Below are 56,939 nucleotides of genomic sequence, written 5' to 3'. Positions count from 1 at the left end.
AGCCGTGCGGGAACGTTGCCCGGCCGATATAAACCGATTCAATAGCGAGTACCGCATGGGCTTGTTCAAGCTTGCCTTCAACTGCGCGGGTATTAATGCGAAGGAAGTACTCCGTTTTGCTTGCGCGGTCTTCCAGCTTCAAATCGTATGTAGCGCGGTAATATTCCCACTGCCAACGAACAAAACCAAGTTTCCCTGCGGACTCATCAAGGTATGCCAATTCGCTAGTCATGCCATTAAGGCCTGTATTTTCGATAATCACGGAAAAATCCCCTTTCATAGTGCCTTACCTTATTCTTTATTCATGATAGTATGTTTCCCCTGCTTGTGCAAGCCTTAGTCGCCCTCCTCCAACTTGGGAAAAGTGACATTTTTACGAAATATGAAGGGAATATAATAGGAGGCGCTCTTCCGTTTCTCACCGTTGATCTGTTAAAATGAAACATATAATGAAGGGAATTAAATTCATGCTTAAAGGAGGATTTGCCTAATGTGCGCGAACAGAAAAGCTGCGGAAGCGCTGCAAAGCCTCTTTCCCGACATGGTAGGATGGCGTAGATATTTGCATCAATATCCGGAATTATCCTTTCACGAAAAAAAGACCTCCAGATATATTGCCGAGCAGTTAGCTGAATTAGGCTGTGAGGTGAAGAGCGGTGTCGGTGGCTACGGCATTGTGGCAACGATAAAGGGCGGCGAGCCGGGCCCTACCGTTGCATTGCGGGCGGATATCGATGCTTTGCCAATCCATGATGAAAAAACAACGGAATACGCATCCAAGGTGCCGGGTGTCATGCATGCCTGTGGACATGACGCACATACGGCTACACTGCTTGGCGTGGCTAAATATTATAATGAACAGCGGGCATCGCTGAAGGGAAACCGCAGGCTGATTTTCCAGCCTGCTGAAGAGGTTTCTCCAGGCGGTGCGCTTCCGATGATTAAAGAGGGCGTCTTGGATGGAGTGGATGCGATCTACGGCGTGCATCTATGGACACCGGTTCCGTATGGAAAAGTAGCTTCCAGACCCGGTGCGTTTATGGCGGCCGCAGATGAGTTCTCGATTGAGGTGATTGGCAAAGGTGGCCATGGGGGCCTGCCGCACCAAACGGTTGATGCGATTATTGTGGGGAGCGCGCTCGTACAAGCGCTTCAAACCATCGTCAGCCGCAACGTGAATCCGCTTGAGCCAGCTGTCGTATCGATCGGTTCGTTCCATGCCGGCAATACGGCGAATGTCATTGCTGAACGGGTGGAGCTGCAAGGTACGGTACGTACATTCAATACGGAGACGAGAGATTTTATCAGACAGCGGATAATGGACATGGTGCAACAGACTTGCTCGCTGTTCGGAGCTGAGGGCCGTCTCAATTACCGTGAAGGCTATCCGCCGGTGCTTAACCATAAGCAGGAGGCGGAACGCTTTTTCCGGATCGGACGGGAGATTGTTGGTGAGCAGCAGACGCTTTACTCGGAGCTAATCATGGCCGGAGAAGATTTTTCCTATTATCTGCATGAAAAGCCTGGCTGTTTTATGTTTGTAGGCGCAGGCAAAGAATCGTTACATGCAATCTATCCGCATCATCATCCGAAGTTTGATCTGGATGAGAGGGCTATGGTTGTTTCCGGAAGCTTGCTGATCGGTATGGCAGAGGATTATGTAAACGGTTCGGCGCCCTGCTGAAACATTTGGAAGAAGGCCTCGTTCATCGTTATGCATGGCTTCATGAAGCCTAGGAAACCCTATTCGTTGGACGATCGTTCGACTTTTTGAATGCTGAAGCAGGAGGGTCAACATCGCTCTAGCCTACCGATGGAGGGAATACGATGAAAACCGTAAAGGATATTATGTCCAAGGACTGTGTTACTGCTACTATGAAAGACAATATTTATGAGCTGGCGGTATTAATGAAAAATAATGATATCGGTTTTGTCCCGATCGTAGAAGGGAGAAAGCTGATCGGCGTTGTAACCGACCGCGATTTGGTTGTTCGTGGATATGCGCAGAAGCACTCTGGTTCAACAGGGGTGTCCGAGGTCATTACAAAGGATATCAAAACGATCTCCTCTTCGACCTCAGTAGATGATGCTGCCCGGTTGATGGCCAATAATCAAATTCGTCGTCTTCCTGTCGTAGATAACGGGGAATTAATAGGGATCGTCGCAATCGGAGACTTAGCGGTTCGGGAAATTTTCGTTAATGAAGCAGGAGAGGCGCTCAGCAGCATTTCCGAGCAGGAGCACCGGGAATCCGCAGCTTTTCATTAAGCGAGATCATTTCAATCATGAAATCCCCCTATGCGTATCACTGCGATTAGGGGGATTTTTCTGTGTACAAAAGAGGAGCGAAAAGGGGAAAGCAATGAATACGCGTATTTTAATTCATATCGTCGTCATATTAACAGCAATAACAACTCTGGCGGCATGCGGGCAACAATCGGGAAACGATGCTTATTATAGTGAGATCATCAAAAGTTATCCGGACCTGAAGAGCCGTCCTATGGAGACCGGATTTGCAGAACGCGTCATTGACGGGGATACTTTTGTCCTTCAAGGCGGTGACAGAGTGAGGCTTGTCGGTGTAAATGCGCCTGAAATATCCGGGCAGGGAGAAGCGTATGGACAGGATGCCAAAGCATTTGCTGCCGAGCGGCTAATGAATAAAAAGCTTTATCTTTTTAGCGATGTGGGCAGCACGGACCGGTATGGCAGGCTGCTTCGTTATGTGTTTATAGAAGGGGAGCCGGAAATGTTCAACGATCAACTGCTGGGTGGCGGTTACGCTTCCATCATGACCGTCCCGCCTAATGTCATGTATGCGGAGCATTTCTTGAAATTGGAGCGCCAAGCAAGAGAAGCGGGAAAGGGGCTGTGGGGAATAAACGAACAAAATACGTCTGATACCCCTGATACTCCAGCCCAGAGCTGCGCGGATCCGCAAATCAAAGGAAATATCAATTCCCGCAATGAAAGGATCTATCACGTTCCCGGGAGCCGGTCTTACGAACAGACGATAGCGGAGATGATGTTTTGTACGGAAAAGGAAGCGGAGCAAGCGGGCTTTAGAGCGCCCAAAAGATAATATTCAGATAAACCTCAGATCGTCGCGGCCCCCGCCGTCTTTCTCTGAGGAGAACAGCTCGCCGAAAATGGCATAAAACAGTCCAATCTTCTTCATACTGAACTAATAAGAAAACGGTTTGGAAAAGAAGGGGATGTTTATGCGCAAGGATGGCTCACTTATTATTCAATCAGACAACACAGTTTTACTGGATGGACGGCATCTTACAAGTAAAGAAGCGGCCGAGCGGCTTGCCCGATTCGCTGATTTAGTGAAAAGGCCTGGCGATTTGCATACGTATCGTTTTACACCCTTGTCGGTGTGGAATGCTTGTGCTGCAGGGGGAACAGCACAGCAGATGATTGATACGCTGCAGGCCTTTAGCAAATACGAGGTCCCCATGACAGCAGCTTCAAACATCAGGGAATGGGCAGACCGCTATGGCAAACTGTGCTTGCGGCATCAGCATGGCTCCATGACGTTGACCGTGGATTGCGAAGCCGCCCGATCGCTGCTTATGGATAAGAAAGCCGTAGGGGATGCGCTGCTGCGCCAGCTCTCGGATAACGTCTGGGAAGTGAAACCGTCTGAACGCGGAAGGCTCAAGCAGGAGCTGCTGCGACAGGGTTATCCGGTGTTGGATCTGGCGGGATACCATGCCGGCGAATCGCTGAAGGTCGCGTTATTGCAGGAGACCAAGAGCGGCAGAAGCTTCAGGCTGCGCGATTATCAAGAACAGGCGGCCGACTTGTTCTACAGCGAGGGAAACGTGCATGGAGGCAGCGGCGTACTCGTGCTCCCATGTGGAGCGGGCAAAACGGTGGTCGGGATCGCGGCACTGTCCAGATTGAATTGCGCGACGCTTATTCTAACCTCTAATGTGACCTCGGTAAAGCAATGGAAGAATGAATTACTGGACAAAACGACATTAACGCCGGCCGAGGTAGGGGAATATGCCGGTCCGCTCAAGCAGGTACGCCCGGTAACGATTGCGACCTATCAGATTATGACGCACCGTTCTTCCAAACAGCATGAATATACCCATATGAAACTATTCAGAGAACGGGATTGGGGCCTCATCATTTATGATGAGGTGCATTTGCTGCCGGCGCCCGTATTTAGGATGACGGCGGAGATTCAAGCGACACGCCGGCTCGGCTTGACCGCTACGCTAGTCCGGGAGGACGGGTGTGAGGGCGATGTGTTCTCCTTGATCGGTCCCAAGCGTTTTGATATGCCTTGGAAGCAGCTCGAACAGCAAGGCTGGATTGCCTCCGTAAGCTGTACGGAATTTCGGGTTCCGCTAACAGGAACGTATGCCGAGTGTTATTATCAGGCAGCGCCTAAAGGGAAGCTAAGATTGGCGAGCGAGAATCCGAATAAAGCAGATGTTGTGCAGTCGTTATTAGACCTTCATGAGGATAAGCAGATGCTTATTATCGGCCAATATCTTACACAGCTTCGTCAGCTTGCGGATCGGTTCAAGCTTCCCCTGTTGACGGGCAGTACGCCGCATCATGAGCGGGAGATGTGGTTCAACCGTTTTAAAGCGGGCGACGTCCGGGCGCTTATCGTATCCAAAGTTGCCAATTTTGCGATTGATCTACCCGATGCCGCAGTGGCCGTTCAGGTGTCAGGAAGCTTTGGCTCCAGACAAGAGGAAGCGCAGCGGATCGGCAGGATTCTTCGTCCGAAGCCGAATGCTAATGAAGCTTGGTTCTACAGTGTGGTTACAACCGGAACTAAAGAAACGGAGTTCGCTTTAAAGCGGCAGCTTTTCATGACTGAGCAGGGTTATCAATACCAACTGGTGAATTGGTCGGAAAGCATGGAAATTAACGGTGAGCAGGCGCAGGAGGTGGCGAAATGAATGTCCACGAGCTTGCGGCGCGATTATCGTATGACAAAGTACAGCAAATCAATATGAGCGCTGTCTGGTCGGCAGCGGAACGATTTCATCTAAGCTGGCCTGATGCACAGCTGCATGCCGGAGCAGTTGCAACTGCGAGATCCGCGCTACCCGGTTATGCGACCGGAGCGCTGGAGCTCATAATCAGACGATTCGGTCCGCAGCCGTTTGATGAGGAACGATTGCTGCGCGCGGCTGCCCAGGGAGCATTAGCCGGCGCGGAAATTCGCCAAGGCTTACAGGAGCTGCGCCGCTGCGGCATCGTATTCACGATAAGCAAAACATGGGGCGATGAGCTTCATTTCATTCCTAGAGACGCTTTTTACTTTTGGCTTATGGAGTATTTTGCTCCCCGTTTTCGTCCCGTTATGGAGTCCGAACTGCTGCCGCATACCCGTTCAGGAACGGAGCGTTTGCCGTTGAGCTATCAAATGCTCGGTGCGCTCTGCTCACTTAACCGCCATGGGCTTCATTGGACGGCCAAGGGATTTCTGCCTAAAAAGACCATTGCAAAAATGATGAACCGGTTAACGATGTCAGCGAAGCAAGTGGAGGACTGGGGACTTTCATTCGCTTATCGTAACGACTATCCTGCAAGCTTATCGGTCGTGCTTGATCTTGCTTTAACGATCGGATTGCTTAAAGAGGGCGAGAATGCATACGAATGGAATAATCCGATCAGGGAGGCGTGGTTAAATCTAACTTACGATCGGAGAGAATCCTTGTTGATCGAAACGGTAACGAACCGTTATGCCGTATCCGATCCTGTTACAGCTTATCCGGCTGCAGGGATAAGAAGCTTACATGCCGGCCAATGGTACCGCTGGCGGGATCTTTATCAATGGATGACTGACTGTAAATTGGGTAACGAAGGGCCTCACTTGGTTAATCGCGTTAAAGTACTGCTCAATGCATATACGGAATTCGGTTGGATGGAGCAAGGACAAGCAGCAGACGGCGAGCAATTATTCCGCTGGCTGGTAGAGCCTATTATAGGCGAACAAGAGACAGGATCAGGAATAACTTGCGAAGAGCTTCGCATTCAACCAAGCGGTGAGATCATCGTATCCAGAGAAGTAAGCTTTCAAACCGTCTGGAAACTTGCCGAGCTTGCAGAGCTCGTTGCTGAAGACAGGCTTGCCGTTTATCAGCTGCGGCCTGCATCGATTGCAGCAGCCATAGAGAAGGGCTGGACGCTGGAAAGCATGATCGGTTTTTTAGAGTCCGCCGGTGCCGCGCCGATTCCCGTTACAGTCACCGCAGCATTGGCCGAATGGTCGGAGCGTGCCGGAAAGCTGCAGTTCATGGAGGTTACACTGCTGCGGTGCGCATCGCAAGAGTGCGGCGACCGGATCGCATCAGAGCCTACTGTCGCACCGCTGCTGCTGCAGCGGATCGGCTCATCCGACTTCATCGTTGAGGCCGGCCAGGTTAAGGAGCTGCGCAAACGATTGGAGCAGCTTGGCTTGTTTCCGCTTAAACAAACCGCACATGATCAGTCTTCTCAGGCGGCAGCTTCACAGCTGCAATCGGCCTCTTCAAAAAACGGTTTGTTCTACGATCCTGTGTCGCTGGAACATTACAAGACACTTGTAGAGCCGCGTAAAGAAGAATTGTATCCCGGGCTCCATCGCATTCCTTCATCATGGTTCCGGCAAATGCGCGCTTATCACCCTTCTACGAAAAAAGAAATCATCGAGCAGGCATTGTCATGGCATGCCCCGATTGAACTGCGCAAGGGCAGGGAGACCGTGACATTTCTGCCTTCCCGCCTTGAAGAGAACCACGAAGGGTGGGCGGTGTCAGGTCGAATTCGTTCACAAGCCTGCAGTGAAGTTATGGAGATGAAGCTGATCCCGGATATGTGGCAGGAGATGAGACTCCTTCTTCCAGGCCAGCCGGCTGAATAAAGCTCTACTTTTACTATTGATTCGTGGTATGATAGTAGAGTATTCAATAAATCGAATGCGATAATTTAAGAGAAGAGGTGGATGAATGCCAACTACCGAAGAATTGAATGCGACTCCGGATGCGACATTCGCCTTCGCGGGCGAGACGACCTCGCTTGATATGGCTGGACTGCTGCTTCATGCTTACGAGCTGGGGGACATGATTAACAATTCGGCTGATGTTGCCGATTACTTATATTGGAAGGCTGCTGTTGAAAAAGACGCCGAGGTTCAGGCGCTGATCGTGAAATTTCGTAAAGCCAAAGATTTTTTTACGGAATGCGAGCGATTCGGAAGGTTTCATCCCGACTTCCATGCCGCCAAGGATAAAGTCAAGGAATTGGAGCGGGAGCTGGATACCTTTGAAAGTGTAAAAAATTACAAGGCCGCAGAGCGTGCAGTTGACCAGCTGCTGTATGATGTCTCACATACCATTGCTTCTTCCGTATCCGAAACGATTAAAGTGCCCGGCAACGAAGCGTTATCCGGAGGCGGCTGTGGAAGCGGCGGATCATGCAGTTGCGGCAGCGGCGGTTGTGGATAACCGGTTGCCGGAGGGCGTGGCTGTAAATAAATTAGAGGAACGGAGGGAAGCGATGTTTTTAGAACGAATAGGTTTTATAATATGGGTAAGTGACTTGAAAGCGGCCCGTTCGCTGGAAAAATACGGCTCGATTCATTATATGTCACGCAAGATGCACTACGTTGTTATCTATATGAATGCGGAACGGGCTGATGATACCGTACGCAACATTCAGCGTCTTCCTTTCGTTAAGAGAATAGAGCGGTCTTACCGCAACGAGATCAAAACAGAGTACAATTCCAATGTCGAGGACAAAACGCGATTTTATAGTTTATAGCCTCGCTGAGAGGGCTTCCTTACCGGCATTTTTATAAGGAGGCCCTTTTTTTAAAAAATCGAATATTTACATAGGGTTCAACGATAAAACGAGCTTATTTTTAGGTTGAAATATCGGGCAAGCATGGTAGAATATATAGGTAAATATACACAGTTAGCATGATAGATCCTGCTTCTTAGGGAGGGGTGGATTCGAGATGAAAGACAAGACGACGGAGAGATGGAATACATACGAGTCGTTTCATGTCATTTTGGGAGATAAGAAAGTTGCAGATGTCGTCATCACGAACCATGCCAAAATCCGATGGGCGGATCGCGTGGAAAGCGAGAAGACCGGGTTTGAGGATATTGCTGATTTTATATGGCAATCGCTCAAGCAAGGGCGTGTGGAGCCATACTACAGGAACGAAGAGGACGTTTATCTGATCGATGAGGATCTGGTCTTTGTCGCGGAGTTTACGAGCCTTGAAGGAGAAACGGACCTGCTGGGCAACTCGCTTCACAAGATGATCGTCGTCACCTTTCTTGGCAGAATGTCGGAAACGATAGAGCTGCGAGATCTGAAATCGTATTATTCGTGGCTGCGCCATTCGAGAAGAATGACGCTGATCAAAAACAGCCGCAAACGGAAATGAAGAACTGTTATAAGAGAAGCTAAACACGTACTCTAGAGTACGTGTTTTTTGTCGCATCTTTGTCAAACGTTTGTTATAATAAAAAAAGAAGAAAGGATGATATCGGGATGGCACTTAACTTTCACCAGCTGCACATTTTTTATACGGTTGCGGAGAGAGGCAGCTTCTCCGCAGCCGCACAAGCGCTCCATATGACTCAACCTGCCGTTACCATGCAGGTGCAATCGTTAGAGGATTATTTCGGCACGAAGCTGCTGCTTCGCTCAACCAAACGGATTGATCTGACAGAAGCGGGAGCAGCACTAATGCCTTTTGCGCAGCGCAGCATCGAGCTGATCCGCGAAACCGATTCCACGATGTCCAAATTCACACGCCAATTAAAAGGGCGGCTGCAGTTGGGTGCAAGCTTGACGATCGGAGAATACATTCTTCCGCGTTTGCTTGGTCCTTTCGGTCAAGAATACCCTCATATTACGATAAGCATGAAGGTCATGAATACAGCTCAGATAATGGAAGAAATTCTTAATCACCAGCTCAACTTTGGACTGATTGAAGCGCCTGTTAATCATCCTGATATGCATATGGAGGCAGTGATGAGCGATGAGCTCCAGCTGATCGTACCGTCTGCCCATCCGCTAGCCGATGCGGGCGAGGTTACGATCGACCAGGTGCTTCAATACCCGGTCGTTCTGCGAGAGCAGGGCTCGGGAACAAGGCTGGTCATGGAGGATGAGCTGCGCGGTAAAAATATTGACCCCCGTTCGCTGAACATTGTGATGGAGCTTGGCAGTACCGGAGCGGTTAAATCCGCCGTGGAAGCTGGACTCGGCGTTTCATTCGTATCGGCTTCTTCGGTCAAGCATGAGGTTGCTCTCGGACTGATCCGTACGATCCGGATTTCGGATATCCGATTTAAAAGGCAGTTCTACTCCATTTATTTAAAATCCGCGCTGCTGCCGATATCAGCGGTTACTTTTTTATCCTTTTTACAAGAGAGGGATTTGCAGCAATGGCTATAAAAAGAGCGGATCTTCACACCCATACGACCGCCTCGGACGGAACGCGGTCGCCAGCAGATGTTGTGCGGCTTGCCGCTTCGTCTGGACTGGCGGCCGTTGCGATAACGGATCACGATACGATGGCTGGCGTGGCGGAGGCGATAGAGGAAGGGTCTCGCATCGGCATTCAAGTCGTGCCTGGCGTTGAGATCAGCGCATCTGCCAATGGCAAAGATATTCATGTGCTGGGCTATTATCCGGATTGGCACAATGAGGTTTGGCTGGAGCGCCTACAGCAGCTTCGGCAGGGCAGAGCGCTTCGCAACGAGCGCATTATAGGCAAGCTAAGCCAGCTCGGGATAACCATCACACTGGAAGAAGTGTATGCAGCAGCTGGAAAAACAGGAAGTGACGATGAAACGGTTGGCCGGCCGCATATTGCGGCGGTGCTTGTGGATAAAGGGATCGCATTGTCCGTCAGCGAAGCGTTTGATACATTATTAGGCAGCGGGAAACCGGGCTTCGTATCTGTCCCGAGAATTACGCCGTTTGAAGCGGTTGACTGGATACGGGAGGCCGGCGGGACAAGCATCATCGCCCACCCGGGGCTTTATGGCGAAGATGAATTGGTTGAAGAGCTGATCCGGTACGGCATCGGCGGTGTGGAGGTGTATCACTCCGATCATTCCAAGCAGGAGGAAGAGCGCTACTTGAAGCTGGCGCGCCGTTATCAAGTCATTGAAACGGGCGGCTCCGATTATCATGGCGAGCGGGGCGGCGTCGTATACCATGGCGGAATAGGCAGCCGCTCGGTCCATGCCGGCGTGCTCATGCAACTCAACCCGGTTTGGAGGAAGAAGGAATGACGCAGCGGCTTTTTACGATTAAAGAAGTGGCGATGCAGACCGGCTTGTCCACGCAATTAATTCGTAAATGGGAAGAAAGGTATCGGGCTGTCGCACCCGAGCGGATGGCGAACGGCTATCGGGGGTACAGCAAACAAGACATCGACATCCTGCGGTGGTTAAAAAAGCGGGTTGATGCCGGCGTTCCGATCGGAATGGCCGTCTTAGAGCAGCAGAACCCGGAAGGAGAAGCCCATGCAGGAGCGGAATCGCAGCGGCCGATGTGGACAATCAGCCCGGATGAAAAACCTGCTGCCTTGGAATGGCAGGAGCCGATCGAGCAATTGCTGGATTACTTCGAGAAACTGGATCTAAACGGAGCCCAGCGGTTATATGAACAGCTGGTATCCATTCATCATATGGAGCATATCCTGATGGAGATTCTGGAACCTGCATTAATTGAGCTCGGGGAACGGTGGGCAAGGCATGAAATTTCCGAATATCAGGAGCATTTCGGCAGTCATTTTATCCGGGATAAGCTGCTTGCACTGCGTAATCTTTTCCGTCCTAGTCCAGACAGTCCGCTGTTGGTCACTGCTTGCGGGCCCGGCGAGCGGCATGAGCTCGGCATTCTTTTTATCGGTTTCTTCGCCCTGCAGCTAGGCTACCGGGTCATCTATCTAGGGGCATCGCCTTCGGAAAAAGGCATCTTTGATTGCTTAGCGGAAATGAAGCCCGATGCGTTCACATTCAGCTTTGCGACCACGCCTCCGCTTGAAGCCGCATTGCCTTTTCTTAAGGAACTGGACCGGAAAATAGCGGAGGTTTCTCCGCATACGATGGTCTTTATCGGGGGCAGAGCCATCGGAGAGGAAGGTTTACTGCCAGGTACGCAGCGGGTTTACCGTATCCGCGGGAATGCGCGCCTATCTGTGGAGATGATAAAATCACGGCTTACGGAGAAGTAAGCCGTGATTTTTGCGGGTGAAAAAATGCCGATACTCGGGTCTGGATGGCGAACCCGCAATATCGGCAAGTGAGTTATGACTTGATTTGATAGGGTAGTGATTTGATGCGCTGTTCATCCGGAGTGATGAACAGCGTTTTTTGGTGATCGTAGATGACGAACCCGGGCTTGGCGCCGTTTGGCTTGCGGACGTGGCGGATCAGTGTGTAGTCCACCGGCACCTGGCTGGACGATCTTGCCTGGCTGTAATGCGCTGCAAGCATGGCCGCTTCCTCCAAGGTCGGATCTCCGAATTGTCCCCCGCGAATGACGACGTGCGAGCCTGGGATATCCTTTGTATGCAGCCAGGTGTCCGAAGGCGCTGCCAGCCTGTTGGTCAGGTATTCGTTTTGTGTATTGTTTTTGCCGACAATGATTGTGACATTCTCGGATGAAGTATAGAAGAGCAGGGAAGGTTTGGCCTGTTTCTTCTTCTTTTGCCCTTTGCGGTGCCGGGCTTTCAAGTAGCCCTGTTCCACCAGCTCGTCCCGAATTTCTTCCACATCGTTAAGGGCCGCCGATTCTAACTGCTGCAGGAGTGATTCGAGATATCGGATCTCATCGTGAGTCATCGCAATCTGTTCGGTGACGGCGGCAAGGCTGTTTTTGGACTTGGCATACCGCTTGAAAAACCGCTGCGCATTCTCAGACGGGGTCAGCTGGGGATCAAGCGGGATAGTGACGGACTGCTGCTCTTCATCGTAGTAATTGATGACCTCTATGTTATCCGCACCCTTTTCGATTTGGTGCATGTAAGCGGTCAGAAGCTCACCCAGTACACGATATTTCTCCGCGTCCTTTGCTTCCTCGATCGTCTCTGCCAGTTTATCCAGCTTTTTGGCGTTTTTGTTCTTCTCGTTCTGTAGAAAGCGCAGCAGGTCCGATACGCGCTGCTTGACGGTGTCCCGTTCGGCTTTTTCCCCGTAAAACGATTCCAAGCACTCGCTGATCGTATCGAAGGGCTCCTGCTCTTCGCTGATATGGGTAAGCGGAGTAACCGAGAAAAAGGCTTTACCGTCCTTATTCAGCGCGATGACAGGTTGATACCGGGCCTGCCGCACATCGGTCATCAGGCGATCGAAAGAAGGCCATATCGCGTCGGCTCCATCCGACCTATTGTCTTGGCTGTGACTGCGAAATACAAGCTCTCTGGCTATCAGAGGACTTAACCCGCTAAAAGCTTCGACCAGCCGTTTATCCATTGGAGCATCCGAATCCGTATTGGACAATATGCTGTTGAACGTTTCTATTGAGGTGACGGATAACGGATCGGCCTTCGCTTGATCGGGCGGTGACACATAACGGCTGCCGGGCATGACGACGCGATAGCTGCTTATCGATGGGGTCACATGATGGATGCCGTCGTGAATCGTCTGTGTCTCCGGATCGAGAAGGATAATGTTGCTGTGACGGCCCATCAGCTCGACGATGATTGTGCGCAGCGAGACGTCTCCAAGCTCGTCGCGGCGCCGGATATTGAGATGAAGAATGCGTTCTCGGCCGACCTGTTTTACCTCTTCAATGACGCCTCCCTCGCAATATTTGCGCAGCAGCATGCAGAACATCGGCGCTTCGAGCGGATTGACAAAGCTCTGCTGTGTCCAATGTACGCGCGGATAGGTAGGGTTGGCTGAGATGAGCAGCTTTCCTTGTACACCATTGCCACGAATTTGCAGAACCAAATCATGGGGGCTGGGTTGATGAATTTTATGAATGCGAGCGCCGGTACAGGCTTGCAGTTCCTGTGCGATTGCGCCGGTTACGATACCATCTAAGGCCATGATGTTCAGTTCTCCTTTATATGAATGCTTATCGCTCTTCCTTATCATGCCATAGTTGTGACAAAAACTTAAGTCCTTTGACTGGGATATTTTACGGTTTGTCCGAATACATTTAGGCTAGAAAGGCTGTCCGGTCGGTTTGTGACCGATTAGCCGGAGCGCTGACCAGAGCGGGAGGGAGACGGAAAATGGAACACAAAAGTTGGCACCAGATGGAGAAGGAAGAGCTTGCGCAGGCGCTAGGCTCGGCTCCGGATCGCGGCCTCACTTCGGAGGAAGCGGGAGAGCGGCTGCAGCGGTATGGGCGGAACGAATTGTCCGAGGGCAAAAAAATTTCGCCGATCACCTTGTTTTTGAATCAATTCAAAGACTTCATGGTCCTTGTGCTCGTAGGGGCTACGTTAATTTCCGGTTTGCTGGGAGAATATTTGGACGCCCTTACGATCGTAGCCATTATCGTGCTGAACGGCATTCTTGGATTTATACAGGAGTTCCGGGCGGAGCGGTCGCTTCGCGCATTGAAAGAGCTGTCGGCTCCAAACGCGAACGTTATGCGGAACGGTGAGGTCGTTGTCGTGCCTGCGAGCGAGCTGGTTCCGGGTGACATCGTGCTGCTCGAATCTGGTGACCGGGTGCCGGCGGATATCCGGCTCATCGAAACAAACAGCTTCTACGCGGAGGAATCGGCATTAACGGGCGAATCCGTACCGGTCGGCAAACATGCTTCCCCGATCTGGGAGCACGATCTGCCGCTGGGAGATCAACGGAATCTCGGCTTCATGGGTACGATGGTCACGAGAGGCACGGCAAAAGGGCTCGTCATCCGGACCGGGATGAATACCGAAATGGGTAAAATCGCCGATCTGATCCAGCAAACCGAAGCGATGGAAACGCCGCTGCAGCACCGTTTGGAGCAGCTGGGTAAAATATTGATCGTCGTCGCGGTCGGATTGACAGTGATGGTTGTTATTGCAGGCATTCTGCATGGCCAACCGACCTATGGCATGTTTCTCGCCGGCGTAAGCCTTGCTGTTGCGGCAATCCCGGAGGGGCTGCCAGCCATTGTGACGATCGCGCTGGCGCTCGGCGTGCAGCGGATGATAAAGCGGAAGGCGATTGTCCGCAAGCTTCCTTCAGTGGAGACGCTCGGCTGCGCTTCGGTTATCTGCTCGGACAAAACCGGCACCTTGACGCAGAATAAAATGACAGTAACAAGGCTGTGGCTAGGCGGCAGGCGGCTCGAGGTTTCCGGCGAGGGCTACGAGCCTGTAGGCGGAATTACCGAAGGGGAAGCCGCCGTCGATCTGAAAAGCGATCAGCCGCTGCGCCGGCTGCTGCAAATTGCTGCGCTGTGCAATAATGCCTCGCTCTATAAACGGCCGATCGAGGAGGAGAACAAGAAGCGTAAGATTAAAGAAGCCCGAGCCGAAGAGTGGGCGCTCAAAGGCGATCCGACAGAAGGCGCGCTGGCGGTATTGGGGGCCAAGCTGGGTGTTTCGGCAAAATCGCTTGAAGGCATCTATAACCGGATTAAAGAATTCCCGTTCGATTCCGAACGAAAGCGCATGTCGGTGCTTGTTACCCATCAAGGGGGAAGGCTGATTTGCGCGAAAGGGGCGCCGGACCTGCTGCTGGAGCAGTGCAGCTACATTCTTTGGGACGGAAATATCGTTCCGCTTACGCCAAGCCTGAAGCAGAAGGTTTCCCAAGCTGCGGAGGAAATGGCGGGATCGGCGCTCCGTGTGCTTGGCATGGCCTATCGTGATCTGCGCCCTCAGGATGCCTGCGAAACCGAACAGGAAGTGGAATGCCAGCTTGTCTTTGTCGGATTGACAGGCATGATCGATCCGCCGCGCCGCGAGGTTCGCGAGGCGATCGCAACCTGCAGGCGCGCGGGAATCAAAACGGTCATGATTACGGGCGACCATCAACTGACGGCAGAAGCGATTGCAGGCCAGCTCGGCATTATGCCGCGCGGCGGCATGGCGGTCAACGGGCGGCAGCTGGCCGCGATGAGCGATGAACAGCTGGACAAGATCGTGAATAACATTTATGTCTACGCCCGTGTCTCGCCGGAACATAAGCTAAGAATCGTGAAATCATTGCAGCGCCAGGGCCATGTCGTGGCGATGACCGGGGATGGGGTCAATGACGCGCCGGCGATCAAAGCGGCGGATATCGGAATTGCCATGGGCATTACCGGGACGGATGTATCGAAGGAAGCCTCAGCGCTCGTGCTCAGCGATGACAACTTTGCGACCATCGTTTCGGCGATTGAGGAAGGGCGCGGGATCTATGAGAATATCCGCAAATTCATTCGTTATTTGCTTGCTTCTAACGTCGGGGAAATTTTGACGATGTTCCTGGCGATGATGGTCGGACTGCCGCTCCCGCTTGTCCCGATTCAGATTCTCTGGGTCAATCTGGTGACCGATGGCTTGCCGGCGATGGCGCTTGGCGTGGACCAGGCGGAGAAGGACCTGATGCAGCATAAACCAAGGTCAGCCAAGGAAAATATATTTGCGAGAAGGCTCGGTTGGAAGATTATCAGCCGGGGCATTCTGATCGGCCTCTGTACGTTAGGGGCATTCTGGATCACCTTGCGGTCCGGCACGAGCCTGGTTGAGGCGCAAACCGTCGCCTTTGCCACTTTAGTCATGGCGCAGCTTATCCATGTGTTCGATTGCCGAAGCTCCAGATCGATCTTTCACCGTAATCCGCTGCAGAACCGTTACTTGGTATTGGCTGTATTGTCGTCGCTGGTCCTCATGTTATGTGTGCTCTATATAGAGGCGCTCCAGCCGATTTTCAAGACGGTTCCGCTTGATTTCCGTTCCTGGTGCCTGGTATTTGTCGCTGCGGGCATCCCGACCTTTGTGATGGGCATCGGCAGTGTGCTCGGTACACCCGGCAACAAGAAGACCAGAACGCGAATTCCGTTTGACGGTTCAAAGCCGATCGCTAGATAAGCGGAAATACCTTTATTTTAATAGGTGAAATAGTGCAAAGAATGATGTAAAATATGAATAGCCTTTGTTCTCTGTTTACGTTATGCTATTAGGAAAATTATTGGCTTATCCGATATAGTGAACGAAAAAGGAGTGCAAGTAGAATGAATTTTACAAAAATGCATGGCTTGGGAAATGATTTTATCGTCGTCGCGGGTGAACGCGAGCTTCCGGCAAATGTATCCGAGCTGGCCGAGCAGCTGTGCAACCGTTACTTCGGCATTGGGGCTGATGGGCTTGTCTACATTCTGCCGTCGGAGATCGCGGATTTCCGGATGCGGATTATTAACTCCGACGGTTCGGAAGCGGAGCAGTGCGGCAACGCCATCCGCTGCGTAGCCAAATATGTCTATGATAACGGCCTGACGGACAAAGAGGAAATTACGATCGAGACGCTCGGGGCAGGCGCGCAAAAGGTGCAGCTTAACGTGGAGGATGGCAAGGTGGCAACGGTTCGCGTTGACATGGGAGAGCCGATCCTGCAGGGACTGCAGGTGCCTACGACGGTCGATGCGGATGTCGTTATTGACCACCCGATCGAAGTGGAAGGCCGTGAGTTCAGGTTTACCGCTGTCTCGATGGGCAATCCCCACTGCGTCATCTATGTAGACGATGCGGCAGGCTTTGATCTTCAGGCCTGGGGGCCGAAGCTGGAGACGCATCCGATGTTTCCGCGCAAAATTAATGTCGAGTTTGTGACGGTTAATTCACGCACCCATACCGATATGCGCGTCTGGGAACGCGGCGCAGGACCGACGCTAGCCTGCGGTACAGGAGCTTGCGCCACCGTTGTCGCTTCGGTATTGAACGGGATGACTGACCGTACGGCAACCGTATCGCTCAAGGGCGGCGATCTGCTGATCGAATGGAACGAACAAGACAAACATGTGTATATGACAGGACCAGCAGCAGTTGTATACAGCGGCGCGATATAATAAGATAGATAAGATGCATTTAACCAGGCACCGGAAAAGTAGCTCTTCATTTGCGTAGAGCCTGCTTTTCCGTTTTGAATTTTATCGCGGGGGTGGAACAAGGGAATGAAACTTGATTTGCGGCAAGCTTTGCATTCAACGTTGATCACCGGAGACGGTGCGATGGGCACCTATCTCTATCAGAAAGGCTTTCCTGTCGGTGTATCCTACGAGGAATTCAACACGCTTCGCCCGGATGTGATCGAAAGCGTCCACCGTTTGTATTATGAAGCGGGGGCCCGATTAATAGAGACGAATACATTCTCTGCGAACTATGAGAAGCTGTCGAAGTACGGATTAGAGAACGACGTCGAACGGATTAACCGTGCCGGTGTCCGGATTGCCAGATCAGCCGTCGGCGATGATGCCTATGTCGTCGGAGCGGTCGGATCGATCAGAGCCGGGAAACGAAAAAATATCCGGACCGCGCAGGTTCGGCAAGCATTCCAACAGCAGATCCTTGCTTTGCTGGATGAAGGCGTGGATGGAATCCTGCTTGAAACGTTCTATGATCTGGAGGAAATGCTCATCGCGCTGCGCCTGGTTCGCAAAGCGGGCGACCTTCCGGTGATTTGCCAGTTCTCAGTCGAGGATGTGGGCAGGACGCAGGATGGCTTTAGTCTGAAGGAAGCATACGATCGGCTGCAGGCGGAGGGAGCCGATATGGTCGGCCTGAACTGCCGCAGCGGTCCAAATGGCATTCTGCGTGCACTGGATACGATCGACGGTGAGGTTGGACTTCCGCTCTCTGTGTTTCCAAATGCGGGAATTCCCGACTATGTAGACGGAAAGTACACATACACGGCAACGCCGGAATACTTTGCCGATACGGCTCGCCGTTTTGCCGATCGGGGTGCGAGACTGATCGGCGGCTGCTGCGGCACGACACCGGAGCACATCGCAGCGATCGCGGCATCTTTGAGCGGATATCAGCCTCAGCGGGACAACCGGAATAACGCGGTGACCGCAGCTGTAGACGGCACGCTTAAAGAGGGCTCCGCGCCCGGGCAATCCCAGATCACGGTTCAAGAAACCGCTCAGCCCAAACAGGCCGAGCCTTCGATTGTCGATCTGGTGAAGCGGCGCCACACGGTGATCGTCGAGCTGGATCCGCCGCGCGACTTGGATATCCGCAAGTTTATGAAGGGAGCGGAGGCGCTGAAGGAAGCTCGTGCAGATGCCGTGACGATGGCTGATAATTCCTTGGCTGTCACGCGGATGAGCAATATTGCGCTTGCCTCGCTCGTTCAGGAACGTATCGGACTGCGGCCGCTTGTCCATATCGCTTGCCGGGACCGTAATTTGATCGGCACCCAATCGCATATGATGGGATTGGATGCACTCGGCATCGACCATGTGCTGGCAGTTACCGGTGACCCTGCGCGCTTCGGCGATTTACCAGGTTCAAGCTCAGTGTACGATCTGACCTCCTTCGAGATGATCCGGATGATTAAGCAGCTTAATGACGGCGTGGCGTTCTCGGGCAAGCCGCTCAAGCAAAAGGCGGATTTTGTTGTTGGTGCAGCCTTTAACCCGAATGTCAAATATTTAGATAAAGCGATTCAACGTTTGGAGAGAAAGATTGATTCGGGCGCTGATTATATTATGACCCAGCCTGTCTACGACCCTAAGCTCATCGAGCAGATCGCGGAGGCGACGAAGCATTTATCCGTTCCGGTGTTTATCGGCATCATGCCGCTGGCCAGCGGACGAAACGCCGAATATTTGCATAATGAAGTGCCCGGCATTCAGCTCTCGGATGAGGTTCGCAAGCGGATGTCAGGCCTTGAGGGAGAAGAGGGGCGCGCGGAAGGCGTGCGAATCGCCGAAGAGCTGCTGGATACGGCTTTGAACCATTTTAACGGCATTTATCTTATTACCCCTTTTATGTTCTATGAGATGTCTGTCCGTCTGACCGAATATGTGTGGAGCAAAACGCGCCATATTCAATCTATAACCTAGGAGAATCGTTGATTTTCTTAAGAAAACTCTTTTTCTCTTGTTCCCATGTGCAAAATGGATTAAAATAAGGTAATGGATGTGTTTGCCATCTCTTTAGAAATTTGTCCTTGCAGGACAGGCATGCCAGAGGCAGAAGAAGGGTCAGGCGCAGTAACCAAAGAACGTATGCCCCGGGCTTTTTTCGTCAAGAATAGTGCAATCTGCTTAGCAATATCCAGCCATATTTCTTGCGTTGATCATACAATTTTGTTCTATCGGGCGAAGGCACGAGGAGACCGGAGGGGAAACCTGTCATGGCTATCAAACTAATTAATATCGGATTTGGGAACATTGTTTCCGCTAATCGCATCATTTCGATCGTTAGTCCGGAATCGGCGCCGATCAAAAGGATCATTCAGGAAGCGCGCGACCGCCACATGCTTATTGACGCTACCTATGGACGACGCACACGAGCTGTTATCATCACGGACAGCGACCATGTCATTCTGTCGGCGGTACAGCCGGAAACGGTGGCTCATCGCCTGTCGACGAAGGATGACGACCACGATGAATAGATGGGGAGTATCATGAGAAGAGGACTTTTAATTGTGTTGTCCGGCCCATCAGGCGTCGGCAAAGGAACTGTATGCTCTGTATTGCGTCAAAAGATGCCAGAGCTCATTTATTCCGTTTCGGCGACGACGCGTCAGCCCCGGCAAGGGGAGATGGACGGGATCAACTACTTTTTTAAGAGCAAAGAGCAGTTCAAGGATATGATTGCCCGCGACGCGCTCTTGGAGTATGCTGAGTACGTAGGCAATTTTTACGGAACGCCGCGGGATTTTGTCGAGCGGACACTCGCTTCCGGCAAGGATATCATCCTTGAGATTGAAGTGCAGGGCGCGCTGAAGGTGAAGGAGAAATTCCCTGAAGGCGTATTTATATTCCTGCTCCCGCCATCGCTGGATGAGCTGAAGCAGCGGATTACAGGCAGAGGAACCGAGACCGAGGACCTGATCGCGAACCGGATGACGGTAGCTGCCGAAGAGATGAATCTGATCCGTCATTATGATTACGCGGTACTTAACGACGAGATCGACAACGCCTGCCGACGCATTCAGAGTATCGTCGAGGCGGAGCATTGCAGAAGTGAACGATATATGAGCGAGTTTGCGCAGCACATGCAGGCCGCATCGGAGAAAGCTTGAGGTGAATGACAGTGTTATATCCATCAATTGATGAAATGGTAAAGAAGGTTGACAGCAAGTATTCCTTGGTTGTTGCAGCGTCGAGAAGAGCGCGCATGCTGCGTGACGGCGACAAATCGGAGCTTAGAAATCCGAAATCGCATAAATTCGTCGGCGTGGCTCTGGAAGAAATTTATCATGAGCATATCGTAGTAGAGTCAAACCCAGACATAAAATCATAAATGATCCATAAAGTGACAACCCCTGCGGTTGTTATTTTTTTAACGGCTGCTGCCTCGTATAAGACGGCAGCAGCCGTTTCTACTGGGGAAAGGAGTGCAGCCGATGTTGAAAGGAAAAACGATCCTGCTGGGCATTACAGGCGGTATAGCGGCATATAAGGCCGCGGCCCTTTGCAGCAAGCTGGTGCAGGCCGGTGCTGATGTCCGGGTGATCATGACCGAATCCGCGACCAAATTTGTGGCGCCTTTAACGCTGCAGACGTTATCACGTCACCCTGTATATACGGATACCTTCGATGAGAAGGACCCGTCTGTTGTCTCCCACATTGATTTGGCCGACAGCGCGGATCTGGTTGTGATCGCCCCGGCAACGGCCAACATCATCGCAAAGCTGGCCTATGGGCTGGCAGACGATATGCTGAGCACGACCCTCCTTGCGACGACGGCGCCGATCCTTGTCGCACCGGCGATGAATGTGCATATGTATGAGCATCCGGCTGTTATTCATAATATGAAGCTGATCGCATCGCGGGGCGTTCGATTCGTGGAACCCGGAACAGGACAGCTTGCGTGCGGTTATGTGGGCAAAGGCAGGCTGGCGGAACCGGAAGAGATTGTGGTCGCGATCGAGCATTTTTTTGCGCAGCGGAAGGTTATGGCTGGAAAAAAAGTGCTCGTCACAGCTGGAGGAACGGTCGAGCGGGTTGATCCGGTCCGGTATTTGACGAATGATTCGTCTGGTAAAATGGGCTTCGCGATTGCGGAAGCGGCACGGGATATGGGAGCGCAGGTTACGGTTATCGCCGCACGGGCCTTTGCCCTGCCCCCGTCAGGCGTAACGGTGGTGCGTGTCGAGTCCGCCGAAGAGATGCTGCAGGCGGTGACGGATCGGTTCGAGTCGTCCGATGTTGTCATTAAATCGGCCGCTGTAGCCGATTACCGACCGGTTATCAAGCTGGATCAGAAGCTGAAAAAAACCGGGGACAAGCTTGTCCTCGAATTGGAGAAAACAACCGATATTTTGGAATCTTTGGGGCGGGTAAAGAGCACACAGTTTCTCGTCGGATTTGCCGCGGAAACGCAGCAGGTGGAGTATTATGCAATGGATAAATTACGCCGTAAAAACTGCGACCTGATTGTCGCCAACGACGTCGCTCAGGAAGGGGCGGGATTTCACGGCGACACGAATATCGTGCAGATATTCGATCAGAACGGGCTGGCAGCCTCATGGCCGCTCCTGTCCAAAAATGAGGTCGCCGTTCGGTTGATGTCGTTGATCGCGGAGCGGCTGGAAACTAGGCCGGAAGTGGAGCGGCAATGATCGCCCGCGTCATCGTTGATGTTCCGACCAAGCAGACCGACAGACCATTCGACTATAAGGTGCCGGAAGCGATGTCAGGGTGGATTGAGGTGGGCAGCCGGGTAGGCGTGCCATTCGGAGGCCGGACGTTACAGGGCTTCGTTGTTGAGCTTGCGGAGCAAAGCGAGGTGGATCTCTCGCGGTTGAAGGCAATCGCCGAGCTGCTCGATCCGAGCGCCCCGCTTTCTCCCGATCTCATTGAACTGGCGTTATGGATTAGCGATAAGTATTGCTGCACGTGGACGGCAGCTCTGCAGGCGATGATTCCTTCCGCATTGAAAGGGAAAGCGGAACGTTATATTTCGCTTCAGGAATCGAATCTACATGCGGAGGCGGGGCTTCCGCAACCCGTATTGGAGCATATCCGCAAATATGCGCCGGTGAAGCTGGATACGCTGCAGCAGCGCTTTCCGGATTCGTCTGCGGCAATCAAAGCGGGACTGCGTTCGGGCGTGTTGTCCGAGACGGTTGCCGTGAAGGATCGTCTGGCCATCCGAACAGTGCTGACGGTCTTCCCGGCTGCAGATTCAATTACGGAGGAAGAAGCGCTGGCCCAAATTCCCGCCCGGGCGGCTAAACAGCGTGAGCTGCTCTCTTATTTATTTACCCGCAATGAACCGATTCCGCTGCAGGCCTTGCTAGCGGAGACAGGGTCCTCTGCTGCGAGTGTGCGCGCACTGGAAGATAAAGGGCTCGTCGAAGTGCGTGAGGTGCAGCAGAACAGGGATCCTTACGCGGGCCGAACCTTCGCTCCATCGCAGCCGCTGGAATTGACGGAAGGACAGCAGGCCGTTTTCGAATCGATCACGGCGGCGGTTCTTGCCGGGGACCCGAAAGTGTTTCTGCTGCAGGGCGTTACCGGCAGCGGCAAAACAGAGGTCTATCTGCAGTCGATTGATTGCTGCATCGCACAAGACCGCCAAGCAATTGTGCTGGTGCCTGAGATTTCGCTGACACCGCAGATGGTGGAGCGGTTCAAGGGCCGGTTCGGCGATGCGGTGGCGGTGCTGCACAGCCGGTTATCGAATGGGGAGCGCTATGATGAATGGCGCAAAATTAAAGAGAAGCGCGTCAAGGTTGCGATCGGGGCGAGATCTGCGATCTTTGCGCCGTTCGAGCGGATCGGGCTGATCATTATTGATGAAGAACACGAATCTTCTTACAAACAGGAGGAAAGCCCGAAATATCATGCGCGCGACGTTGCGGTAAAACGGGCGAAGCAGCATGGCGCCACGGTTGTGCTCGGCTCGGCAACGCCTTCTCTGGAAAGCTATGCCGCAGCTCGCCGCGCTTCCCTGCAAGGAGACGGCCAGTCGGATGCACTGCTGCCGCTGCCTGAGCGTGTAGGCGGCCGTCCGCTGCCGCCTGTCGAAATCGTGGATATGCGGGAAGAGCTGAAGGCGGGCAACCGCTCGATGTTCAGCCGCCGCCTGCATCAAGCGCTGGGGGAGCGCCTGGAGCGGGGGGAGCAATCCGTGCTGTTGCTCAACCGCCGGGGTTATTCCACCTTCGTCATGTGCCGCTCCTGCGGTTATACGGCGGGCTGCCCGCACTGTGATATTTCACTCACCTATCATCAGAAGTCGCGGATGCTGCGCTGCCATTATTGCGGTTATGCGGAGCATTCGACGCTGGTCTGTCCGGAGTGCCAAAGCGAACATATCCGTTTTTTCGGTACGGGGACCCAACGGGTCGAGGAGGAGCTTGCGAAGCTGTTTCCCGGCATTCGCGTCATCCGTATGGATGTGGATACCACGACAGAGAAGGGTTCTCATGAGAAGTGGCTGACGATGTTCGGAGAGCGGAAGGCCGATGTGCTGCTTGGCACACAAATGGTTGCCAAAGGCTTGGATTTTCCGTTTGTCACTCTGGTAGGGGTCATAGCGGCGGATTCCTCGCTCAATTTGCCGGATTTCCGCGCGGCGGAGAAAACGTTTCAGCTGCTTACGCAGGTAGCTGGCCGGGCTGGGCGGCATCACTTGCCCGGTGAGGTCGTTGTGCAGACATATACGCCGGATCATTACTCCGTGCGCACAGCACAGCGGCACGATTATGACGCCTTTCTCGAGGAGGAGCTTCGCCACCGGCGCATGATGTCGTATCCGCCTTTTTGCCGGCTCATTCTTGTAACGATGACGCATGAGCAGCTGCCTTTGCTCGTCGAGCAGGGGGAGCGGTTTGCCGCAGCATTGAGGGAGAGGGCTGCCCGGGCAGGCGTTCTGGCGCCGCTGGCTACCGCTCAGGAGCGGGCAATGGATATTTTAGGCCCTGTGGCGTCTCCGATTCCAAGGTTAAAAGATCGCTACCGGTTTCAATGTATGATAAAATATCGGGGAAACGTCGATGCGACGGAGCTTCTCCGCAGCGTGCTGGCTTCTTTTACGGAGGGGCAGCAGCAGGGAAAGGTTTTGTTCAGCGTGGATGTTGACCCTCAGGTTATTATGTAACAAATTATACAGGTAAAGGAAGGGAAGGCCATGGCCATCCGAATTATCGTGAAGGATCCGGATCCCGTATTGCGGGAAAGAGCAAAGGAAGTTACGAAATTTAACGCGAATTTACAAAAGCTGCTAGGCGATATGGCAGACACGATGTATGATGCTGAAGGCGTCGGCTTGGCTGCGCCTCAAATCGGCATCCTTAAACGCGTCATCGTTGTAGATGTAGGTGACGAGCACGGTTTGATCGAAATGGTTAATCCGGAAATTATCGAGCAAGACGGGGAACAATTGGGCCCTGAGGGCTGCTTGAGCATCCCGGGCATTAACGGGGACGTCAAGCGTGCCCAGCGGATCAAGGTCAAAGGCCAGGATCGCAACGGAGCTGAATTCATTGTGGAAGCGACGGATTTTCTGGCCCGCGCGTTCCAGCATGAGGTAGATCATCTAAACGGCGTGTTGTTTACCGATTTGGCGGAAAACGTCTACGATATTACAACGAAGCCACGAGCAAATGGAGAGTGAAAGAATGCGTATTGTGTTCATGGGAACGCCTGATTTTGCCGTTCCATCGTTGAACTTATTATTGGATAACGGGTATGAGGTGGTAGCTGTCGTGACGCAACCCGACCGCCCCAAAGGAAGAAAACGCACATTGACTCCACCACCGGTTAAAGAGGCTGCGCTGCTGCGCGGCCTTCCTGTTCTACAGCCGGGACGCATGCGCGACCCGGAGGCGATCCGGCAAGTCGCGGCATTCGAACCGGATTTGATCGTCACAGCGGCGTATGGGCAAATCTTGCCGAAGGCAGTGCTCGAGCTGCCGCGGCTGGGCTGTATTAACGTGCACGGCTCGTTACTGCCCCAATATCGGGGAGGTGCGCCGATTCAGCGTGCTATTATGAATGGCGAGACGGTAACAGGCGTAACGATCATGTATATGGCCGAAGGTCTGGATACGGGCGATATGATCAGCCGGGTTGAAGTGCCGATCGCCGAAGGGGATACCTCCGGCACGATGTTCACGAAGCTAAGCCTGGCGGGAGCGGAGCTGCTGGGCGCAACACTGCCTTCTATCATTAGTGGAACGGTAACGCCGGAGCCGCAAAATGATGCCGAGGCGACCTATGCCCCGAACCTGTCCAGGGAGGACGAGCGAATCGACTGGACCCGACCGGCTGGAGAGATCTTTAATCAGGTGCGAGGCCTGGCTCCAATGGCAGGCGCATTTACTTATTTGCACGGTGAAGTTTTCAAGGTTTGGGCGTGCCGGATCGCCCGTGCAGGGCAAGCCGCCGGACAAGCCGCACCGGGACAGGTGCTTGAAACAAGCGCGGACGGGATTCTTGTGCAGACTGGGGAAGGGGTGCTCGAGCTAACGTTCATTCAACCCGCAGGCAAGAAAGCAATGCCGGCCGCAGATTGGCTGAAAGGATCCCGCATCCCGGGTGGAACGACGCTTGGCGGTGAAGGATCATGACCCGCCAAGCGAAAGGAACGGCAGGGAAGCGTCCGCTTACCGCACGCGAGCTGGCTCTTGATACGTTACATAGAGTGGAACGCGATCAGGCATACAGCAATTTGCAATTGAACCGTGCACTTCAGGAGGCGGAATTATCGCGCGCCGATGCCGGACTGGCCACGGAATTGGTCTACGGTACGATTCAGCGGCAGGGTACGCTTGATTATTGGCTGGCCAAGTTCGTCGCCAAAGGATTGGATAAGCTGGAGCCGTGGGTGCGCCAGCTGCTTCGCATGAGCGCCTACCAGCTCGTCTACCTGGATCGTATTCCTCCGCATGCCGCGGTTCATGAAGCGGTGCAAATCGCCAAGCGGCGCGGGCATGCGGGAATCGCCGGCATGGTAAACGGTGTGCTGCGCAGTATGCTGCGCAGCCGTGGCGAGCTGACGATTCCTGAGAGCGCAGATGCGGCTGAGCGCATTTCACTGCAGCATTCCCACCCGCTTTGGCTGGTGAAACGGTGGATCCAAGCTTACGGGGAACAGGCCGCTGAAGCGATGTGTGCTGCCGACAATCAGCCTCCTAAGGGAAGCATTCGCATTAACCCGCTGCGCATTTCTCGCGAAGAGGCGCTGCAGCAGCTGCGCGAGAACGGCAGTGAAGCGGAGATCTCCGAGCTGGCGCCGGCGGGCATCGTCGTCACACGGGGCGGAAATATGGCCGATACGATCGGATATCGGGATGGACGATGGACTGTTCAAGACGAGAGCTCGATGCTCGTTGCCGAGGTCGCAGATCCGAAGCCCGGCATGCAGGTGCTGGATTGCTGTGCGGCACCAGGCGGCAAAACGACGCATCTGGCTGAGAAGATGAGCAATGAAGGCACAGTATGGGCCAATGATCTGCATCCGCATAAGCAAAAGCTGATCCAGGCGCAGGCGGACCGGCTCGGTTTGTCCTGTATCCGGACGGTGAGCAGTGACGCTGCGGTATTGAAGGAGCGTTTTGCGCCCGCATCGATGGATGTGGTGCTGCTGGACGCGCCGTGCTCAGGGCTTGGCGTGATCCGCCGCAAGCCGGAGGTGAAATGGACGAAGTCGCCGGAGGATATAACGGCGGTCGCGCAGGTTCAGCAGCGCTTGCTGGATGCGGTTGCCGGGCTTGTCAAGCCGGGCGGCGTATTGGTGTACAGCACGTGCACCGTAGAGAGGTCGGAGAATGAAGAGCAGGTGCTGCGATTTTTGCGCGAGCATCCCGGATATGAGCTCGACCCGAATTGGCCGGAGCCGATTATGGCGTCCCTTCGCCAAAAAGGTATAATTACAGCGGAGTTTAACGGGATGGTACAGCTTCTGCCGCATCAAGCGGATAGTGACGGTTTTTTCATCACCCGGCTTCGCAAACGCGGCCTGAATGCGGACCGGTAGTCTGTACATGGCGTTTGTGGTAAAATAAAGCGATGGTCCCGGGCATTTCCGCGGCTATACTTAAAAAGCGAAACAGGTGTGATGAGATGAAACCATTTATATATGATTATACGCTGGAGCAGCTCCAGCAGTGGATGAAAGAGAACGGGGAGCCGTCTTTTCGGGGCGCCCAGCTCTTTGATTGGCTTTATGTAAAACGGGCCAAAGGGTTTAAGGACATGACCAACCTGCCCAAAGCGCTGCGTGAGAAGCTGGATGAGCAGTTCGCATTCGTCACGCTGCAGGAAATCACGAAATTTGAATCCAAGGACGGAACCGTGAAGTTCTTGTTCGGCCTGCATGATAACCATGCGATTGAAACGGTCATTATGCGGCATAATTACGGAAACAGCATCTGTGTGACGACGCAGGTGGGCTGCCGCATCGGCTGCACGTTCTGCGCATCGACGCTCGGCGGGTTGAAGCGCAATCTGACCGCCGGTGAGATTGTCGCCCAGGTGGTAACCGCCCAGCAAATGCTGGACGCAACTGGCGAACGCGTCTCCAGTATCGTCATCATGGGTTCCGGCGAACCTTTTGAGAACTACGACGCGACCATGGCTTTTCTCCGGATTATGATTCACGAGAAAGGGCTGAATATCGGCCAGCGCCATATTACCGTGTCAACAAGCGGCATCGTGCCCAGCATCTATAAATTCGCGGAAGAGAATACGCAGATCAATCTGGCGATTTCCATACATGCGCCCAATGATGCGCTGCGCTCCAAGCTGATGCCGGTCAACCGGCGTTTCCCGTTCGAAGAGGTCATGGAAGCCTGCCGGTACTACATTGCGAAGACCGGACGAAGGATTACCTTTGAATACGCATTGATCGGCAGTGTCAATGACCGGCCCGAGCATGCGGAGGAGCTCGCCGATGTGCTGAAGGATATGATGTGCCATGTCAATTTGATCCCGGTCAATCATGTGCCGGAGCGTGATTATGTGCGGACGCCCCGCGAGGATATCTTTGAATTCCAGCGCATTCTGGAACGGAAAAAAATCAATGCCACCATCCGCAGGGAGCAAGGCCATGACATTGCGGCGGCTTGCGGTCAATTACGAGCGAAACATATGGAGTCCCAGACGAGGTGAAGACAGGTTGAACACGGCAAATCGAAGTGATATCGGTCGCATTCGTATGGTAAATGAAGACCGTTCCTGGGTCGGCTTTCTCGATCATGGCGTCACGCTGGCGATTGTCGCGGACGGCATGGGAGGCCACCAAGCAGGCGATGTGGCCAGTCAATTGGCCGTAGACGCATTCAGGGACGCGCTGACGGAACTGCCGGCAGATCTAAGCACAGAGCAGGCTAAGCTGCTTATTCGACAAGCGATTCTGCAAGCTAACGAGGTCGTGTATGATGTAGCCTCGCAGAATGAACAGTACCACAATATGGGAACGACCGTGGTCGCCGTCCTTCTGCAGGAGAAATGCGTTGTTATCGGGCATATCGGAGACAGCCGGGCATACAAAATAAGAGACGGGCTGATATCGCAGCTGACCGAAGATCATACGCTTGTTAATGAGCTTGCAAAGAACGGTCAGATCAGCCCCGAAGAAGCGGCTACCCACCCTCGGCGCAACGTGCTGACACGGGCGCTTGGAACCGATCCGCAAGTAGAGGTCGATGTCCGAGCGCTCCCATGGAAATCCGGAGACATGCTTCTGCTTTGCAGTGACGGGCTCAGCAACATGATCAGCGAAGAAGAAATGCTCGGGACGCTGCAATCCGAGGATTTGAATCTTGACGGTAAAGCGGACCGTCTCGTCGAGTTGGCTTTGCAAGCGGGAGGCGACGATAATATAACCGTCGTACTGCTGCAGGACGATTCCGAGGCGGAGCAAGAGGGGTGAGAAATAACATGATCGGACACGAACTAGGCGGTCGATATGAAATCATAGAGCGGGTTGGCGGCGGCGGTATGGCGCTTGTGTATAAAGCGCACGACATTCTGCTTAACCGGAATGTTGCGGTTAAAGTGCTGCGGCAGCAATTTGTGCATGATGAAGAATTTATTCGCCGTTTCAGGCGCGAGGCGCAATCTGCGGCATCGTTGTCGCATCCGAACGTGGTCAGCATTTACGATGTGGGTCAAGAGGACGAAACGCATTATATTGTTATGGAATATGTGGAAGGCAGCAATCTTAATGAGGTCATTCTGGAGCGTGCTCCTCTTCAGGCGGACGAAGCGGTGCGCATTGCCCTGCAGATCTGCGACGCGCTCGAGCACGCCCATCATAATCAAATCATTCATCGCGATATTAAACCTCATAATATTCTTATCGGCAAGAACGGCCGGGTCAAGGTGACGGATTTCGGCATCGCCCGTGCAGTGACTTCTTCCACAATCACACAAACAGGTTCGGTTGTCGGTTCTGTGCATTACTTCTCTCCAGAGCACGCCAAAGGGGTAAGCACAGGGGAAAAATCAGACTTATACTCGCTTGGGATCGTGCTGTATCAGATGCTGACGGGCCGGCTGCCATTTCTCGGGGAAAGCCCCATCAGCGTGGCGCTCAAGCATCTTCAGGAAGATTTTGAAGAGCCACGGGCGGTCAACCCGCATATCCCGCAAAGCGTGGAGAACATCATTCTCCGCTCTATGCGCAAAAACCCGGCCGAACGTTATGTATCGGCTGATGAAATGCAGCAGGATCTGGAAACCTGCTTGCTGCCTGAACGTCTGAACGAGCCGAAAATCGAATTTGGCGATGAGGATCCTGAAGCGACACGGGTCATGCCGGCGATCAAGGGCAGCGGCGAAGTGAGTCCTGCGGTATCGGGCCTGGCAGCATCAGCGGCCAATATTTCCGGCGGCGACACGGATGATCGCTGGAATTCAACAGGCTTGGCGGAGCCGGGCAAACGGAAGTGGGTCAAGCCTGTCGTCACCGTCGTGGTTACCCTGCTTATCCTTGCCCTGCTGTTCTTGGGCTTCCGGTTATTTCTGGATTACATCGATACGGATGAAGTGGATGTGCCTTACGTTGTCGGCATGACGGAGCAGGAAGCGCGCGGCAAGCTGGAGGAAGCGGGCCTGAAAGTAGAAGAGCCGATTATTCGTGAAATTAGAGACGATGTTCCAATCGATGTCGTGTTTGACCAAACGAAGCAGAATATGACCGTTAAAGCGGGTTCATTCGTTAAATTGTATGTCAGCCTCGGACCTCAGATGGAGCAGATGGGCAATTATGTGGGCCAGAGCTATACTGATGTTAGAAACAGCTTGATAACGCTTGGCGTAAGCGAGGATAGCATTACGAAGGAAGATGTATTCTCCGAGCAGCCGTCCGGGACAATCATCTCGCAAACGCCGGCTAATAACGAGGAATTCGATCCGAAGACAGTGGAAATTCACTTTACGGTAAGTAAGGGGCTTGAAACGTTCGAGATGCCCAATTTGGTTGGCTTGACGGAGAAGGAAGCGATACAGAAAATTATCGACAGCCAGCTTACGCTTGGACCGGGCAATGGCATCGTGAAGGAACCGGGTTATTCTCCGACAGGCCAGGTCACGGAGCAGTTTCCTTATAAAGCCGGGGATCCTGTAGCGAAAGGCGCTGAGGTTTCGATTACAGTTAGCTCCGGCTTGCCTGAAGAAGCACTGAGGTATACGTTCAATATTTCGATATCTCCCGCAGTAGCAGGCAAATCAAGCGAGATCCGGATTGTTTATTCCGATGCCCGCGGCGAGAATGTTGAATGCTGCAAACGAACGATCAGCGATACGCAATCTTTCCCGGTCGATGTTGTGCTCGCTCCGAATACGGAAGCCAGAGTCACCGTCTATCGCGATAATGAGTGGGTCGATATGTTCTCGAAAACGTATGACGAGGTTAGGTCGGGGGATGCCGGTTCATCGGAGACGATCCCAGGTACGCAGCCGCAGCCGCCGGCGGAACAACCGGTTCAAGCCGAGGAACCGCCAAACGGCCCCAACGGTGATGAACCTGTAGATCATAATCCTAGTAGTAATAACGGGGGTAACAATGACGAGCAGCAGTGAAGTTACGACCGGCCGGATTGTAAAAGCGCTCAGTGGATATTATTACGTAATGCCTGAGGATGCTGACGCATCCTCAGGCACTATTCAATGCCGCGCACGCGGCATTTTTAAGAAAAAAGGCTTGTCTCCGCTTGTTGGGGACCGCGTCGTATTCAGCCGGACGGAGAACGGCGAAGGGATGGTAGACGAAATACTGCCCCGCCGTTCCGAGCTCATCCGTCCTCCCGTCGCTAATGTGGAACTGGCCGTGCTCGTATTCTCCGTATCTGAACCCGCGCTTAACCTGCAGCTGTTGGACAAGTTTCTTGTTCATATCGAACATGCGGGCATTGATGCGGTATTATGCCTTAGCAAGCAGGATCTGACGGGCGGTTCGGAGCCTTCGGATGATGAAGGCGCACAGGGCGAGGCAGCGGCATCCGCAGAAGCGGTGGAGCGTATCTACCGGCCGATCGGATATGAGATTTATCACACGAGTTCGCGTCTTGGTGAAGGCATGGATGCGCTAAACCAGCGGCTTGCCGGCCATCTCAGCGTGTTCGCCGGGCAATCCGGCGTCGGGAAGTCCTCCTTGCTGAATGCGATTGTCCCGGGCTTATCGCTGGAAACGAATGAGATCAGCAGCAGACTGGGACGAGGAAAGCATACGACGCGCCATGTAGAGCTGATCGAGATCGGGGGCGGCGGCTTAGTGGCGGATACACCGGGCTTCAGCCAGCTTGATTTCACGGAGCTGGGGGTCGAGGAGCTTAGCAGCAGCTTCCGGGAATTCCGGCCGTATGCTGAAGCCTGCAAATTCCGCGGTTGCACGCATGTGCATGAGCCCGGCTGCAAGGTGCTCGAAGCGTATCATGAAGGCGCAATCGAGGCCAGCCGATATGACCATTATGTATTGTTCCTTACAGAGATGAAAGAAAAAAAGCGGAGGTATTAATTCATGTCCATTATTGCGCCATCGATCCTCTCAGCGGATTTCGCAAAGCTAGCAGAGGACATAAAGGATGCGGAGCGGGGGGGTGCAGACTGGATTCACGTTGACGTGATGGACGGGCATTTCGTGCCGAATCTTTCATTCGGCCCGCTGGTTGTTGGCGCTGCTCGCCCTCATACGAAGCTGCCGTTCGATGTGCATCTGATGATCGAGCAGCCGGAGAAGTACATTGCCGAGTTCGTGGAGGCCGGTGCCGACCGGATAACGGTGCACGCTGAAGCATGCGTCCATTTACATCGCGTGGTGCATTTGATCCGCGAGCACGGACTCCCAGCCGGCGTAGCGCTGAATCCGGCAACGCCGCTTTCGGCGGTACAGCATGTGCTGGATGATATCGATATGGTATTGATCATGACCGTGAATCCCGGCTTCGGAGGCCAGCAGTTTATTCCTCAGGCGCTTCCCAAGCTAAGAGAGCTGCGTCAGCTGCTTACAGCGCACGGCCGGGAGGAAGTGCTGATTGAAGTGGATGGAGGCATTAATGCCGACACCGCGCCGCTTGTAAGGGAGGCCGGGGCGGATGTGCTTGTGGCGGGCAATGCCGTGTTTGGTGTTGCAGACCGCGCGGCTGCCATCGCTGCGCTGCGCCCTGGAGGCAAACGATGAATGATGTGAACGAAATGCATGAACCGTCAAGGCTTAAGACCTCGTTATGGGTCTTGCTGTACAGTCTGGTTTGCGGTGCGCTTTTATCCGTATTTTCAATCGTTACGGAGCTCGGCCTTTTTCGATATGTTTTCTCGCTTGCAGCCCTTTTCTTAGGGATCCGATTTTTTAGGAATTATGACAAGATATCGACGCGTGTTATCTTTATTGTGCTCTCCATCGTTTTTTATTTTATGACAACGATCATTGCCACGGTGATTCTGATTGCTAACGGGCAGATCGAACTGCCTGCCGAATAAGCGCAGTGCATTACATACCGTTTGCGGGACGTCATTTTGCGCTTGGAATAGGACAGACCGGCATCGCATAGGATGGTTACATGAGGAATTGATTCTCGTGTAACCATTTTTGGTATGTATTGAATACAATAAAGTGAATTCGATGAGCGTGGCTGAGGAGGGATGGAGCATGAAGTTTTACACGATCAAGTTGCCGAAATTTCTGGGCGGTTTCGTGAAGGCAATCCTGAACACCTTCCAAAAAAACTAGTTCCGAAGCACTCGCTGTCGAATGATCGTGAATAGTAAGTGCAGGGTGGGCGATTCGCGATGATCGTATAGCTTGGTTGAATGGCTTCTTTGTCAGATAAGGAAAAATATTCCTTAGTCTGCAGTAAAAAAAGCACCTGATTTTACAGGTGCTTTTTGTCTATGGCGGATGATGCCATTATACGCGGGTTACTTTGCCGGATTTCAGCGCGCGCGTGCTGACATAAACGCGTTTTGGTTTGCCGTCAACAAGAATGCGAACCTTTTGCACGTTGGCGCCCCAAGTGCGTCGGTTTTTGTTGTTCGCGTGGGAAACGTGGTTGCCTGTTCCCGGGCCTTTGCCTGTAATGAAACATTTGCGAGACATGAAATACACCTCCTTTTATAATGCAAGTGCTAATTACAGTTCTGTGTAATTCACTTGCATTGATGCTGCAAGTGCTAATTACACAGATTTGCGCAATTCAATCGGCATTAACACTGCAGTGCTGATTACAAATTCGAAAGTCATTCACTTGGCAGCAACACTGCAAGTGCTAATTGTATATGTAAACAATCCACTTGTCAGAAATCACTGTCTGAACAAACACTAAAATATCATATCATAAACACTTTTTGAAATCTACCCCCGATGCGCGTCAAATTGCCTGTCATTGGTTATGTTATACAGTAGATTTACGCTTTTTGCGCAGTGCCTCCCGAAAATAGGAACATCAGCTAATATTGTTTCAAAAATCAATAAAATATGGCGTGAGAAGCAGAAAATACGCGATAATTACAGAAGATCGATGTCAAAGGCTTCTATATCGCTTTTTTTTATAGTACAATGTTGATTAGTCCATAATACATACAAAAAAGGAAGTGAGTTTTCATGCCATTACAATTAAGTACGGATCTTGGTAAAGTGTTCATTACCGACGAAGTCATTTCCATTATCGCCGGTTCTGCGGCCATGGAGTGTTATGGACTGGTAGGCATGGCATCTCGCAAACAACTCAAAGACGGCATCGCCGAGCTGCTTGGACGGGAGAATCTGTCCCGAGGTGTTGAGGTTCGCCGGGAAAATGAATTTTTGCACATTGACTTGTACATCATCGTAAGCTACGGTACAAAAATATCGGAAGTGGCGCATAACATTCAGTCTAAAGTCAAGTACGTGCTGAATGATGTGGTTGGACTTCAGGTCGATCATGTCCATATTTTTGTCCAAGGCGTACGCGTATCTCGGTAGGGAGGGGTCTCCGGTGAGTAAGCGCTTTATTAATGGAGCAGATTTTGCAAATATGGTTTTTAGAGGTGCGGACTGTCTGCAGCGGCATGTGGATCACGTCAACGCACTCAATGTGTTTCCTGTACCAGACGGTGACACGGGAACGAATATGAATTTAACAATGAGCGCGGGAGCGCAGGAGCTCCGCGGCAAGCCTTCGGATTCGATTGGCAAAGCTTCGGAGGTGCTGTCGAAGGGGCTTCTCATGGGAGCGCGCGGCAATTCCGGGGTCATTCTGTCCCAATTGTTCCGGGGCTTTGCGCGCAGCATTGCAGGCATCGATCAGGTGAGTCCGGCGCAGTTCGCTACAGCTCTGCAGCACGGTGTAGATACCGCTTATAAAGCGGTTGTGAAGCCGGTTGAAGGTACGATTCTTACGGTTGCCAAGGAAGCGGCCAAGCATGCCGTTTACTATGCAAGACGCACGACGGACATCGTGGATTTAATGAACGAAGTACATAATAAAGCGCTTGAGGCGCTTGCGCGGACACCGGATCTGCTGCCTGTGTTAAAACAGGTAGGAGTGGTTGACTCGGGCGGCCAAGGTCTTGTTTATATTTATGAAGGGTTTTTACAGAGCTTGACAGCCTCGGAGACGGACGATCCGTCGCAAGGCTTGTTCTCACAAGGGGCGACAGCCGGCGCAGCGCCGGTCAAGACGGTGCCGTCGCTTCCTATCTCTGCGCAAGCTCGCTTGGCAACCGATCAGATTGAATTTCTGTATGACATGGAGTTTTTTATCAACCGCAACCAGGGGGCTGCTCCAGGAGTCCGGTTTGATGAGGAAGCCTTTAAAAAATCGCTCGCCAAGGATGGGGATTCGATCCTCGTCATTGCCGAAGAGGATATCATTAAAGTGCACGTTCATTCGCGCAGGCCCGGGGATGTGCTTAATCTTGCGCTCCCATACGGAGAGTTGACAGAGATGCACATTCTGAATATGCGGGATCAGCATCGCGATTTGCTGCATGACGGCACCGTGTACGATGAGCGAAGCGAGGAGCAGGAAGCGGCGAGAGGGCCGTACACTGAAGCCGGGCAAGATTTGGCGGCTGCGGTGCCCACAGTGCTGACAGGAGCGCCGGTGCAAAGCGAACCTCCGGCCGAGGTGTACGAATTGGCGCCTTATGGTATTGTCGCTGTGGCGATGGGTGAAGGGATTTCGACTATTTTCCTGGACAACAATGTTGACATTGTTCTTTCTGGCGGGCAAACGATGAATCCGAGCACAGAAGATTTTGTGCAGGCGATTGCTTCTCTGCCTGCTGAGCACATCTTCTTGCTTCCGAATAATTCCAATATCATATTGGCGGCCCAGCAAGCGGCGGAGCTTAGCGAACGAAGCGTTACCGTCATTCCGACGAAGACGATTCCGCAAGGCTTGGCTTCACTGCTGGCATTCAAGGATCACGAGACGCCGGAACGTAATGCCTCGTTCATGCAGCAGGCGGCTGAGCAGGTGCAGTCGGGACAAGTGACCTATGCGGTCCGCGACACGGTGCTCGATGAGTTGACGATATCGGAAGGCGATTTTATCGGGATTCAAGAGAAAACAATCGTCGCCGCTTCCCCGGAATTGCAGCAAACATGCAGGGAGCTTCTCTCGCGCATGATCAGCCAAGGCGGCGAGCTGGTTACGGTGCTGACCGGTGAAGGGGCAGCCGAGGAAGAGACGGCGGCATTGTCCGATTGGATCAGGACGGAATTCCCGGACGTCGAGCTGGAAGTGCACAGCGGCGGCCAGCCGTTATATCCGTACCTTTTTGCGGTCGAATAAATCGAATAGAAAGAGGAGGCGGAACGAATGAGCTCAAAGATCAGAATTGTAACGGACAGCACATCGGACATCCCATCCGATGTGCGGGAGCGCTTGGGCATTGAGATGGTACCGCTCAAGGTTCATTTTGGCGTCGATGTATTTATGGACGGGGTAACGATTGAATCGGATGAATTCTACACGAAGCTGGCTGCTTCCGAGAAGCTGCCCACTACCTCGCAGCCGTCTCCGGCTGATTTCATGGAGGTTTATCAGCGGATACTGCAGGAAGAGCCGGGCGTGCAGATTATTTCGATCCATCTCTCCTCTGCGCTCAGCGGCACGTATCAATCCGCCGTACTGGCGAACTCGCTGATCGAGGAAGAAGCGGATATTACGGTGATCGACTCGAAATCCGCATCCTATGGCTTCGGCAAGATCGTGGTGGCGGCGGCGCAGATGGTACAAGCAGGCAGCACGAAGGAAGAAATATTAGCCGAAGTGCAGCGTCTGCGAAATGGGCTGGGGCTGTATTTTCTGGTCGATACGCTTGAATTTTTGCAAAAAGGCGGTCGAATCGGCAAGGCGGCGGCATTATTCGGCACGATTCTCAATATTAAGCCGATTCTGACCGTTGACGATGAGGGGACAGTCGCCCCTGTTGACAAGGTACGCGGGAAGAAAAAGGCCATGCAGCGTATTGTCGATCTGTTGAAAGAGGACTTCGGCAATGATCCGGTTCATATCACACTGGCCTATTCCAAGTATGAAGCAGGAGCGCAGGAATTGCACGAGCTGGCGAAGGTTCATTTTAATATACAAGAGACGAATTATACGAAAATAGGCGCAGTTATCGGTACGCATGTCGGACCGGGAGCGGCTGCGATCTTTATGTTTAGGGCGTGAGAACAACATGATGGCGCTGGATTTGAATCAGCTATCCGTCAGACAAATTAAAGGCGTGAGCGCTCCGAAGGAAAAAGAGCTTCACGCCTTTGGCGTTCATACGGTGGCAGATATGCTCGAATATTTTCCGTTCCGCTATGAGGATTATCGGATCCGCGATTTGGCTGAGGTGAAGGATGGCGAGAAAATTACCATTCAAGGCAAAATCATGGGGATGCCGGTGCTGCAGCGCTACGGCCGGAGCAAATCAAGGTTATCCTGCAAGGTCGCCGTTGACCGTTGGCTGGTGACTGCGGTGTGGTTCAACCGTCATTTCCTGCAGGATCAGCTTGTGCCGGGAAGAGAGATTGTGCTGACCGGCAAATGGGATCAGCGGCGGCTGCAGCTGACGGCTGCGGATTCGGAATTTCCGGATAAGGGAACCGCCAAATCGGGAACGCTTCAGCCGGTCTATTCTGTAGGCGGATCGATTACGCAGACATGGATGCGCAAAACGATGTCGCAGGCGCTCGTCCAGTACGGGTCCATGATTGAGGAAGTGCTGCCGCGTGAATTGATCGACAAGCACCGGTTAATGCCGCGGCGGGACGCGATTGCCCGCATCCACCGGCCGGAGGACACGAAGGAAGGGCAGGATGCGCGGCGGCGGATGGTATATGAGGAACTGTTTTTGTTCCAACTTAAGCTGCATGCCTTCCGTACACTCACACGCAATCGGATGGACGGCGTTGCGCATGCAATCGATAATGAGGCGATCCTGTCGTTTGTAAAGGCGCTGCCCTTTGATTTGACGGAATCGCAGAAGAAAGTGACCAATGAGATTTTGCATGACATGAGGCAGCCCTATTGCATGAACCGGCTGCTGCAGGGGGATGTCGGCGCCGGCAAAACGATCGTCGCGGCGATTGCGCTCTATGCGGCCATAAAAGCGGGACATCAGGGCGCATTGATGGTGCCGACCGAAATATTAGCGGAACAGCATCTGCGCTCCCTGCAGAAGCTGTTTGCCGAGTACGGGGTGCAGGTCGGCCTGCTGACCGGCAGCATGACCGAACGGCAGCGGCGGGATGTGCTTGGCGGTATGCAGATGGGACTGATCGATATCGCAGTCGGCACGCATGCGCTCATTCAAGAAAATGTGCTGTTCCGCAGCCTTGGTCTGGTCGTTACAGATGAGCAGCACCGGTTCGGCGTGAATCAGCGCAGCATTCTCAGGCGCAAAGGGATGAATCCCGACGTGCTGACGATGACGGCCACCCCAATTCCGAGGACGCTTGCGATTACCGCCTTCGGCGATATGGACGTCTCTACGCTGCGCGAACGCCCGCAGGGGCGTAAAGCGATAAAAACGTACTGGGTCAAACACGATATGATGGATCGGGTGCTTGGATTCATAAGGCGGGAAGCTGGGGCCGGGCGTCAGGCCTACATCATCTGCCCGCTGATTGAGGAGTCAGAGAAGCTGGATGTCCAGAACGCCATCGATCTGCACATCCAAATGCAGCAGGCGTTTCCGGATTTACGTGTCGGGCTGCTGCATGGAAGGATGCCGGCGGCGGATAAGGATGAAACGATGCGGGCGTTCAGCCAAAACGAGGTGCAGGTGCTCGTCTCGACGACAGTGATCGAGGTGGGCGTCGACGTGCCGAATGCAACGCTCATGATCATCATGGATGCGGAGCGCTTCGGGCTGTCCCAGCTGCATCAACTGCGGGGACGCGTCGGACGCGGCGAGCACCAATCGTTCTGCGTGCTCATCGCCGATCCGAAATCGGAAACCGGGCAGGAGCGAATGAAGGTGATGACCGAGACGGATGACGGCTTTGAGGTGGCGCGCCGCGATCTGGACCTGCGCGGCCCCGGGGATTTCTTCGGGACGAAGCAGAGCGGGCTGCCGGATTTCCGCATCGCGGATATGGTGAGTGATTTTGCGGTGCTGGAGACGGCCCGGGATGATGCGGCCGAGCTTGTGGCCAGGCCGGAATTTTGGCAGCAGCCTGAATATGCCGGGCTTCGGGAGCGGCTGCAGCGCGAGCAAATTTTCCAAGGAGATTTGCTCGACTAGTCAACTTCCCGCTTCCAAGGACATATAGTAAAGAGATGTCCCGTCTTTAGACCTTTTGGAGGTGTCCTTGGATGAGTTATCAAAATTACGGAATTCGGCCTGAGCTGGTCGAGCGGGTCAAGTATAAAATGAAACATCCCGCTACCAAGGAACGGATCAAAAAGCTGCTCAACGGTGTAACCAAATATGATTTAATGGACCGTGAAAAGGTGCGGAAGCTCGTCCGCTCGGCTGCTCATGCGCTGCAGGAATCACTGACGAATACCCAAGAAGAGCAGATTATCGCGTTTATAGTGGCGCAGAAGATTGATCCGAGCAATACCTTTCATCTGATTAAACTGTGGAGCATGTTTCGCTGACCTGATGGTCGGCGATTTTTTTTGCCCGTTACAGGGGTTCAATGCACATCGGATCATCGTTCTTGACGCTGCCTACCGCTGCCGCCACCGGGTAAGCCTCGAGCGCTTCGCTTGGGAATGGCAGGAGCAGCTGCTGCAGCAGGGAAGGTTCCTGGTTGCAGCGATCGAGCCATGCCGCTTCATCCTCCGGCCTTAGAATGACGGGCATCCGGTCATGGATCGGAGCCATCAGCTCATTGGGCTGCGTGGTCAGAATGGTGCAGCTGCTGATTTTGCGCCCGTCCGGGGCGACCCATGTATCGTACAGCCCTGCCATGCTAAAGATGGCGCGGTCCTTGCGCACGACCCGCATCGGTTGTTTGCCGGTTTCGGTTTTTTGCCACTCGTAAAAGCCGTCTGCCGGTATGAGGCATCTTTTGCGGAGAAACGGCTGTTTGTAGGCAGGCTTGCTGGCGACCGTCTCCGATCTGGCGTTGAGCATCCGGCTGCCGATTTTCTCATCCTCCGCCCAGCTCGGAATAAGTCCCCAGCGCAATTCGCCGATCCGGTTCTTTGTTCCGTCGTGGATGACGGCCAGCACCATTTGTCCTGGGGCCACATTATATTTAGGCCGGTGATAAGGCACCGCCGTATCGCCGATCATATATCTCAGCATCAATTCTTCCAGTGTCACGGTAATGGTATAACGTCCGCACATCGGGTCTTTGCACTCCTTTGGCGATTCGATTCGTATGGATCTGCTGCCCTCATTATAACGTGTTATAAACGGCATTCCTACTCTGTTTGCCCCAAGTTTGGCCGCTTTCCGAATGAAAAGCCCGTGAAAAGGCGGATAATGCTAGGACAGAATCCTGATAAGGGGGAGCGACATGAACAAACCATCCAAGCGCAGCGGAAAAGTGAAGCATTGGTTCGGGCGTATTGCCGCCTGGCCGGGAGCGGCGGTACATTATTTTGTAAATAAATGGCGCGGGCGCGCCGTTTCCAAGAAGCTTGCGCAGTCATCCGAAAGACTGCTTCTGAGCCCGGTGTCGCTCCAGGAGCTTTCCGACGCTTGGAAGCCGCTGGCCATGGCAGCCGTTCCGCCAGCGGGGACAGCCGAGATGGAGGCTTCACAGTCACTCGGGTCGATAGACAGCTCCTTCGCTTCCGCAGCAAGCTTCCAGGAGGAGGAACGAGCGGTCGTTGCCCGGATCCGCGAACAGACGAAACGCTGCAACCGCAATAACGTGACGCGCACCGCAGCCTACTTGGCGTTCTACCGCCGGCATCCCGAGGTGCACTGGGCTTTTCTGGCGCACATGGTATCGCGTAACGGGGGGTGGAACATGACCGATCTGCAGGGGGAACTCCTGCCCAGGCTGCTGCACCGCGCCCAGCGCGAGGCGACGTTCGGATTTTTGGAACGGGCCAATGCGCTTATTTTCGGCGATGCTTACCCGCAATTGCTGTTGTATGAAGCTGGGATGCAAGCCGGACGGGAGCTGACCCACCTGCTGCCGGCGTTTGGCGTATCCCGCTTCATGGCGCCGGTATGGTCGCAATTCTGGCGGCGCCGCGATCCGGCCATCCTGACGGTCGCTTTGATTGTGAATGAGCAGAACTTCATTGAACAGCGGATTGTCCGCCACCCTTATTACCGGAAGCATGTGCTGGATGCCGCATTTTTCGGCATGCAGTCGCTGCTGCAGCTGAATCAGATTTTGTTCCCCTATGAGCTTGGTAAAGGAAGTGTGAAGCTGGGCGGCATTATTCTGGAAGATTTCAAAGATCTTCATGAACGGATTGAATTCGGAAAGCGTCTTTATGCGATGCTGTTCAGTGTGCCCTTAATTTACGAGGGGGCGTATTCTTTCGCGTGTGCGGTGAGGCATACCGGATCGCGTACGGATTATGCCCCGCATCTGTTCTCGATGGTGCGCCACCGGCCGCGCCAGCGCAAATACCGTGAGCGGCTTGAGGGCTGCCGCCTGCGTCCCGGCGCTGAGCCGCTCTACAGCCCTGCGCTGGCCGCCGCATGGCCGGATGTCCCGTTAGAGCCGGCCGAGCCGGGTGACTGGTTCAAAGAGACGGCGAGCGCTGCCGGTTATTTCCGTGAGCTTGCGCTTCCGCGTTCCTTTGAAATTACGAATGAGTATGGTTTTGCGCTGCAGAAAGTGGAGATCGCCATTCTCGCCGCACAGCAGTTCGGCACATTTGCTCCGAAATGAACGTTTTTGCCCGATTTTCCGGAGTTTCCTGCCGCCGGGAATAAGCGGGCTATTTTTCCTCTTGCATACCGAACATACATTCGGTATATAATATAAACACGAACATATATTCTTGTATTATGATTTGGGGATGATTTAAGTGGAACGCGTCATCATGCTCGCGGATTGTCAATCGTTTTACGCATCGGTCGAGAAAGCGGCGCATCCTGAATATGAGAGCCGCCCTGTCGTGGTGGCGGGCGATCCGGCACGTAGGTCTGGCATTATTCTGGCCGCCTGCCCGCTTGCTAAGTCTTACGGCGTTACGACGGCGGAACGGCTCGGCGAAGCGCTCAGCAAATGTCCGGACCTGGTCGTCATTCGGCCGCGTATGCAAACGTATATCGACGTTTCATTGATGATCACGGAAATTTTTGAATCGTTTACGGATTTGGTGGAGCCTTTTTCAATTGATGAACAGTTTCTGGATGTGACCGGATCCATTGCTTATTTCGGAGAGCCGGAGGAGATTGCCCGCCAAATCCAAAACCGGATCCAGCTTTATACCGGGGTATGGGCGCGCGTGGGCATCAGCTCGACGAAAATGCTGGCGAAGATGGCGACGGATATTTGGGCCAAAAAAAACGAGAACGGCATTTTTACGCTGCATGAATCCAAGGTCGAGGAGCTGCTGTGGCAGCAGCCCGTCGGCCAAATGTTCGGCGTCGGCTCGCGCATGACCGCGCATTTCGGGCGGATGGGCCTGCATACGATTGGAGATATTGCAAGGCTGCCGCTTGCGGAATTGAAGAGCCGGATGCGCCTGCGCTTCGGCAAAAACAGCGATATTCAGGCGGAGCTTTATTGGCAGACGGCGCGCGGCATCGATCCGAGCCCGGTGAAGCTGGGAACGCATGACCGGCAGAAGGCGGTCGGGCACCAAATGACGCTGCCGAGGGACTACGGACTAAAGGATGAGATCAATGTCATTCTACTGGAGTTAAGCGAAGAGGTCTGCCGTCGCTCCCGTGCCAAAGGGTATATGGGGCGTGTTGTGTCCGCCGGTGCGCAGGGGGCCGATTTTGACCGGCCGACAGGTTTTTTTCGGCAAATGACGCTCACTGATCCGACCAATATTGCAGATGAGGTTTACGAAGCGGCCCGGACTGTGTTCTATGCGCATTGGGACGGTATGCCCGTGCGCAAAATCGGCGTCGTGCTGTCCGGTCTGACGGATGACGGGCAATACCAGCTTACGCTATTTGGCGACCGGGAGAGGAAGCGCAGCCTGGGGCGCGCAGCGGATGAGATCAGATCCCGGTACGGAAGCACGGCGCTGCTGCGGGCATCCTCGCTGCTGGAGGCCGCGCAGGCACATGAGAGAAATGTGAAGATCGGGGGCCACTATAGATGAGCAAAAAGCTGGAAGGGAACGGGCGGTGGGAATCGAGCCGGATGATGCTGCCCGAGCACCGGGAGCAGTATTTGGAGCGCCGGCGGCGGCCGCAGGAGGGAGAGCAGGGCAAGGCGCAGATTCCGACAAGGGAGGAGCTCGAGATGATCCGCGATGTTGTCCTGCTGCCGATGATGCTGAGCATTGTGGAGAAGAACTGCCGCGAGGTGGAGTCCTCCACTTATTCGTTAAAACGGCTGTACGTGACCGCTTCGAACGTCTTGATGAACCGGATCCACGCCGATTTGGCGCGCGTAAGGAAGGAGCTTAAACAGCGGAATATTAAAGTGTTCGAGGATGAGCGGATCGACAGCGCGGTGCACTATCATTTTGTATGCCGCGGTTACGAGGATAAATTTGCGATGCTGCGGGATGTGGTGCGTGCGGAGATGAGCGTCCGCATTGCCAAATATGTGAGGGAGATCTTCCGCTTGTCCTGATCAGCTGGTGAATGGAATAAAAGGTAGATTTTTGCCATGCGTTTGCTATAATAAGGGTAACGACAACAAAATGAAACCACGGGGAGCTGGAAAAGCCGGCTGAGAGGGTATTCCGTTGATGATACCGACCCATGACCTGATCTGGATAATGCCAGCGTAGGAACTTGTGGTGCAGCCGCTTTACGGGGTGAATTCAAGCGAATATGCAGCGTCTTCCTGATCGGGGGACGTTTTTTTGTTGCCGAAATAATGAGATAGGCTTGTAGGAAGGGGAAAGGCATCGTGCAAAACAGAAGTTGGATCCGTCAAAAATGGGGGATCGCAGCGTTGGCGCTTCTGCTGTTTGTAGCAGGCTGCGGCGGCGGAAATACCGCAACGAATACGGACACGAATACGAATGCAAATACAAATTCGAATTCGAATTCGAATATGACTACGGGGGATAACGGGACTGCAGGCGCTTCGGAGGAGCCGCTTAAGAAAGTAACCGTCGTGCTGGATTGGACGCCGAATACGAACCACACAGGATTGTATGTGGCCAGAGATAAAGGATTTTTCAAGGAGCAAGGGCTGGACGTTGAGATTATCGGGCCGGGTGAAGCAGGCGCCGACATGATGGTGGCGACAGGCGACGCCGAGTTCGGAGTCAGCTATCAGGAAGGCGTCACACAGGCGCGGATTCAGGATGTGCCGCTCGTGTCGATCGCCGCGGTCATTCAGCACAACACCTCCGGCTTCGCTTCGCCGGTCGAGAAGAACATTGTATCGCCCGCCGATTTTGAAGGCAAAACGTATGGCGGATGGGGTTCTCCGGTGGAGGAAGCAGTCATTGATTCGTTAATGCAAAATGCCGGAGCGGATGTCAGCAAGGTCAATATCGTCAGCATCGGTGACGCCGACTATTTCACTGCCGTGAAGCGGGATATTGATTTTGCCTGGATCTACTATGCCTGGACAGGCATTGAAGCCGAGCTGCGCGGTGAAAAGATGAATATGCTGTATTTGACCGATTACAGCGATAAGCTGGATTATTACACGCCGGTGCTTGTGACAAATGAGGACAATATCGCGAACAATCCCGACCTGGTGAAAGCATTTGTAGCGGGAGCGGCGCAGGGTTATCAGTTCGCAATCGACAATCCGGAGGAAGCGGCCGAGGTGTTAATTGCCGCGGAGCCGGATTTGAACGCTGAGCTTGTCCGTGCGAGCCAGAAGTGGCTAAGCCCGCGCTATCAGGATGATGCGCCGCGTTGGGGCGAGCAAAAGCGCGAGGTATGGGTGAACTATGCAGAGTGGATGCTGGAGCATAAGCTGCTGGAGAAAGAGCTGGATGCGGACCAAGCGTTCACGAACGAATTTTTGCCTGAATAAGTGAAGTAGCTGGACATAAGAAAGGAGATCCAAAACAATGGCTAACGCGCTGCTCAGCATTCAAATTATACCGCGTACGCCGGGAGGGGAGAATGTCATCCCTTATGTGGACCGTGCGATTGAAATCATCAAAGCGTCTGGTTTGCCGTACCGGGTTGCGCCGCTGGAGACGACGATGGAGGGCGAGCTGAACCACTTGCTGGAGGTCGTCAAACAGATGAACGAGGCAATGACGGAGATGGGCTGCCCTTCCGTCATCTCACAAATCAAGATTTACTATAACCCGCAGGATGGCGCCTCCATGGACGTGCTGCTGGAGAAATATCCCGATGGGCAGTAAGTGGGCGAAAGTATGGCCCCCGCTCATGGCAATGATCGCGTTCCTGCTCGTGTGGCAGGGCGCGGTCTTCTTTTTCAGGCTGGAGAAATGGTTCCTGCCCGGTCCGGCAGCAGTCGTGCAGGAGGCAATCTCCATATGGCCGCGCTTGTGGGAGCACACCGCCGCGACGATCCGTTTAACGCTGCTTGGGTTTTCGCTCGGGGCTTTGACAGGCATCATCGTCGGCGGCCTCCTTCATCTTGTTAAGCGCGTTAAGCTAAGTGTCTATCCGCTGCTCGTATTGTCGCAGAATATTCCGATCATTGCGCTTGGGCCGCTGCTGGTCATGTGGTTTGGCTTCGGGCTGCTGCCCAAGGTGCTGCTGATCATCCTGGTTTGCTTTTTCCCGATATCGGTAGCCATGATGATCGGGCTGGCCAACAGCGATCCGCGGCTGATGAATTATATGCAAATGATCGGCGCGAACAAGTGGCATATCTTTCGGAGGCTCGAGCTTCCCCATGCGCTGCCGTATCTGTTCTCCGGCTTGAAAATTGCTGCGGCTTACAGTGTAACAAGCGCCATCGTCGCGGAATGGCTCGGCTCGAGCAAGGGTCTCGGTTACTTTATGCAGCTGTCGTCCAAGGGGTTTATGGCGCCGCGGGTATTCGCGGCCGTGCTGATCACGATTACGCTAAGCATGAGCCTGTTCGGCATCATTGCGCTGGCGGAGCGCTGGATCATTCGCTGGCAGCCGCGCAAGGAAGGGGGATAAAACGTGACATCTGCATTGGAAGTAAGAGAAGTGCATAAACGGTTTGGACGGGGCGGCGCGGCGGTGGATGTGCTTGGCGGGGTGTCGTTTGCGGTGGAGGAAGGCGAGTTTGTATCGTTGATCGGTCCAAGCGGCAGCGGCAAAAGCACCTTGTTTCAATTGATTGGCGGCCTGGAGCAACCGCATAAGGGAGAAATCCGCATTGGCGGCCAGGTGACGACCGGACAGCGAGGACACATTGCCTACATGCCGCAGCAAGCTTCCCTGCTGCCTTGGCTCACGGTGGCGGGCAATGTAGAGCTGGCGCTTGAAGTGGCCGGGACAGCAAGGGAAGAGGCGCGTGAGCTGACCGGCAGCTGGCTGGCGCGCGTCGGATTGGAAAGCTATGCGGGCGAATATCCGCATGTATTGTCAGGCGGGATGCAGCAGCGCGTGTCGTTTCTGCGAGCGCTGCTGACGCCGCGGAGCTTAATGTGCCTGGATGAGCCCTTCGGCGCACTTGATGCGCTGACGCGCATGCAGATGCAGCAGTGGCTGTTAAAGCTGTGGGAGGCGAATCGGCGTTCCGTATTGTTTGTGACGCACAGTATCGAAGAGGCACTGCTGCTGTCCGACCGGATTGTCGTGTTGTCTGCATCGCCGGCTGTCGTCATCCGCGAGCTGCGGGTGCCGTTCGAACGTCCGCGCAGCGAGACGCTGTGGACGGATCCGGAGTTCAACCGGCTCAAGCAGGAAATCTACGCGCAGCTAAGCCAGGGAGAGCCGGCAGCCCGGTAGAGAATCAGGTTAAATGTGAGGAGGGGCCCAGCTATGATCGATGCTCATATTCATATAGACTTATACCCGGAGCCTGAACGCGGGGCGATGCTGGATGAAGCATTTACGTCAGGCCTTCAAGCGGTTATAGCGGTGTCTATGCATCTGGAATCCTGCAAAGTGAACCGCGAGCTGAAGCAGCGCTACGGCGGCCGGGTAATAACGGCATACGGATATCATCCGGAGCAGCCGCTTCCTGACGAAGCTGAACTGGATTCGTTGTATAACTGGATTCGAGAGCGGCACGGGGAAGGCGAACGGTTTGCGATCGGCGAGGTAGGCCTGCCTTATTATTCGCGGACAGAGGCGGAAGCGGCCGGCAGGCTGTTCGATGAAGCGCCTTATGAGGCGCTGCTGGAGCGCTTCGTTGCGCTGGCCGCAGAGCTGGATCTTGCGGTGGTGCTGCATGCGGTCTACGAGGATGCGGATAAAGCGTGTGCGCTGCTGGAGAAATATGAGGTGCAGCGCGCGCATTTCCACTGGTTCAAGGGCGCGCCGGAAACGGTGGAACGGATGATCGCCCGCGGCTACCGGATTTCAGTTACGCCGGATGTCGCATACGAGCCGGAGATTCAAGCGATTGTGCGCCGGTATCCGCTGGAGCTTATGATGGCGGAGACCGACGGGCCGTGGCCGTTTGAAGGCCCGTATGAGGGAAAGCGGACGCATCCGCTGATGGTCAAGGATGTTGTCGCGAAGATCGCGGAGCTTAAAGGGGTGGCTTTTCCGGCAGCGGCAGAGCAGATACGCAGCAATACGGAATTGTTGTATAAGATTTGAATGTCGAGCAAAGATTGCGGTCCGTCTCTTGAAAAGAGAAGGCCGTATTTTTTGTTCAGGGACGTATCGTCACGCGGGTGCCAACCGGGACGAGCTCTGACAGCGCGAGCACATCTTGATTGTACATTCGGATGCATCCGTGCGATACGAGCTTGCCGATCGAGGAAGGATCATTGGTGCCGTGGATGCCATAATGCGGTTTGGACAATCCCATCCAGAGCGCGCCGAAAGGCCCGCCTGGATTCCGTTGTTTATTGATAATCGTATACTCGCCCGTTGGGGTTTGCGTAACCATTTTACCGACCCCTACGGGAAAAGCGCGGACAACGGCGCTGTCATCAAGCAAGTAGAGCTTGCGTTCGGACAGGTCGATGATGATGCGATAGCTTGGCATTTTCACCACTCCTTTTACAACAGGTTATGAGCGGTGTGGCCGGAAAGGTTCTTTTCTTTTAGGGCATGATTTGCAGCAGCGGGATATAAAAAAATCGAGGCTCCCTTTCGGGAGCCTCTTTCATGGGAGAGGAGAAACCGGACGAAGAGCTTATGGGGAAACGTAAGTCTTCTCCGCGGTTGTCTACGACATCTCTCGATGCCGATAATTAAAGGATTGCCGATTTCGGCACAATTATACATCAGGGGATAAACAATTATTCCGCAGCCCCCTGTTTTGAGGAACCGCTGCAGTCAGGAAAAGCTCCTTTTTTTCAAGCGGGGAAAATTGTGGTACGATAGCAGAAGAAATTTTTGACGAAGGGAGCGGGCAGTATTGAGAGTGATCGCGGGTGAGGCGAAGGGCAGGCCGCTTAAAGCGGTTCCCGGAAATCATACACGGCCGACAACGGACAAGGTGAAGGAAGCGATGTTCAGCATGATCGGTCCGTTTTTTGACGGCGGCATCGCGCTCGACCTGTTCGCAGGCACGGGCGGCTTGGGCATCGAGGCGCTTAGCCGCGGCGTAGAACGGGCTGTGTTCATCGATCTTGACCGGCACAGCATTGAAGTGATAAGGCGCAATGTGGAAGCGGCCGGCATGACCGGACGTGCGGAAATATACAAGAACGAAGCGGAGCGGGCGATCAAGCTTTTGCAGAAGCGGGAGCTCAGCTTCAGCCTTGTTTTCTTAGATCCGCCCTATAAGCTGAAAAATGCCGACGCGCTCATGCTTGAGCTTGCGCAGCGGGGAATGCTTGAGGAAGATGCGATCATTGTCGTCGAGCATGAGTCCGGGCACCGGTATGCGGAGCAGTTTGGCGGTTTTGAACAGTATAAGCAGTCTCAATATGGAGAAACGACTGTATCCGTATACGCTTACAGGCCGGAGCATAATGAAACAGGAGGAACGTCCCATGTCATCCTTTGAACGAATTGAGAGAGTTGCTGTCTATCCGGGCAGCTTTGATCCTGTAACGCTAGGCCATCTGGATATCATCCATCGGGCGGCGAAGCAGTTTGACCGGCTGGTCGTTGCGGTGCTGAACAATATGAGCAAGCAGCCGTTATTTACAGTGGAGGAGAGGAAGGAGCTGCTCCGCCAGGTGACAAGCGACCTGCCTAATGTGGAGGTTGACAGCTTCCGCGACCTGCTTGTCCGGTATATGCGTTCCAAGAACGCGCAGGTCATCGTTCGCGGCATACGGTCTGTGACGGATTTTGAATACGAGCTGCAGCTGGCTTCCACGAATCATCATTTGGATGGCGGCATTGAGACGATCTTTATGATGACGAATCCGAGATATTCTTATTTAAGCTCCAGCATTGTCAAGGAAATCGCGAAATTTAACGGCGATGTGTATGAATTGGTTCCGCCTGAAGTGGGGCGGGCGTTAACCGGGAAATACAGCCGGAGCTAGGCGGCTTGGCGGCGGTCAAAAAGCCATACGCAGCAGGACAGGACAACCAGTATAAATGTAATGGCGCCCAGCAGGGCGACCGAGTAAGGAAGCAGTTGCCATAATGAAGGAAGCTCGGCCAACCGGATCGGAGACTGCGCATAGAGCGCACTGCCGCTGGCGAGGTTTTGATGGAATGCGTAGGTGTCCGCAGATGAGCCGTTCGTGTAAAGCCATGCCTGAAACGGTTTCCACAGCAGCATCGCCATGCCGAAGGCAATCACCGCATGCAAGGCACGCGCAAGCACAAAGGGAATAAACCTCAGGTCGGTTCCCGCAATCACGCTGTTTGCTTGGAGCAGGCTGCTCCAGCCGCCCCAGCTTAATACGGCGGCGATCGCCGCAAGAGCCAGCGGTGTTCCTAAAGGCAGGCTGAGCAAGCTGGCCGAGTAGGCCCCGAGATGGCTCTCGTACAGTCCGGAGAAGGCAAGGAAGGACAAGTGATCCGGAAGCGAAAGCTGCAGCAGGCGCACGAGCAGGGAGCAGACAATCATTAAGCCGCCGATCGTCATCAGCTTCTGTACACCGGAGGTTACGGCATCGCCCAGCACTTTGCCGAAACTTCGCCCGTCTTCCCTGCGCCCGGCCATCATTGCTCTGCCTGCCCGTTTGAACAAGCTTTCAGAACGATTGTCAATCATAAAAGACGAAGCGGATCGCGCAGGTCTTGGAAGGAGCAGCATTAATGCGCCGCCAAGCATTGCGGATATCCAAACCGTAATCGCGATAAAAGCCCCGAGCGGCGGATGATGCAAGAACCCCGCTCCAATCACAACCAGCATGAACATCGGGCTGGGCATATGGGAGAGGGCCAGCAGCCATTGTCCTTCACTGCGGCTGACGGCCTGCCTTTTTCTTAATAAAGCGACAGCTTCCGCTCCGGCCGTATTGCCGGCTGTCCATCCAAGCGCAATCGCCCATGCCGCAGCGCCCGGCAGCCCCAGCATACGCCGCATGATCGGGTCCAGTAGCGCGCTGAGTGCGTGGATGGCGCCGAAGGCAAGCATAAGCTCCGCGAGTACGAGGAAGGGCAGCAAACCGGGAAACACAATATTCCACCAGACAGATAGCCCTTGTAATGCGGCATGAAACGCTTCGTCGGGTTGTTGAACAATGGAGGCAACGAGCCACAGAGATATCATGCCAAGAATCACGGTTCGCACCATTATGCTCCAACCTCCTCTTGATTTGGAATTTGGACAGACATTACAATGTACGCAAACGCTGCAAGCGTTAGACCAGCGTTTGAAATTGAAGGAGGATAAAGATGCCTGCCGGAAAACAGAGCTTTATGAGCAGCATCTGGCGTCCTGCGCTGTCTGCGGCGCTGTTGATGATATTTTTGCTCTATATTCCTACGCCCTTCGTTGTGTATGAGCCGGGCATCGTAGAGCCTGTTACGCCGATGATAAAGGTTGCGTCGGGAGACCCGCCGGGAGAGGGTAAGTTTATGTTAACAACCGTTCATATGTCCTTTGCTAATTTCTGGACGGTTGCCCGAACCGCTTGGGAGGATGATATGCTGCTGCTTCGGAAGAAAGATGTATTGGGCGGCAAGACCAGAGAGGAATATGTGGAACGGCTGGTGGTCGTCATGCAGAACTCGCAAAGCGATGCCGTGGAGGCGGCTTATCGGTTTGCGGGCGTCAAGTATGCCATTCAACCTGAGAAGCTCGTTGTTACGGATGTCAGCTCACAGGCTGAAGATGGCTTCCATGCAGGCGATGTATTGCTCAGCGTGAACAGCAGCGAAATTAAGGATGCGGATTCGTTAGCAAAGCTTCTCGCTGCAGGCGGGACGGGGGAAACACTGGTATGGTCTGTGCTTCGGCAAGGACAGGCTGTAGAGCTGAAAACGACGCTTCAGATGATTCCAGGCGAGCCTGCCGCCAGCGATTTGCCGAAGATGCTGGGCGGTGTTCTGCTGACGGAAATAAGAAATATCGTTCCGGAAGATAAGAGCAAGGCGATACAGATCGCCGCCGGAGAGATTGGCGGTCCTTCCGCAGGATTAATGTTTGCGCTGCAGATGGTGGATTATTTGACGGCAGGCGATTTATCCGGCGGGCTGCTTGTTGCCGGCACCGGAACAATAACGCCGGAAAGCACGGTCGGGCCGATCGGCGGCATAGCGTTGAAAGTAACGGCGGCCCACCGCAAAGGCGCGCAGCTCTTCCTCGCGCCAAAGGAAAATGTGCAGGAAGCCAAGGCGCAGGCGGAGAAGATCGGCTCGTCCATGCGCGTTGAGGCTGCGGGTTCGCTGCAGGAGGCTGTTGAAGTATTGGCTAAGATAGAAAAACCGCCGGTCAGATCATGACCGGCGGTCTGTAGTAATCGCGAAACATCGATTTGGATGATACACCGGCCTGAGCGAGCGAGTAGACGGATGCAGCCTGGATATCCAGCTCCAAATACCGCAGTCCATCAGGTGAGCGGGCGGCGGTGAGCAGAACCGGAAGCCTCGCTGTCTTTTTCATCCGCTTTAGCAAAGTCCTGCCCTTGTCCGTAAAGCCAAGCACGCGGATGTAATCTACGCCGCCCTGCAGCCGGTCGGGATGCAACATAGCCTTGCGATGGCCGAGCAGCACGGCCAACAGCGCCCGCTGCAGCTTGGTGCGTGTATAACGCCGGGTCTTGAGCGATTGGAGCAGCGCATCAAAATCGAGGCTGTCCAGTTGAGTGAGTGTCTGCCGCAGTCGAAACTCCAGTCCTTCGTTCATCTCATGGAACGAGGACAGCTGTTGTGCGTTTTGGGAAGCGAGCAGGTGGAGCAGTGCAGGGAAGAAATGATCCCAGGTGACCGGTCCTTGGCTGCTGTTCCATTCACGTTCCAGTATGTCAAGGGTGGAGCCAGGCACATAAGAGGAGATCGCTCCCAGAGTACGATCCTCCGTAAGCATCCGCCGGATGGCCGTTGCGCTTGCGATTTGCCGGTCCGTGATCTCGGTTTGGTGGTAACCGGCTTTTTCCCTTATAATCGTATAAGGCTCAATCCGGCTGTTGATTCTCTCAAGCGCGATTAAATAATGCAGGCCAAGTGTGTTATTGGGTTTACCCAGCGGATAATTAGCGGCTTGCGTTTCGCCGCGTTCTTGCATATAACGCTTGACCGCGCTGCTGTAAGCGGATGGATAGCTGGCGCCGGTTTTTAACGTTTCCCTAAGAAGCGTTTGAAACGCCTCCGGCTCGCTCGCTAATGTCCGTGCAATGAGGCGCAGACTGCGCAGATCGCCGCTTTCGCTGCCAAAGCAGATCGAATCGACGATTCCCGTCGCATCAAGCAGCGATACGGCGCCGAACGCGAACCATTCCGCCGCTTGTGCAGCGTAGGCAACGGGCAGTTCAATGACAAGATCGCATCCGCCGCGCAGCGCCATCTCGGCACGGGACCATTTATCCACAATGGCCGGTTCGCCCCGCTGCAGAAATGGTCCGCTCATGACGGCAACGACGGCATCAGCCTGCGTTATTTTGACGGATTGCTGTAAATGATACAAATGTCCGTTGTGAAATGGGTTATACTCAACAATGATACCGACGGTCCGCATAGCTTTCCTCCGAAACGATTAGGTCCTCCCAATATAACACGGTTTGGCCTAAATCGCCTATTCGACATTTTATTTGGCATTTCTATACGTGAAAATGTTGACAAAACAGCTGGCTGGTCGATATAATAATCTTTGTTTGTTTGGAGTGATCTTAATGTTGATACGCATACAAGAAATGTTGTCCAAAGGGACAAGGGTTCCGATTCATACGACAATGAACGTTGATGAACTGCTTAAGAACAACAAGGATGTTCTGAAAGCAGGGCCGCTTGATATCCGGCTTGAGGCAAGTGCCGAAGAGAAGGTCGTCAAAGTGGAGGGTGAGCTGGCCATCGATCTCGAACTCGCTTGTTCACGTTGTTTGGAGCCCACGCATGAACATGTGGATATTCCTTTCTTTGAACGCTTCCAGACGCTTAAAGCGGCGGACGGCGAAGAAGAGGATGAGGATATTATTAAGGTGAAGGAAGACAAGGTCGACCTGACGCCTTATGTTGAAGAATCGTTGCTGCTTCATGTACCATTCATACCGCTCTGTCAGGAGAACTGCCAAGGCTTATGTCCGCAGTGCGGAACCAATTTGAATGAACATCAATGCGGCTGCGCGCGCGAGGGCGTTGATCCGAGATTCGCGGCGCTGAAAGATTTATTCAAGCCATAATGAACGAACAGTAAAACGCTGTGTTATTCTGTGAAGGAGGTGGGAAAAATGGCAGTACCACAAAGAAGAACATCCAAAACTCGTCGCGACAAACGCCGCACGCACTTCAAACTGATGGTGCCGGGTATGGTCAAATGCGAGCAATGCGGAGAGTTGAAGCTGGCTCACCACGTGTGCAAAGTGTGCGGAACCTATAAATCGAGAGAAATTATCAAGCAATAACAGTTTTTACAAGTAGTACTTCATCCTTGGTGAGGTGCTATTTTTTTGCCTGAATACGGCAGGCGGCTATTCGCAGCAATATCGTAACAGCCGTTGCTTCCTGCCGTATTTTTCTTTATACTGAAATTAGTACCTGGTGATAATATCTGACGTTGAAGCCGAGTATACTATAATGATACAAAGGTGGTGCGGACCATCGAACGTCTGCCCAAACGCCAGCGGCAGCAGCAGTTATCCAAGCTGATTGAAGAGAATCCGTTTATTGCGGATCGCGAATTGAACCGGCTGCTCAAGGTGAGCATCCAGACGATCCGGCTTGACCGGATGGAGCTTGGCATACCGGAGCTCCGGGAACGCGTGAAGCTGATGGCCGAGCGCTCCTACGATGCGGTGCGGTCGCTGCCGCTGCATGAAGTCATTGGTGATATTATTGATTTACAGTTGGATAAGAGCGGAATCTCGATTTTTGATATTCGTGAAGAACATGTATTTTCCAGAACCGGAATCGCGCGGGGCCATCATGTCTTTGCCCAAGCGAACTCGCTGGCCGTTGCCGTTATTAATGAGGAAATCGCCCTGACCGCTTCGGCGGACATCCGGTTTATCCGTTCAGTTAAGCTGGGGGAAAAATGTATCGCTAAGGCGTATGTAAGATCGAACTCCGGAGGCAGCAGCAAAGCAAAAGTGGAAGTGTTCACGTATGTAGGCGAAGAAATGGTTTTTCAAGGGCATTTTATCATTTATCGATCCGCTGGTGGCGCGAACATCGAAGGGGGAGACGAAAATGCGGATCGCAATTGATGTTATGGGCGGCGACAATGCGCCAGCGGCAATCGTGCAGGGAGCGCTGGACGCGGCGGCTGAATGGCGGGATACCCAGCTCGTTCTGGTGGGTGATACGAAGCGGATTGAGCCGCTGCTGAAGGGACAGGCTCCCGGCAATGTGGAGCTTCGGCATGCTTCCGAGGTGGTGGAGCCGGACGAGGAGCCCGTCAAAGCGATTCGGCGCAAGAAGGACTCCTCAATGGTTATAGCCGGCAGGCTTGTCCGCGAAGGGGAAGCCGATGCGATGATCTCCGCAGGCAACACAGGCGCCTTGATGACGGCCGGGCTGCTGGTGGTCGGGCGCATCGAAGGCATAGAGCGCCCAGCGCTTGCGCCGATGGTGCCGACGCTGGATAACATCGGTGTACTCGCGCTTGATCTGGGCGCGAACATGGATGCCAAGCCGGAGCATTTACTGCAGTATGCGCTGATGGGAAGCATTTATCGTGAAAAGGTTCATAAGATGGCAAGGCCGCGGGTCGGCTTGCTTAATGTCGGCACAGAAGCGAAAAAAGGCAATGAGCTGACGAAAGCCGCATTCGACCTGCTTGAGTCGGCGCCGATTCATTTTGTCGGGAATGTGGAGGCACGGGATGTATTGGCCCGCAATTGCGATGTTTTGGTGTGCGACGGCTTTGTCGGGAATATTATGCTTAAGGCGATGGAAGGGACGGCAAGTACGGTCTTCTCTGTCCTGAAAGAGGAATTTACGCGTTCGTGGCTTACAAAGCTGGCTGCGGCGATCATGCTGCCCAAGCTTCGCGGCTTCAAACAGAAGATGGACTATAAAGAACACGGCGCTGCCCCGCTGCTCGGCGTGAACGGCTTAGTGATGAAAAGCCATGGCTCTTCCGATTCCGTAGCCGTCAAGAATGCCGTGCGGCAGGCGCGGATCGCGCTGCAGAGTAATTTAATTCAATCCATCACAACGGAAATTAGCGGGAAGTGAGTGTGACCCTATGAATTTGCATCCGGTCGGAATTATTGGAACGGGAAAATATGTTCCCGATCGCATATTGACCAATCAAGAATTGGAACAAATGGTGGATACGAATGACGAATGGATCGTTACCCGCACAGGCATTCGTGAGCGCCGGATGGCTGCTCCGGAGCAGGCCACATCCGATCTTGCTTATGAAGCGTCGAAGCAAGCGCTGGCTGCGGCAGGCATAACGGCGGAAGAACTGGACCTCATTATTGTAGCGACAGTTACGCCGGATATGTTTTTCCCGTCTACGGCCTGCCTGCTGCAGGATAAGCTCGGCGCGCGCAAGGCAGCGGCCTTCGATCTGTCGGCGGCGTGTTCCGGATTTATCTATGGTTTGGCGACAGCCTCGAGCATGATCGCATCGGGGATGTACAAGCATGCGCTTGTCGTTGGCGCGGAATGCTTGTCCCGCATTACGGATTATACGGATCGCAATACATGCATTCTGTTCGGCGACGGTGCAGGAGCGGTCGTTCTCGGACATGTGCCGGAAGGGCGGGGATTCCGTTCGTTCGAGCTGGGCGCCGACGGTGCCGGCGGCGAATTGTTGAAGGTATGCGGCGGCGGTTCGCGTGTTCCTGCGTCTGCAGGGAGCGTAGATGATCGGCAGCATTTCATTCAAATGGCCGGCAGCGAAGTATTCAAATTCGCCGTGCGGATTATGGGAAGCGCGGCTGAAGATGCGTTACATAAAGCCGGAATGACAACATCGGATATCGATCTGCTGATTCCTCACCAAGCCAACATCCGGATTATCCAATCCGCATTGAATCGACTGAATCTGCCTGAAGAAAAGTGCATGATCAATTTGCATAAGTACGGCAATGTTTCGGCCGGCTCCATTCCGATTGCACTGGCTGAAGCTGCCGAGGAAGGCCGGATTAAGGAAGGCGATAAGCTTGTTTTTGTCGGTTTTGGCGGCGGATTGACTTGGGGAGCATCGGTACTTATTTGGTAATAGGCAGGAGGTCTTTGGATTCATGGGCAAAATTGCATTTGTATTCCCCGGCCAAGGGGCGCAAGCCGTC

General features: G+C 53.6%; 58 protein-coding genes and 1 riboswitch (2 of these 59 running past the window's edge). Of the genes, 51 read left to right on the top strand and 7 right to left on the bottom strand.

What is annotated here, in order from left to right; all coding sequences use genetic code 11:
• A protein-coding gene (locus IEW11_RS16295; protein WP_188532123.1) for a YugN family protein crosses the window boundary here: on the bottom strand, positions 1-262 show its 5' portion. 83 nt of this gene lie to the left of the window's left edge; only the first 262 of its 345 coding nucleotides appear in the window; the start codon lies at positions 260-262; its stop codon lies beyond the left edge, outside the window.
• A 228-nt stretch (positions 263-490) separates the two neighbouring features.
• On the opposite strand from IEW11_RS16295, the gene IEW11_RS16290 reads away from it, so the two are divergent.
• From IEW11_RS16290 to IEW11_RS16240, 11 genes are all read left to right on the top strand, one after another.
• Positions 491-1,684, top strand: coding sequence for a M20 family metallopeptidase (locus IEW11_RS16290; protein WP_188532122.1), 1,194 nt, complete (start codon positions 491-493; stop codon positions 1,682-1,684).
• A gap of 143 nt (positions 1,685-1,827) precedes the next feature.
• Positions 1,828-2,268, top strand: coding sequence for a CBS domain-containing protein (locus IEW11_RS16285; RefSeq protein ID WP_188532121.1), 441 nt, complete (start codon positions 1,828-1,830; stop codon positions 2,266-2,268).
• Between the two features lie 94 nt (positions 2,269-2,362).
• Positions 2,363-3,082, top strand: coding sequence for a thermonuclease family protein (locus IEW11_RS16280; protein WP_188532120.1), 720 nt, complete (start codon positions 2,363-2,365; stop codon positions 3,080-3,082).
• Positions 3,083-3,215: 133 nt separating this feature from the next.
• Positions 3,216-4,931, top strand: a complete 1,716-nt coding sequence (locus IEW11_RS16275) for a DNA repair helicase XPB (protein WP_188532119.1) — start codon at positions 3,216-3,218, stop codon at positions 4,929-4,931.
• On the top strand, positions 4,928-6,880 hold the full coding sequence (locus IEW11_RS16270; RefSeq protein WP_188532118.1) for a helicase-associated domain-containing protein: 1,953 nt from the start codon (positions 4,928-4,930) through the stop codon (positions 6,878-6,880). The genes IEW11_RS16275 and IEW11_RS16270 overlap by 4 nt, the downstream gene beginning before the upstream one ends.
• An 85-nt stretch (positions 6,881-6,965) precedes the next feature.
• Entirely contained in the window at positions 6,966-7,463 is a 498-nt protein-coding gene (locus tag IEW11_RS16265) for a YlbF/YmcA family competence regulator (RefSeq protein ID WP_188532117.1), read from the top strand.
• A 52-nt stretch (positions 7,464-7,515) separates the two neighbouring features.
• Positions 7,516-7,779, top strand: a complete 264-nt coding sequence (locus IEW11_RS16260) for a YlbG family protein (protein ID WP_188532142.1) — start codon at positions 7,516-7,518, stop codon at positions 7,777-7,779.
• 196 nt (positions 7,780-7,975) lie between these two features.
• Positions 7,976-8,413, top strand: a complete 438-nt coding sequence (locus tag IEW11_RS16255; protein ID WP_188532116.1) for a hypothetical protein — start codon at positions 7,976-7,978, stop codon at positions 8,411-8,413.
• A 107-nt stretch (positions 8,414-8,520) separates the two neighbouring features.
• Positions 8,521-9,432: a selenium metabolism-associated LysR family transcriptional regulator gene (locus IEW11_RS16250; RefSeq protein WP_188532115.1), complete on the top strand. Its 912-nt coding sequence runs from the start codon at positions 8,521-8,523 to the stop codon at positions 9,430-9,432.
• Positions 9,423-10,277: a PHP domain-containing protein gene (locus IEW11_RS16245; RefSeq protein WP_188532114.1), complete on the top strand. Its 855-nt coding sequence runs from the start codon at positions 9,423-9,425 to the stop codon at positions 10,275-10,277. Before IEW11_RS16250 ends, IEW11_RS16245 begins: the two co-directional genes overlap by 10 nt.
• A complete protein-coding gene (locus tag IEW11_RS16240) occupies positions 10,274-11,224 on the top strand; it encodes a MerR family transcriptional regulator (protein WP_188532113.1) in 951 nt (316 codons plus the stop codon). The genes IEW11_RS16245 and IEW11_RS16240 overlap by 4 nt, the downstream gene beginning before the upstream one ends.
• 73 nt (positions 11,225-11,297) lie before the next feature.
• Here IEW11_RS16240 and IEW11_RS16235 read toward each other — a convergent pair whose 3' ends face one another.
• The gene (locus IEW11_RS16235) at positions 11,298-13,043 is read right to left on the bottom strand and encodes an Rqc2 family fibronectin-binding protein (RefSeq protein WP_188532112.1); all 1,746 of its coding nucleotides are present in this window, start codon (positions 13,041-13,043) and stop codon (positions 11,298-11,300) included.
• Positions 13,044-13,231: 188 nt separating this feature from the next.
• Between IEW11_RS16235 and IEW11_RS16230 the strand changes: the two genes are divergently transcribed.
• From IEW11_RS16230 to spoVM, 18 genes are all read left to right on the top strand, one after another.
• Entirely contained in the window at positions 13,232-16,012 is a 2,781-nt protein-coding gene (locus tag IEW11_RS16230) for a calcium-translocating P-type ATPase, SERCA-type (RefSeq protein ID WP_188532111.1), read from the top strand.
• Positions 16,013-16,155: 143 nt separating this feature from the next.
• Positions 16,156-16,986 carry a diaminopimelate epimerase gene (dapF, locus tag IEW11_RS16225; RefSeq protein WP_188532110.1) on the top strand — a complete coding sequence of 277 codons (831 nt, stop codon included), beginning with the start codon at positions 16,156-16,158 and terminating at the stop codon, positions 16,984-16,986.
• A 105-nt stretch (positions 16,987-17,091) separates the two neighbouring features.
• Complete coding sequence (locus tag IEW11_RS16220; protein ID WP_188532109.1) at positions 17,092-18,987, top strand: bifunctional homocysteine S-methyltransferase/methylenetetrahydrofolate reductase; 1,896 nt, start codon at positions 17,092-17,094, stop codon at positions 18,985-18,987.
• Between the two features lie 293 nt (positions 18,988-19,280).
• Positions 19,281-19,541, top strand: a complete 261-nt coding sequence (gene remA, locus IEW11_RS16215; protein WP_020615370.1) for an extracellular matrix/biofilm regulator RemA — start codon at positions 19,281-19,283, stop codon at positions 19,539-19,541.
• 12 nt (positions 19,542-19,553) lie between these two features.
• Positions 19,554-20,174 (top strand): guanylate kinase, encoded by a 621-nt coding sequence (gmk, locus tag IEW11_RS16210; RefSeq protein WP_188532108.1) that lies wholly within the window; start codon positions 19,554-19,556, stop codon positions 20,172-20,174.
• 11 nt (positions 20,175-20,185) lie between these two features.
• Positions 20,186-20,395: a DNA-directed RNA polymerase subunit omega gene (rpoZ, locus tag IEW11_RS16205; RefSeq protein WP_188532107.1), complete on the top strand. Its 210-nt coding sequence runs from the start codon at positions 20,186-20,188 to the stop codon at positions 20,393-20,395.
• A gap of 103 nt (positions 20,396-20,498) precedes the next feature.
• On the top strand, positions 20,499-21,716 hold the full coding sequence (gene coaBC / locus IEW11_RS16200; RefSeq protein ID WP_188532106.1) for a bifunctional phosphopantothenoylcysteine decarboxylase/phosphopantothenate--cysteine ligase CoaBC: 1,218 nt from the start codon (positions 20,499-20,501) through the stop codon (positions 21,714-21,716).
• The gene (gene priA / locus IEW11_RS16195; RefSeq protein ID WP_188532105.1) at positions 21,713-24,202 is read left to right on the top strand and encodes a primosomal protein N'; all 2,490 of its coding nucleotides are present in this window, start codon (positions 21,713-21,715) and stop codon (positions 24,200-24,202) included. Before coaBC ends, priA begins: the two co-directional genes overlap by 4 nt.
• Before the next feature lie 30 nt (positions 24,203-24,232).
• Complete coding sequence (gene def / locus IEW11_RS16190; protein WP_188532104.1) at positions 24,233-24,718, top strand: peptide deformylase; 486 nt, start codon at positions 24,233-24,235, stop codon at positions 24,716-24,718.
• 4 nt (positions 24,719-24,722) lie between these two features.
• Positions 24,723-25,673 (top strand): methionyl-tRNA formyltransferase, encoded by a 951-nt coding sequence (gene fmt, locus IEW11_RS16185; protein WP_188532103.1) that lies wholly within the window; start codon positions 24,723-24,725, stop codon positions 25,671-25,673.
• On the top strand, positions 25,670-27,082 hold the full coding sequence (gene rsmB, locus IEW11_RS16180; protein WP_188532102.1) for a 16S rRNA (cytosine(967)-C(5))-methyltransferase RsmB: 1,413 nt from the start codon (positions 25,670-25,672) through the stop codon (positions 27,080-27,082). The genes fmt and rsmB overlap by 4 nt, the downstream gene beginning before the upstream one ends.
• 86 nt (positions 27,083-27,168) lie before the next feature.
• The gene (gene rlmN, locus IEW11_RS16175) at positions 27,169-28,215 is read left to right on the top strand and encodes a dual-specificity RNA methyltransferase RlmN (RefSeq protein ID WP_229725342.1); all 1,047 of its coding nucleotides are present in this window, start codon (positions 27,169-27,171) and stop codon (positions 28,213-28,215) included.
• A gap of 7 nt (positions 28,216-28,222) precedes the next feature.
• Positions 28,223-28,978 carry a Stp1/IreP family PP2C-type Ser/Thr phosphatase gene (locus IEW11_RS16170; RefSeq protein WP_188532100.1) on the top strand — a complete coding sequence of 252 codons (756 nt, stop codon included), beginning with the start codon at positions 28,223-28,225 and terminating at the stop codon, positions 28,976-28,978.
• An 8-nt stretch (positions 28,979-28,986) separates the two neighbouring features.
• Complete coding sequence (gene pknB, locus IEW11_RS16165; RefSeq protein WP_188532099.1) at positions 28,987-31,131, top strand: Stk1 family PASTA domain-containing Ser/Thr kinase; 2,145 nt, start codon at positions 28,987-28,989, stop codon at positions 31,129-31,131.
• Complete coding sequence (rsgA, locus tag IEW11_RS16160; protein WP_188532098.1) at positions 31,115-32,065, top strand: ribosome small subunit-dependent GTPase A; 951 nt, start codon at positions 31,115-31,117, stop codon at positions 32,063-32,065. The genes pknB and rsgA overlap by 17 nt, the downstream gene beginning before the upstream one ends.
• Positions 32,066-32,068: 3 nt before the next feature.
• On the top strand, positions 32,069-32,728 hold the full coding sequence (gene rpe, locus IEW11_RS16155) for a ribulose-phosphate 3-epimerase (protein WP_188532097.1): 660 nt from the start codon (positions 32,069-32,071) through the stop codon (positions 32,726-32,728).
• Positions 32,725-33,027, top strand: coding sequence for a hypothetical protein (locus tag IEW11_RS16150; protein WP_188532096.1), 303 nt, complete (start codon positions 32,725-32,727; stop codon positions 33,025-33,027). Before rpe ends, IEW11_RS16150 begins: the two co-directional genes overlap by 4 nt.
• 169 nt (positions 33,028-33,196) lie before the next feature.
• Positions 33,197-33,277 carry a stage V sporulation protein SpoVM gene (spoVM, locus tag IEW11_RS16145; RefSeq protein WP_010345573.1) on the top strand — a complete coding sequence of 27 codons (81 nt, stop codon included), beginning with the start codon at positions 33,197-33,199 and terminating at the stop codon, positions 33,275-33,277.
• A 177-nt stretch (positions 33,278-33,454) separates the two neighbouring features.
• On the opposite strand, the gene rpmB is transcribed toward spoVM, so the two are convergent.
• Entirely contained in the window at positions 33,455-33,643 is a 189-nt protein-coding gene (gene rpmB / locus IEW11_RS16140) for a 50S ribosomal protein L28 (RefSeq protein WP_188532095.1), read from the bottom strand.
• A 504-nt stretch (positions 33,644-34,147) separates the two neighbouring features.
• On the opposite strand from rpmB, the gene IEW11_RS16135 reads away from it, so the two are divergent.
• From IEW11_RS16135 to IEW11_RS16115, 5 genes are all read left to right on the top strand, one after another.
• Positions 34,148-34,507, top strand: coding sequence for an Asp23/Gls24 family envelope stress response protein (locus tag IEW11_RS16135; RefSeq protein ID WP_188532094.1), 360 nt, complete (start codon positions 34,148-34,150; stop codon positions 34,505-34,507).
• Between the two features lie 13 nt (positions 34,508-34,520).
• Positions 34,521-36,323, top strand: a complete 1,803-nt coding sequence (fakA, locus tag IEW11_RS16130) for a fatty acid kinase ATP-binding subunit FakA (RefSeq protein ID WP_505799482.1) — start codon at positions 34,521-34,523, stop codon at positions 36,321-36,323.
• 27 nt (positions 36,324-36,350) lie between these two features.
• Complete coding sequence (gene fakB, locus IEW11_RS16125; RefSeq protein ID WP_188532093.1) at positions 36,351-37,208, top strand: DegV family protein; 858 nt, start codon at positions 36,351-36,353, stop codon at positions 37,206-37,208.
• A 10-nt stretch (positions 37,209-37,218) separates the two neighbouring features.
• The gene (gene recG / locus IEW11_RS16120; protein WP_188532140.1) at positions 37,219-39,273 is read left to right on the top strand and encodes an ATP-dependent DNA helicase RecG; all 2,055 of its coding nucleotides are present in this window, start codon (positions 37,219-37,221) and stop codon (positions 39,271-39,273) included.
• Positions 39,274-39,344: 71 nt separating this feature from the next.
• Positions 39,345-39,632: a stage VI sporulation protein F gene (locus IEW11_RS16115; protein ID WP_188532092.1), complete on the top strand. Its 288-nt coding sequence runs from the start codon at positions 39,345-39,347 to the stop codon at positions 39,630-39,632.
• Positions 39,633-39,660: 28 nt separating this feature from the next.
• On the opposite strand, the gene IEW11_RS16110 is transcribed toward IEW11_RS16115, so the two are convergent.
• On the bottom strand, positions 39,661-40,329 hold the full coding sequence (locus tag IEW11_RS16110) for an SOS response-associated peptidase (protein ID WP_188532091.1): 669 nt from the start codon (positions 40,327-40,329) through the stop codon (positions 39,661-39,663).
• A 172-nt stretch (positions 40,330-40,501) separates the two neighbouring features.
• On the opposite strand from IEW11_RS16110, the gene IEW11_RS16105 reads away from it, so the two are divergent.
• The 8 genes from IEW11_RS16105 to IEW11_RS16070 all read left to right on the top strand — a co-directional run bounded on the left by IEW11_RS16105 (position 40,502) and on the right by IEW11_RS16070 (position 47,775).
• A complete protein-coding gene (locus IEW11_RS16105; protein ID WP_188532090.1) occupies positions 40,502-41,842 on the top strand; it encodes a DUF2515 domain-containing protein in 1,341 nt (446 codons plus the stop codon).
• A gap of 139 nt (positions 41,843-41,981) precedes the next feature.
• Positions 41,982-43,235: a DNA polymerase IV gene (locus IEW11_RS16100; RefSeq protein ID WP_229725340.1), complete on the top strand. Its 1,254-nt coding sequence runs from the start codon at positions 41,982-41,984 to the stop codon at positions 43,233-43,235.
• Complete coding sequence (locus IEW11_RS16095; protein ID WP_188532089.1) at positions 43,232-43,714, top strand: YhjD family protein; 483 nt, start codon at positions 43,232-43,234, stop codon at positions 43,712-43,714. Before IEW11_RS16100 ends, IEW11_RS16095 begins: the two co-directional genes overlap by 4 nt.
• A 69-nt stretch (positions 43,715-43,783) precedes the next feature.
• A riboswitch (TPP riboswitch) is annotated at positions 43,784-43,895 on the top strand.
• A gap of 248 nt (positions 43,896-44,143) precedes the next feature.
• Positions 44,144-45,085 (top strand): ABC transporter substrate-binding protein, encoded by a 942-nt coding sequence (locus tag IEW11_RS16090; protein WP_188532138.1) that lies wholly within the window; start codon positions 44,144-44,146, stop codon positions 45,083-45,085.
• Between the two features lie 37 nt (positions 45,086-45,122).
• On the top strand, positions 45,123-45,425 hold the full coding sequence (locus IEW11_RS16085) for a thiamine-binding protein (protein WP_188532088.1): 303 nt from the start codon (positions 45,123-45,125) through the stop codon (positions 45,423-45,425).
• Complete coding sequence (locus IEW11_RS16080; RefSeq protein ID WP_188532087.1) at positions 45,415-46,179, top strand: ABC transporter permease; 765 nt, start codon at positions 45,415-45,417, stop codon at positions 46,177-46,179. The genes IEW11_RS16085 and IEW11_RS16080 overlap by 11 nt, the downstream gene beginning before the upstream one ends.
• A 3-nt stretch (positions 46,180-46,182) precedes the next feature.
• A complete protein-coding gene (locus IEW11_RS16075) occupies positions 46,183-46,956 on the top strand; it encodes an ABC transporter ATP-binding protein (protein ID WP_188532086.1) in 774 nt (257 codons plus the stop codon).
• A 33-nt stretch (positions 46,957-46,989) separates the two neighbouring features.
• Complete coding sequence (locus IEW11_RS16070; RefSeq protein ID WP_188532085.1) at positions 46,990-47,775, top strand: TatD family hydrolase; 786 nt, start codon at positions 46,990-46,992, stop codon at positions 47,773-47,775.
• 55 nt (positions 47,776-47,830) lie between these two features.
• Here the strand turns inward: IEW11_RS16070 and IEW11_RS16065 are convergent, their stop codons facing one another.
• Positions 47,831-48,169 carry a L,D-transpeptidase gene (locus IEW11_RS16065; protein WP_188532084.1) on the bottom strand — a complete coding sequence of 113 codons (339 nt, stop codon included), beginning with the start codon at positions 48,167-48,169 and terminating at the stop codon, positions 47,831-47,833.
• A gap of 375 nt (positions 48,170-48,544) precedes the next feature.
• On the opposite strand from IEW11_RS16065, the gene rsmD reads away from it, so the two are divergent.
• Entirely contained in the window at positions 48,545-49,138 is a 594-nt protein-coding gene (rsmD, locus tag IEW11_RS16060; protein WP_188532083.1) for a 16S rRNA (guanine(966)-N(2))-methyltransferase RsmD, read from the top strand.
• The gene (gene coaD / locus IEW11_RS16055) at positions 49,125-49,628 is read left to right on the top strand and encodes a pantetheine-phosphate adenylyltransferase (RefSeq protein WP_229725338.1); all 504 of its coding nucleotides are present in this window, start codon (positions 49,125-49,127) and stop codon (positions 49,626-49,628) included. The genes rsmD and coaD overlap by 14 nt, the downstream gene beginning before the upstream one ends.
• Here the strand turns inward: coaD and IEW11_RS16050 are convergent.
• Positions 49,625-50,833 carry a nucleoside recognition domain-containing protein gene (locus IEW11_RS16050; protein WP_188532082.1) on the bottom strand — a complete coding sequence of 403 codons (1,209 nt, stop codon included), beginning with the start codon at positions 50,831-50,833 and terminating at the stop codon, positions 49,625-49,627. The two genes, coaD and IEW11_RS16050, sit on opposite strands and share 4 nt — an antisense overlap.
• A 101-nt stretch (positions 50,834-50,934) precedes the next feature.
• Here IEW11_RS16050 and IEW11_RS16045 point away from each other — a divergent pair, with 101 nt between their 5' ends.
• Positions 50,935-51,984 carry a YlbL family protein gene (locus IEW11_RS16045; RefSeq protein ID WP_188532081.1) on the top strand — a complete coding sequence of 350 codons (1,050 nt, stop codon included), beginning with the start codon at positions 50,935-50,937 and terminating at the stop codon, positions 51,982-51,984.
• Here IEW11_RS16045 and IEW11_RS16040 read toward each other — a convergent pair.
• Entirely contained in the window at positions 51,974-53,215 is a 1,242-nt protein-coding gene (locus tag IEW11_RS16040) for a nucleotidyltransferase (protein ID WP_188532080.1), read from the bottom strand. The genes IEW11_RS16045 and IEW11_RS16040 overlap by 11 nt on opposite strands.
• Positions 53,216-53,369: 154 nt before the next feature.
• On the opposite strand from IEW11_RS16040, the gene IEW11_RS16035 reads away from it, so the two are divergent.
• From IEW11_RS16035 to fabD, 6 genes are all read left to right on the top strand, one after another.
• Positions 53,370-53,876 (top strand): YceD family protein, encoded by a 507-nt coding sequence (locus tag IEW11_RS16035; RefSeq protein ID WP_188532079.1) that lies wholly within the window; start codon positions 53,370-53,372, stop codon positions 53,874-53,876.
• A 48-nt stretch (positions 53,877-53,924) separates the two neighbouring features.
• Complete coding sequence (rpmF, locus tag IEW11_RS16030) at positions 53,925-54,098, top strand: 50S ribosomal protein L32 (RefSeq protein ID WP_188532078.1); 174 nt, start codon at positions 53,925-53,927, stop codon at positions 54,096-54,098.
• Between the two features lie 204 nt (positions 54,099-54,302).
• The gene (fapR, locus tag IEW11_RS16025) at positions 54,303-54,899 is read left to right on the top strand and encodes a transcription factor FapR (protein ID WP_188532136.1); all 597 of its coding nucleotides are present in this window, start codon (positions 54,303-54,305) and stop codon (positions 54,897-54,899) included.
• Complete coding sequence (gene plsX / locus IEW11_RS16020; RefSeq protein WP_188532077.1) at positions 54,883-55,872, top strand: phosphate acyltransferase PlsX; 990 nt, start codon at positions 54,883-54,885, stop codon at positions 55,870-55,872. The genes fapR and plsX overlap by 17 nt, the downstream gene beginning before the upstream one ends.
• Positions 55,873-55,882: 10 nt before the next feature.
• On the top strand, positions 55,883-56,869 hold the full coding sequence (locus IEW11_RS16015; protein WP_188532076.1) for a beta-ketoacyl-ACP synthase III: 987 nt from the start codon (positions 55,883-55,885) through the stop codon (positions 56,867-56,869).
• Between the two features lie 22 nt (positions 56,870-56,891).
• Positions 56,892-56,939, top strand: partial view of an ACP S-malonyltransferase gene (gene fabD / locus IEW11_RS16010; RefSeq protein ID WP_188532075.1) — the start only. It continues 888 nt past the right edge of the window; 48 of the gene's 936 nt are visible here — the first part of the coding sequence; it begins with the start codon at positions 56,892-56,894; the stop codon falls past the right edge of the window.

Origin of the sequence: Paenibacillus abyssi (assembly GCF_014640295.1) — a bacterium.
Classification (GTDB): Bacteria; Bacillota; Bacilli; order Paenibacillales; family Paenibacillaceae; genus Paenibacillus_D; species Paenibacillus_D abyssi.
Note: the sequence above shows the minus strand (reverse complement) of the source record. Positions and strands in the feature narration are given on the sequence as shown.

Bases quoted from the DNA above. Each gene is read 5' to 3' on its own strand.
- IEW11_RS16255 (WP_188532116.1), top strand. From the start codon at position 7,976: ATGAAAGACAAGACGACGGAGAGATGGAATACATACGAGTCGTTTCAT.
- IEW11_RS16235 (WP_188532112.1), bottom strand. From the start codon at position 13,043: ATGGCCTTAGATGGTATCGTAACCGGCGCAATCGCACAGGAACTGCAA.
- def (WP_188532104.1), top strand. From the start codon at position 24,233: ATGGCCATCCGAATTATCGTGAAGGATCCGGATCCCGTATTGCGGGAA.
- IEW11_RS16220 (WP_188532109.1), top strand. From the start codon at position 17,092: ATGAAACTTGATTTGCGGCAAGCTTTGCATTCAACGTTGATCACCGGA.
- IEW11_RS16035 (WP_188532079.1), top strand. From the start codon at position 53,370: ATGTTGATACGCATACAAGAAATGTTGTCCAAAGGGACAAGGGTTCCG.
- pknB (WP_188532099.1), top strand. From the start codon at position 28,987: ATGATCGGACACGAACTAGGCGGTCGATATGAAATCATAGAGCGGGTT.
- IEW11_RS16045 (WP_188532081.1), top strand. From the start codon at position 50,935: ATGCCTGCCGGAAAACAGAGCTTTATGAGCAGCATCTGGCGTCCTGCG.
- IEW11_RS16270 (WP_188532118.1), top strand. From the start codon at position 4,928: ATGAATGTCCACGAGCTTGCGGCGCGATTATCGTATGACAAAGTACAG.
- IEW11_RS16115 (WP_188532092.1), top strand. From the start codon at position 39,345: ATGAGTTATCAAAATTACGGAATTCGGCCTGAGCTGGTCGAGCGGGTC.
- IEW11_RS16285 (WP_188532121.1), top strand. From the start codon at position 1,828: ATGAAAACCGTAAAGGATATTATGTCCAAGGACTGTGTTACTGCTACT.
- remA (WP_020615370.1), top strand. From the start codon at position 19,281: ATGGCTATCAAACTAATTAATATCGGATTTGGGAACATTGTTTCCGCT.
- IEW11_RS16080 (WP_188532087.1), top strand. From the start codon at position 45,415: ATGGGCAGTAAGTGGGCGAAAGTATGGCCCCCGCTCATGGCAATGATC.
- gmk (WP_188532108.1), top strand. From the start codon at position 19,554: ATGAGAAGAGGACTTTTAATTGTGTTGTCCGGCCCATCAGGCGTCGGC.
- IEW11_RS16085 (WP_188532088.1), top strand. From the start codon at position 45,123: ATGGCTAACGCGCTGCTCAGCATTCAAATTATACCGCGTACGCCGGGA.
- dapF (WP_188532110.1), top strand. From the start codon at position 16,156: ATGAATTTTACAAAAATGCATGGCTTGGGAAATGATTTTATCGTCGTC.
- IEW11_RS16150 (WP_188532096.1), top strand. From the start codon at position 32,725: ATGAATGATGTGAACGAAATGCATGAACCGTCAAGGCTTAAGACCTCG.
- IEW11_RS16250 (WP_188532115.1), top strand. From the start codon at position 8,521: ATGGCACTTAACTTTCACCAGCTGCACATTTTTTATACGGTTGCGGAG.
- IEW11_RS16070 (WP_188532085.1), top strand. From the start codon at position 46,990: ATGATCGATGCTCATATTCATATAGACTTATACCCGGAGCCTGAACGC.
- rpmF (WP_188532078.1), top strand. From the start codon at position 53,925: ATGGCAGTACCACAAAGAAGAACATCCAAAACTCGTCGCGACAAACGC.
- IEW11_RS16090 (WP_188532138.1), top strand. From the start codon at position 44,144: ATGACTACGGGGGATAACGGGACTGCAGGCGCTTCGGAGGAGCCGCTT.
- IEW11_RS16260 (WP_188532142.1), top strand. From the start codon at position 7,516: ATGTTTTTAGAACGAATAGGTTTTATAATATGGGTAAGTGACTTGAAA.
- IEW11_RS16280 (WP_188532120.1), top strand. From the start codon at position 2,363: ATGAATACGCGTATTTTAATTCATATCGTCGTCATATTAACAGCAATA.
- IEW11_RS16245 (WP_188532114.1), top strand. From the start codon at position 9,423: ATGGCTATAAAAAGAGCGGATCTTCACACCCATACGACCGCCTCGGAC.
- IEW11_RS16040 (WP_188532080.1), bottom strand. From the start codon at position 53,215: ATGCGGACCGTCGGTATCATTGTTGAGTATAACCCATTTCACAACGGA.
- IEW11_RS16065 (WP_188532084.1), bottom strand. From the start codon at position 48,169: ATGCCAAGCTATCGCATCATCATCGACCTGTCCGAACGCAAGCTCTAC.
- rlmN (WP_229725342.1), top strand. From the start codon at position 27,169: ATGAAACCATTTATATATGATTATACGCTGGAGCAGCTCCAGCAGTGG.
- IEW11_RS16110 (WP_188532091.1), bottom strand. From the start codon at position 40,329: ATGTGCGGACGTTATACCATTACCGTGACACTGGAAGAATTGATGCTG.
- IEW11_RS16135 (WP_188532094.1), top strand. From the start codon at position 34,148: ATGCCATTACAATTAAGTACGGATCTTGGTAAAGTGTTCATTACCGAC.
- IEW11_RS16275 (WP_188532119.1), top strand. From the start codon at position 3,216: ATGTTTATGCGCAAGGATGGCTCACTTATTATTCAATCAGACAACACA.
- IEW11_RS16240 (WP_188532113.1), top strand. From the start codon at position 10,274: ATGACGCAGCGGCTTTTTACGATTAAAGAAGTGGCGATGCAGACCGGC.
- IEW11_RS16050 (WP_188532082.1), bottom strand. From the start codon at position 50,833: ATGGTGCGAACCGTGATTCTTGGCATGATATCTCTGTGGCTCGTTGCC.
- rsmB (WP_188532102.1), top strand. From the start codon at position 25,670: ATGACCCGCCAAGCGAAAGGAACGGCAGGGAAGCGTCCGCTTACCGCA.
- IEW11_RS16290 (WP_188532122.1), top strand. From the start codon at position 491: ATGTGCGCGAACAGAAAAGCTGCGGAAGCGCTGCAAAGCCTCTTTCCC.
- IEW11_RS16095 (WP_188532089.1), top strand. From the start codon at position 43,232: ATGAGCAAAAAGCTGGAAGGGAACGGGCGGTGGGAATCGAGCCGGATG.
- plsX (WP_188532077.1), top strand. From the start codon at position 54,883: ATGCGGATCGCAATTGATGTTATGGGCGGCGACAATGCGCCAGCGGCA.
- fmt (WP_188532103.1), top strand. From the start codon at position 24,723: ATGCGTATTGTGTTCATGGGAACGCCTGATTTTGCCGTTCCATCGTTG.
- rpe (WP_188532097.1), top strand. From the start codon at position 32,069: ATGTCCATTATTGCGCCATCGATCCTCTCAGCGGATTTCGCAAAGCTA.
- rpmB (WP_188532095.1), bottom strand. From the start codon at position 33,643: ATGTCTCGCAAATGTTTCATTACAGGCAAAGGCCCGGGAACAGGCAAC.
- coaBC (WP_188532106.1), top strand. From the start codon at position 20,499: ATGTTGAAAGGAAAAACGATCCTGCTGGGCATTACAGGCGGTATAGCG.
- priA (WP_188532105.1), top strand. From the start codon at position 21,713: ATGATCGCCCGCGTCATCGTTGATGTTCCGACCAAGCAGACCGACAGA.
- fakB (WP_188532093.1), top strand. From the start codon at position 36,351: ATGAGCTCAAAGATCAGAATTGTAACGGACAGCACATCGGACATCCCA.
- rsgA (WP_188532098.1), top strand. From the start codon at position 31,115: ATGACGAGCAGCAGTGAAGTTACGACCGGCCGGATTGTAAAAGCGCTC.
- IEW11_RS16015 (WP_188532076.1), top strand. From the start codon at position 55,883: ATGAATTTGCATCCGGTCGGAATTATTGGAACGGGAAAATATGTTCCC.
- IEW11_RS16230 (WP_188532111.1), top strand. From the start codon at position 13,232: ATGGAACACAAAAGTTGGCACCAGATGGAGAAGGAAGAGCTTGCGCAG.
- spoVM (WP_010345573.1), top strand. From the start codon at position 33,197: ATGAAGTTTTACACGATCAAGTTGCCGAAATTTCTGGGCGGTTTCGTG.
- coaD (WP_229725338.1), top strand. From the start codon at position 49,125: ATGTCATCCTTTGAACGAATTGAGAGAGTTGCTGTCTATCCGGGCAGC.
- IEW11_RS16105 (WP_188532090.1), top strand. From the start codon at position 40,502: ATGAACAAACCATCCAAGCGCAGCGGAAAAGTGAAGCATTGGTTCGGG.
- recG (WP_188532140.1), top strand. From the start codon at position 37,219: ATGGCGCTGGATTTGAATCAGCTATCCGTCAGACAAATTAAAGGCGTG.
- IEW11_RS16265 (WP_188532117.1), top strand. From the start codon at position 6,966: ATGCCAACTACCGAAGAATTGAATGCGACTCCGGATGCGACATTCGCC.